The sequence below is a fragment of the Enterobacter sp. 241F3 genome, from assembly GCF_034106785.1.
In the GTDB taxonomy this organism is placed as follows: Bacteria; Pseudomonadota; Gammaproteobacteria; order Enterobacterales; family Enterobacteriaceae; genus Enterobacter; species Enterobacter vonholyi.
Genome location: NZ_JAWNDD010000003.1, coordinates 228694 through 286364 on the forward strand (window position 1 = coordinate 228694; position 57671 = coordinate 286364).

A 57671-nucleotide genomic window follows, 5' to 3' on the forward strand; every position below is an offset into this window, starting at 1 on the left:
TTCCCACTTTGAACATGTCGAATATACTAATCACTTTCACACTCCTGACAGGGTTACCGGGGTTCCAGTAACGATGTTATAACTGCGCATAGTGTAAGAGGGAACACCGACCTCGGCTTAACTATTCACATGAATTAAACTAATGGTTGAGGATGGGTTTTGCTAATAGCGCGACGCGGATCGCAAACCTGCGAAAAAGGATGGAATGTAAAGTATAGTCAAGGCTTCAGGCCGATTTGCAACGCCAGTTCACGAATAATGCCCGCCGTCATGCCCCAGACAAAATAATGCTGATACCAGGACAACCAGACCCGATGGTCATGCCCTCGTCGATGAATATCCAGCGGATGATAACGGCTTAGCCGGAGCGCCTCTTCAAGCGGCATTTCAAACACTGCAGAGACTTCATCGACGCTGGCGTGATACTGCAGGTCCGGCGGGATAATACCTACCACCGGCGTGACCTGAAAACCGGTGACGCTATCTACGGGCGGCAGCACGCCAATGACCTCCACCGTCTCAGGCGGAATTGCAACTTCTTCCTGCGCTTCACGCAGCGCGGCGGCAATCAGCGAGGCGTCGGAGCTGTCTACTGCGCCACCCGGAAAGGCGACCTGACCCGCGTGCTTGCGTAAATGGGGAGAACGCTGGGTGAGCAGCAGGCCCGGTTGCGTGCGACGCACGACCGGGATCAGCACGGCCGCCTGACGCTGATTCAGCGCCTCGCGGTTGACCTGCGGTCTTAGTAGCTGAAAGCGAGATAAAAAATCATCCAGCGTCAGGTTCTCTTTTTCCACCCGTGATTACTCCAGTTGTTTCAGGATACGGTTAACTTTATCAAAGGTTTCCTGATATTCCGCGTCGACCTGGCTGTCGGCAACAATACCGCCCCCGGCCGAACAGTAGAGATTTCCGCTGCAGGCGGTCAGCGTGCGAATGGTGATGCTGGTATCCATGGTGCCGCACAGGCTGATATAGCCGATGCTGCCGCACCAGGCGTTGCGGCGGTGCGGCTCCAGCTCATCAATGATCTCCATCGCCCGCACCTTTGGCGCGCCGGTGATGGAGCCACCCGGAAACGCGGCGCGGAGCAGATCGCAGGCGGTGCGAGAGGCGGGCAGACGCGCGGTTATGGTGCTGACCAGATGATGCACTGCCGGGAAAGGCTCGACGACAAACAGTTCCGGCACGCGCACGCTGCCCGGTTCGGCGACACGGCCGATGTCGTTACGCATCAGGTCCACAATCATCAGGTTCTCGGCGCGGTCTTTCGGCGAGGCGGCAAGTTTTTCCGCCTGCTGGCGATCGGCGTCGGGATCGGCAAGACGCGGCAAGGTGCCTTTAATAGGACGGGTTTGAATCGTGCCCTCGGCCAGATGAATAAATCGCTCGGGTGACAGACTGAGTATTGCACCCTGTTCCAGACGCACAAACGCGCTAAACGGCGCCTTGTTGCTGGCATTAAGACGGGTAAACGCCTGCCACTCGTCTCCCTGATACGTCGTCTGGAAACGCTGGGCGAGGTTAACCTGATAGCAGTCGCCGCTTTGCAGGTACGCCTGAACGCGAGCGAATTTTTCGGCATACTCCGCTGCACTCATATTTGAGCGCCAGCCGGAGGTCAATGTGAACGTCTGTGCCGGTGCAGGCTGCTGCGATTCAAGCCACGCCAGACGCGCCTGCACGTCACGATGGCTCAGCAGGGAAACCGTTTTTTTCTGGTGATCGACAATTAACGCCCAGTCGTACAGCCCCACGGCCATGTCGGGCAGGGGAATATCAGCCTGCGTATGCTCGGGCAGCGCTTCGAAACGGCGACCCAGATCGTAGCCAAACAGGCCCAGCGCGCCCCCCTGAAAGGGAAGGTCCGGGTTTGGCGTAGCGGATAGGCCCAGCGCGTTAATGGCTTGCTGAAGCTGCGCCAGCGGATCGCCAGTTAAGGACAGGTCATCGGTGGTCAGCGTCTTTAGCGGATCGGCCACCAGAATGTCGAAGCGGCTGTAGGGGTGGTCCGCATGACCGGAGTGCAGCAGCATCGCAAACGGAAGATGGCTCAGGCGGGCAAACCAGTATTCAGCGGCGTCTGTTCGCCAGGGCAGAGTAATAACAGTGGGGAAGCGCATGTTCATGTGTGGCATACTACCGGGCAGCGTGAAATAATTAGCGCGAATAATTTAGCAGGAGTTGACGATGTTTGCAGGTTTACCTTCTCTGAGCCATGAACAGCAGCAGAAAGCGGTTGAGCGAATTCAGGAACTGATGTCCCAGGGGATGAGCAGCGGACAGGCGATTTCCCAGGTGGCGGAAGAACTGCGCGCCACGCATACCGGCGAGCGGATCGTGGCGCGTTTCGAGGATGAAGATGAAGAGTAATCGGGCTTAAACCGCCGCGATAATCTTAATCTCTACCTTGTATTCCGGCTTCATCAGCGTGGCCTGTACGGTGCAGCGTACAGGCGCGTGACCCGCCACAACCCACGCATCCCAGGCTTTATTCATTGCCGCGAAATCATCTTTGTTTGCCAGGAAAATCGTCGCATCCAGAATGCGGGATTTGTCGCTGCCCTGTTTTTCCAGCACGGCATCAATCTGCGCCAGAGTGTTAGCCGTTTGCTCGAACGCATCCGCATCCAGGTTAGCCGGTACGCCGGTGTAGTAGAGCGTCTGGTTATGGATAACCACATCAGACCAGCGGGCTTCGGCATCAATGCGCACAATTGTCATAAACGTTTCCTCGTTATTTTTCGTCGTCAGGCGGCAAGACTGCCATATTGTTCTCGTGTCGTCACTATTTGGGGTGGCACAGGAGAGGATGGGCTGACATAATCCCTGTGCAAAAATACAGTGAGAGAGCACCGTGGCAGACGATTTTTCCCCTGAAGGTCAATTAGCGCAGGCTATTCCCGGCTTCAAACCCCGTGAACCCCAGCGCCAGATGGCGCATGCCGTTGCACGCGCCATCGATAAGGCTCAGCCGCTGGTGGTCGAAGCCGGAACCGGCACGGGTAAAACGTATGCTTACCTTGCTCCGGCGCTGCGGGCGAAAAAGAAGGTGATCATTTCCACCGGATCGAAGGCGCTGCAGGATCAGCTCTACAGCCGCGATTTGCCCACGGTGGCCAAGGCGCTGAAATACAAAGGCCGTCTGGCCCTGCTGAAGGGACGCTCTAATTATCTCTGCCTGGAACGTCTTGAGCAGCAGGCGCTGGCGGGCGGCGACCTGCCGGTGCAAACCCTGAGCGACGTCATTATTCTTCGCGCCTGGGCGAACCAGACGGAAGAGGGCGATATCAGCACCTGCGCGAGCGTGCCGGAAGATTCCCCGGCCTGGCCGCTGGTGACCAGCACTAACGACAACTGTCTCGGCAGCGACTGTCCGCTGTATAAAGACTGCTTCGTGGTGAAAGCGCGCAAAACGGCGATGGATGCGGATGTGGTGGTAGTGAACCACCATCTGTTCCTCGCGGATATGGTCGTCAAGGATAGCGGTTTCGGCGAGCTGATTCCGGAGGCGGACGTGATGATCTTCGACGAGGCCCACCAGCTGCCGGACATCGCCAGCCAGTACTTTGGTCAGTCGCTTTCCAGCCGCCAGCTGCAGGATCTGGCGAAAGATTTCACCATTGCCTACCGGACCGAACTCAAAGATACCCAGCAGCTGCAGAAGTGCGCCGACCGTCTGGCGCAGAGCGCGCAGGATTTCCGTTTACAGCTCGGCGAGCCGGGCTATCGCGGCAACCTGCGCGAGCTGCTGGCGGACAAAAACATCCAGCGCGCGCTGCTGCTGCTCGATGATGCCCTTGAACTCTGCTACGACGTGGCGAAACTGTCGCTTGGACGTTCCGCCCTGCTGGACGCGGCCTTCGAGCGCGCCACGCTGTATCGCGGGCGGCTCAAACGGCTTAAAGAGATCAATCAGCCGGGGTACAGCTACTGGTATGAATGCACTTCGCGGCATTTCACGCTGGCGCTCACGCCGCTGACGGTGGCGGATAAATTTAAAGAGGTGATGGCGCAAAAGCCGGGAAGCTGGATCTTCACCTCGGCAACCCTGTCGGTGAATGACGATCTGCATCACTTCACCGAGCGTCTCGGCATTGAGCAGGCGGAATCCTTGCTCCTGCCCAGCCCGTTCGATTACGAAAAGCAGGCGCTGCTCTGTGTTCCCCGTAATCTGCCGCTGCCGAACCAGCCGGGTGCGGCGCGCCATCTGGCCGCGATGTTAAAACCGATGATCGAGGCCAACAACGGCCGCTGTTTTATGCTCTGCACCTCTCACGCTATGATGCGCGACCTCGCCGAGCAGTTCCGAGCCACCATGACGCTGCCGGTGCTGCTGCAGGGCGAAACCAGCAAAGGCCAGCTGCTCCAGCAGTTTGTCAGCGCCGGAAATGCCCTGCTGGTAGCCACCAGCAGCTTCTGGGAAGGGGTGGACGTGCGCGGCGATACGCTCTCGCTGGTGATCATTGATAAGCTTCCGTTTACCTCCCCGGACGATCCGCTGCTCAAGGCGAGGATGGAAGACTGCCGCCTGCGCGGCGGCGATCCGTTTGATGAGGTTCAGCTCCCGGATGCGGTCATTACCCTTAAGCAAGGGGTAGGGCGCCTAATCCGTGACGTCACCGATCGGGGCGTGCTGGTCATTTGCGATAACCGGCTGGTGATGCGTCCTTACGGGGCAACCTTCCTTGCAAGCCTGCCGCCCGCGCCGCGGACGCGGGACATAAAACGCGCGGTGCGTTTCCTGGCAAATCCAACGGCGGAGTAATTTACCCCGGAGTGTGCTAAGATGCGCGCCATTTTGTGACTGACCCTTGCGAGAGCGCGACGACTGATGCGAATTCTGGCTATTGATACCGCGACAGAGGCTTGCTCTGTCGCTCTGTTGAACGACGGTGCTGTTTCTGCCCATTTCGAAGAGTGCCCCCGGGAACACACCCAACGCATTCTGCCCCTGGTAAAAGCCATTTTAACCCAGGGCAACACCTCTTTAACCGACCTCGACGCGCTGGCCTTTGGCCGCGGCCCCGGCAGCTTTACGGGCGTACGTATCGGGATTGGCATTGCGCAGGGCCTGGCGCTGGGCGCCGAACTGCCGATGATCGGCGTCTCTACCCTCGCCACCATGGCGCAGGGCGCATGGCGCATGACCGGGGCAACGCGCGTTCTGGCCGCGATTGATGCCCGCATGGGCGAAGTTTACTGGGCCGAATACACCCGCGACGAGCAGGGCGTGTGGCACGGTGAAGAGACGGAAGCCGTGCTTAAGCCGGAAGCGGTCACTGAACGACTGAAGCAGCTGTCAGGCGAGTGGGCAACCGTCGGCACCGGCTGGCCGGCGTGGCCAGAGATGGCGAACGACACCGGGGTGACGCTGGTGGACGGCAACATGCTGCTGCCTGCTGCGGAAGATATGCTTCCGATTGCCAGCCAGCTGCTCGCAGCAGGCAAAACCGTTGCCGTTGAACACGCGGAGCCGGTTTATTTGCGAAACACCGTTGCGTGGAAGAAACTTCCGGGCCGCGAGTGAATCTCAGTAACAGGAACTGAGAAAAAGGAGTCGCATCATGGCGGTCCAGACTAAAGTAGTACGCCTTATTATGGCAGGCGCAGTTGCCATAGCACTGAGCGGATGCGTTTCCGTTCCTGATGCGATTAAGGGCACCAGCCCGACGCCACAGCAGGATCTGGTTCGGGTGATGAATGCCCCTGAGCTGTACGTCGGCCAGGAAGCGCGCTTTGGCGGTAAGGTGATAGACGTACAAAACCAGCAGGGGAAAACCCGCCTGGAGATCGCAACCGTTCCGCTGGACAGCGGCGCGCGGCCTGTACTGGGCGAGGCCTCTCGCGGGCGTATCTACGCGGACGTGAGTGGTTTCCTCGATCCGGTCGATTTTCGCGGACAGCTGGTGACCGTTGTCGGGCCGATTACCGGCGCCGTACAGGGCAAAATCGGCAGCACGCCGTATAAATTTATGACCATGCAGGTCAACGGATATAAGCGCTGGCGGTTAGCACAGCAGGTGATCATGCCGCCTCAGCCGATCGATCCGTGGATGTGGGGTCCGCATCCTTATCGTTACGGCTACCCGGGCTGGGGCTGGTATAACCCGGGACCTGCACAGGTACAGACGATCGTTACTGAGTAACTTACTGTTATTGTTAGAAAAGAGACAGCGGCTCAGCCGCTGTCTCTGTTTTTTTACGGATAAAACGAAAAAAAAGAGTGACGCGCTTCGCAACCTTAAATCTGAACAATTAATAAACTGGTACGCTGAGTTAATATAATGTTAACAAACTGTTTATTATCGGGGTTGTGATGACGACGAACACTCATTTCAGAGGTGATGCATTGAAGAAGGTTTGGCTTAACCGTTATCCCGCAGATGTTCCTGCTGAGATCAATCCTGACCGTTATCAATCCCTGGTGGAATTATTTGAGCACTCGGTAAGGCGCTACGCGGACCAGCCCGCATTCGTGAATATGGGCGAGGTCATGACGTTCCGTAAGCTTGAAGAGCGTAGCCGGGCGTTTGCGGCGTATCTTCAGGAAGGGCTGGGGCTGCAAAAAGGGGACCGCGTCGCGCTGATGATGCCAAACCTGCTGCAATACCCGGTGGCGTTGTTCGGTATCCTGCGAGCCGGGATGATTGTCGTCAACGTCAACCCGCTGTACACCCCGCGCGAGCTTGAGCATCAGCTGAACGACAGCGGCGCGGTTGCGATTGTCATTGTGTCCAACTTTGCCCATACGCTGGAAAAAGTGGTCGACAAAACCCAGGTGAAACACGTCATCCTGACGCGCATGGGGGATCAACTCTCCACCGCCAAAGGCACGCTGGTTAACTTTGTCGTCAAATACGTCAAGCGTCTGGTGCCAAAATATCACCTGCCGGACGCTATCTCCTTCCGCAGGGCGCTGCATGCGGGCTATCGTATGCAGTACGTCAAGCCGGAAGTGGTCTCAGAAGATCTCGCCTTCCTGCAGTATACCGGCGGTACCACCGGCGTGGCGAAAGGCGCTATGTTGACCCACCGCAACATGCTGGCGAACCTTGAGCAGGTCAACGCAACCTACGGGCCGCTGCTGCATCCCGGCAAAGAGCTGGTCATTACGGCGCTGCCGCTGTACCACATTTTCGCACTGACCATGAACTGCCTGCTGTTTATTGAGCTCGGCGGTCAAAACGTGCTGATCACCAACCCGCGCGATATTCCAGGGCTGGTGAAAGAGCTGGCGAAATACCCGTTCACCGCCATGACCGGGGTAAATACTCTGTTCAACGCGCTGCTTAATAACAAAGAGTTCCAGCAGCTGGATTTTTCCACGCTGCACCTCTCTGCGGGCGGCGGCATGCCGGTCCAGCAGGCGGTTGCCGAGCGCTGGGTGAAGCTCACCGGTCAGTATCTGCTGGAGGGCTATGGCCTGACGGAATGCGCGCCGCTGGTCAGCGTTAACCCGCATGATATCGACTATCACAGCGGAAGCATTGGTCTGCCCGTTCCTTCCACTGAAGCGAAACTGGTCGATGATAACGATAATGAAGTTGCGCCGGGTGAGCCGGGTGAGCTGTGCGTTAAAGGTCCGCAGGTGATGCTGGGCTACTGGCAGCGTCCCGACGCGACCGACGAAATCATCAAAGACGGCTGGCTGCATACCGGCGACATCGCGGTGATGGATGAGGAAGGCTTCCTGCGTATTGTCGATCGCAAGAAAGATATGATTCTGGTCTCCGGCTTCAACGTCTATCCGAATGAGATCGAAGACGTGGTTATGCAGCACAGCGGCGTACTCGAAGTGGCAGCAGTAGGGGTGCCTTCCGGCAGCAGCGGTGAAGCGGTGAAGATATTTGTGGTCAAGAAAGATCCTTCTCTCACCGAGGAAGCGCTGATAACGTTTTGTCGTCGTCAGCTGACGGGCTATAAAGTGCCGAAGCTGGTGGAATTCCGCGACGAGCTGCCGAAATCCAACGTCGGGAAGATATTACGACGAGAATTACGTGACGAAGCCCGTGCCAAAGTAGACAATAAGGCCTGAGCTTCACGTTAATCGTCCAGACGCCGGTTAAGCCGGCGTTTTTTATGGGCGCAAACAAAAGAGAATCCGATTTGAATTACCAGATGATCACGACCAACGACGAGCTGGCTTCGCTGTGCGAAGTGACGCGCGACTTTCCTGCCATTGCCCTGGATACCGAGTTTGTCCGTACCCGAACCTATTATCCGCAGCTGGGTTTGATTCAGATGTACGACGGTAAACACGTGTCGCTGATCGACCCTCTCGGCATTACCGACTGGACGCCGATGCGTGACCTGCTGCTCGATACCGCCGTGACGAAATACCTGCACGCGGGCAGTGAAGATCTGGAAGTCTTTCTGAACACCTTTGGCATCATGCCTCAGCCGCTGATTGATACGCAGATCCTCGCGGCGTTCAGCGGTCGTCCGCTGTCGTGGGGTTTTGCCGCCATGGTGGAGGAATATACGGGCCTGACGCTGGATAAGAGTGAATCCCGCACCGACTGGCTGGCGCGTCCGCTAACCGCACGCCAGCTGGAATATGCGGCGGCAGACGTGTTTTACCTGCTGCCGATCGCCGGACAGCTGATGAAAGAGGCGGAAGCCTCCGGATGGCTCGCTGCTGCGCTGGACGAGTGCCGAATGACCCAGCAGCGCCGCCAGGAAGTGGTGGATCCTAAAGAGGCATGGCGCGATATCAGCAACGCCTGGCAGCTGCGCACGCGTCAGCTAGCATGCCTGCAGCTGCTGGCAGACTGGCGCTTGCGTAAAGCGCGGGAGCGCGACCTGGCCGTTAACTTTGTGGTTCGCGAAGAGCATCTCTGGGCGGTGGCGCGCTATATGCCGGGCAGCCTCGGCGAGCTTGACAGCATTGGGCTTTCGGGCAGCGAGATCCGTTTCCACGGTAAAACCCTGCTGGCGCTGGTCGCAAAAGCGCAAGAGCTGCCGGAAGATGCGCTGCCGGAACCGCTGCTGAACCTGATGGACATGCCGGGCTATCGCAAGGCTTTCAAGGACATCAAAGCGCTGGTGCAGGCAGTTGCAACCGAAAGCAAACTGAGCGCGGAACTGCTCGCCTCACGTCGTCAGATTAACCAGCTGCTGAACTGGCACTGGAAGCTGAAGCCGCAGAATGGCGTGCCGGAAATGATGGCAGGATGGCGCGGGGAATTGATGGCCGATCGCCTGAATACGCTGCTGGAAGGCTATCCTCGATAAAAAATATGCCGGGTGATAAACCCGGCATATTCCCCCGGTGGCGCTGCGCTTACCGGGGCTATGAAATCACAAACCTACGGACGCGACTCTTCCGCTTCCGGGAGCGTCACGTTCAGCTCCAGAATCGAAATATCCCCGTCTTTTTGTTCCAGCTGCACCGTCACCATCTCCGGGTCAATCTGCACGTACTTACAGATCACTTCCAGGATGTCCTTGCGCAGCTGCGGCAGGTAGTGAGGCTCGGCGTCGCTACGACGACGCTCCGCAACGATAATTTGCAGACGTTCTTTTGCGATGTTGGCGGTGTTCTTTTTCCGCGAGAGAAAAAAGTCCAGTAATGCCATAACTTATCCTCCGAACAGGCGTTTGAGGAAACCTTTCTTCTCTTCTTCAATGAAGCGGAAAGGACGTTCTTCTCCCAGCAGACGGTCAACGGTATCGGCGTAAGCTTTACCTGCATCTGCCATTGTATCAAGGATCACTGGCTCGCCCTGGTTAGAGGCGCGTAACACGGACTGATCTTCCGGGATAACGCCGACCAGCTTAATGCGCAGGATCTCAAGCACGTCTTCCATGCTCAGCATGTCACCTTTGTTCACGCGGCCCGGATTGTAGCGGGTGAGCAGCAGGTGTTCTTTAATCGGGTCTTCGCCATTTTCCGCACGACGGGATTTAGAGGCGAGGATCCCCAGAATGCGGTCTGAGTCACGCACGGATGAAACTTCAGGGTTGGTGGTGATGATCGCTTCATCAGCGAAGTACAGTGCCATCAGGGCACCGGTTTCGATGCCGGCAGGGGAGTCGCAGACAATGAAGTCGAAATCCATTTTTTTCAGATCGTCGAGCACCTTTTCCACCCCTTCACGGGTCAGGGCGTCTTTGTCACGCGTCTGAGATGCCGGGAGAATGTAGAGGTTCTCGGTGCGCTTGTCTTTAATCATCGCCTGGTTCAGCGTGGCATCGCCCTGAATGACGTTCACGAAGTCATACACGACGCGACGCTCACATCCCATGATGAGGTCGAGGTTACGCAGACCGATATCAAAGTCGATAACGATGGTTTTCTTTCCCTTCTGGGCCAAACCAGTAGCGATGGCCGCGCTGGAGGTGGTCTTGCCAACGCCTCCTTTACCCGAAGTAACAACAATAATGCGTGCCATAGAAATTCCTTGTTAAAAAGGGATCAATTCAACGGTTGAACGGTCAACGCGTCGTCTGCCAGAAGCAGGCGAGCCGCTTTGCCATAAAATTCGGCTGGGATCTTGTCGCTCAGCCAATATTCACCTGCGATGGACACCAGTTCCGCCGTCAGGTGAGTACAAAATATTTGCGCATCTCGATCGCCACTTGCACCTGCGAGCGCACGTCCACGCATCATACCGTATACGTGAATATTGCCATCTGCAATCAGCTCAGCGCCAGCACTGACGTGGCTTGTAACAATCAGATCACAGTTTGGTGCATAAATGCGCTGACCGGAACGAACCGGCACATCAATCATTCGCGTTTTTGTGACGGTAGTAACGTTTTGCACCGCAGGAGGGGGCGTTTCGACGGCAACGGGTGCCGCACGCGAGGCTTTTTCTTTGCCCTCATTCAGAAGGGGCAGCCCCGCACGCTCAATTTCCGCTTTCAGCTCAGAATCTTTGCAGCCGCTGATGCCCACGATACGCAGTCCGGTGGAGGAGACGGCCTGCTGGAGAAGTTTCCAGTTAACCGGAGCCTCAAGACCGCTGACGTTGATAACAACAGGAGCGTGCTTCAGAAAGGCGGGAGCCTGGGCGATTTTGTCTTCTAACGCCTGACGAATAACCTCGGGTTTTGCATCATGCAAATGTACCACTGATAAGGTGAAGCTACTGCCTTTAAGCTCGATGGGCGTGTTTGACATCCTGGCCTTACTCAATTTGCTATTAACCGCAACCACTCGCTGCGATATTCCGAAGAGTATCAGGCATGTTATAGTCAGGAGTATATTGAGGCAAGCAACCACCCATTAATTCAGAGTAAAAACATGTTTTGTGTGATCTACAGAAGTACAAGCCGTGACCAGACCTATCTTTATGTCGAAAAGAAAGACGATTTTTCACGCGTGCCTGAAGAATTAATGAAGAACTTTGGCCGACCACAGCTGGCTATGCTGCTGCCGCTTGATGGTCGTAAGAAACTGATTAATGCCGATCTGGATAAAGTGAAAACGGCCTTAGCCGAGCAGGGCTATTATTTACAGCTTCCACCGCCACCCGAGAATTTATTAAAACAGCATCTTGAGGCGAACGGTAAAAAATAGCCTCAACTGTTTTTGCGCACAACACATCAACCGTTTAGGGGTCGACCATGTATCAACATCATAACTGGCAAGGTGCATTACTGGATTATCCCGTCAGCAAAGTGGTTTGCGTAGGCAGCAACTATGCAAAACATATTCAGGAGATGGGCAGCGCGACGCCAGAAGAGCCGGTTCTGTTTATTAAGCCTGAAACGGCGCTTTGCGATATCCGCCAGCCGCTGGCGCTGCCGCAGGGGCTCGGCTCAGTGCATCACGAAGTGGAACTTGCCGTGCTGATTGGTGCAACGCTTCGCCAGGCCTCAGAAGAACATGTTCAGAAAGCGATAGCCGGATACGGCGTGGCGCTGGATCTGACCCTGCGTGAAGTCCAGGGAAAAATGAAGAAAGCAGGGCAGCCGTGGGAAAAAGCCAAAGGGTTTGATAATTCCTGTCCGATCTCGGCGTTTGTGCCGGTGAGCGAATTTACCGGCGATCCGCAGGATACCCCGCTCAGCCTGAAGGTTAACGGCGAGATCCGCCAGCAGGGCACTACGGCAGACATGATCCATAAGATTGTGCCGCTGATCGCCTACATGAGCCGCTTCTTTACCCTGAAACCGGGTGATGTGATCCTGACCGGCACGCCGGAAGGCGTTGGCCCGCTCGTGAGCGATGACGAGCTAGAGGTCGGTTTTAACGGTCTGTCGCTGAAAACCCGAGTGCTGTAATCTCCTCTTGCCGCCTGAAGAGGGCGGCAAAACTTGCAACAACGTGCCAGACTCGTTATAAGGTGCGCTTTCTTTTGACGTGTGGACATCCTGATGAACGACATCCCTTTCTGGCAAAGCAAAACTCTCGACGACATGACTGACGCGGAATGGGAATCATTGTGCGACGGCTGCGGGCAGTGCTGCCTGCACAAGCTGATGGATGAAGATACGGATGAAATCTACTTCACCAACGTTGCCTGCAAGCAGCTAAACATTAAAACCTGCCAGTGCCGCAACTATGAGCGCCGGTTTGAATTTGAGCCGGACTGCATAAAGTTAACCCGGGATAATCTGCCGACGTTTGAATGGCTGCCGCATACCTGCGCGTATCGCCTGCTGGCGGAAGGGAAAGGTCTGCCTGACTGGCATCCGTTGTTAACCGGTTCAAAAGCGGCGATGCACGGCGAGCGTATCTCTGTGCGCCACATTGCGGTGAAAGAGTCCGAGGTGCGGGACTGGGAAGATCACATCATGAATCACCCGACCCGTTGAGATTAAAAAACCCGCCAAAGCGGGTTTTTTATTATGCGCGGGTGTGTCGGGTGGCGCTGCGCTTACCCGACCTACAAAACCGTAGGCCCGCGCAAGCGAAGCGCCGCCGGGCAACTTAGCGCCCAAATAGATCGCGTTTCTTCGGTTTGAACGGCTGGGCAATCAGCACCAGCAGCGCCACGATGAAGTAGGCGGCAAAAATGCCCACCAGCCACTGCGGCATCTCCAGCGTCAGGAATTCCCACTGGCGAACGGAGCAGTCACCGGATGCAACGAACACCTGCGGCAGCCATTTGTCCAGCGGCAGCCAGCTCGGGAAGCGGGCGGCAAAATCGCAGGTCATAAACGGCGACGGATGCAGCTGCATCATGGTGTGCTGCCAGGAGAGTTCAATCCCTTTCCAGGCGCTGTACAGCCAGATCGCGATAGCGGCATAGCGAAGCGGCGACTTCGGCGCAATCGCGCCCACCAGGCCCGCCCCCATAATGCCGAACAGCGCGCAGCGTTCATAAATACAAAGCACGCAAGGTTTCAGTCCCATTACGTGCTGGAACCACAGCGCGACCATTTCCAGCGCAAAGGCGGTCAGGGCCATTAACAACCACGCTCCGCGACCGCGGGAGCACTGGTTTAAAAATCTCAACATAATCATTTCCCTGGAACATGCTTAGAAAGCGCAGTGTAAACGAATTCGTTTTTCGCGCCACCTGTACCTGGCGAAATAAAACGTAATTGGATGTTTATCGTGCGAAAAGGCAAACGGGCAGCGAACTGCCCGAGATGCATAGTTTACTGCGCCGCAAGTATACCCGCTTGTATCAACCATTGCGTACAGGGAATGAGGGTAATTTTGACGCAAAGCAATCCCACGATCGTGAGCACCAGCGTGTAGGGCAGCGCCATCCACACCATCCGGCCATAAGAAAGACGTATGAGCGGCGCGAGAGCGGAGGTCAGCAGGAACAGGAAGGCGGCCTGGCCGTTTGGCGTCGCCACCGACGGAAGGTTGGTGCCGGTATTGATCGCCACGGCCAGCAGTTCAAACTGTCCGGCGCTGATAACGCCTTGCTCCATAGCGGCTTTGGCCTCGTTGATGTAGACCGTCCCGACAAAGACGTTATCTGAGATTGACGAGAGCAGGCCGTTAAACAGGTAAAACAGCGACAGCTGAGCATCCGGTGACGCCTGTAATACAAAGGCAATAATCGGCGCGAAGAGATGCTGGTCGATAATCACCGCCACGACCGCAAAGAACACCGCCAGCAGGGCGGTAAACGGCAGGGCTTCGGTAAACGCTTTACCGATGGCATGTTCGTCCGTCACGCCGGTAAAGGTGGTGGCGAGAATAATGACTGACAGGCCTATCAGCCCCACTTCGGCAAGATGAAGCGCCAGCGCGGCGATAAGCCAGACGCCGATGATCCCCTGAGCAATCAGGCGCAGCGTCTCCTGGCGGGTCCGCTGGCGTCGGCTTTGCAGATCGAATTTATGCAGTTCCTGACGTACCGGCTCCGGGAGTTGGGCCCCGTAGCCAAAGAGGCGAAATTTTTCCACCAGCAGACAGGTCGCCAGCCCGCAGATCAGCACCGGTACGCTGACCGGGGCCATTCTCAGGAAGAAATCACCGAAGTGCCAGCCCGCCGCTTTGGCAATGATCAGGTTTTGCGGCTCGCCCACCATGGTCATCACGCCGCCCAGCGCGGTACCGACCCCAGCGTGCATCATCAGGCTGCGCAGAAACGCGCGGAACTGTTCCAGCACGTCACGGTTATGCGCATCGACGTGGCTGTCATCCTGCAAATCTTCACCCGGACGAGAGGAGGCCACGCGGTGATAAATCCCGTAAAACCCCACCGCTACGCTTATCACTACCGCGACCACTGTCAGCGCGTCCAGGAAGGCCGACAGGAAGGCGGCGGCAAGGCAAAACGCCAGCGAGAGGAACATTTTTGACGGAATGCTGAGCAGCAGGCGCGTGAAGATAAACAGTAGCAGCTGTTTCATGAAGTAGATGCCCGCCACCATAAACATCAGCAGCAGAAGCACTTCGAGATTTGACGCCAGCTCTGCTTTGACATGCTCGGCGCTGGTCATGCCGATGACGACGGCTTCAAACGCCAGCAATCCGCCCGGCAGCAGGGGATAACATTTTAGCGCCATGGCCAGGGTGAAGATAAACTCTGCCACCAGCAGCCAGCCGGCGATAAAGGGATTCACACTAAAAATGATGGGATTAACGACCAGGAAAACCAGCAGTATCAGCTTATACCAGTCAGGAGACTGACCTAAAAAATTGCGCCATAGCGCGCGCCCAAAAGAAATTTCCACAACAGACGTCCTTCCCGTCAAGTAAGACAAAGCATCAGTATACGCAAAAAATGCGGCCTGGAGGCGGATAAGGCGGCATTGTAAATTTCACAAAAATGAAACGGCGATCCCTCTTTTCTCTCTTTGCCGCGCTACCTGCCACTGGCTGCCTCTGGTATGATGAGTCCAATTTGCTAAAGCTGTGTAATGGAAATCTCACTATGGTCATTAAGGCGCAGAGCCCGGCGGGTTTCGCGGAAGAGTACATCATTGAAAGCATCTGGAATAATCGTTTCCCTGCGGGGTCCATTCTTCCGGCTGAACGCGAACTCTCTGAACTGATTGGCGTCACTCGCACCACGCTGCGTGAAGTGCTTCAGCGGCTGGCGCGCGATGGCTGGTTGACGATCCAGCATGGTAAGCCTACGAAAGTAAACAACTTCTGGGAAACATCCGGGCTGAACATTCTTGAAACGCTGGCGCGTCTCGACCATGAAAGCGTGCCGCAGCTCATTGATAATCTGCTCTCCGTTCGCACCAACATCGCGACGATCTTTATTCGTACAGCTTTCCGTCAGCATCCGGAAGACGCCCTTGCGGTGCTGGCCAGCGCGAACGAGGTGGAAGATCATGCCGATGCCTTTGCCACCCTCGATTACAACGTGTTTCGCGGCCTGGCGTTTGCCTCCGGCAACCCGGTTTATGGCCTGATCCTCAACGGTATGAAAGGGCTTTACACCCGCATTGGCCGCCACTACTTTGCCAATCCGGAAGCGCGCAGCCTGGCGCTGGGCTTCTACCATAAGCTGAGCAAGCTCTGTACTGAAGGTCTGCACGATCAGGTTTATGAGACGGTGCGCCGCTACGGTCACGATTCCGGTGAAATCTGGCACCGTATGCAGAAAACGCTGCCGGGTGATTTAGCGATTCAGACCCGCTAAAAGAAAAACCTCTCGTATGAGAGGTTTTTTTTCGTCGGGTGGCGCTACAGCGTGTTCAACCGCGCCGGGCAGCGTTCCAGCAGCTCGACGCTGCCGTCTTCATTCTGCTGCTCCAGCTGCACGTCAAAGCCCCACAGGCGATGCACATGCTTCAGCACCTCTTTACGCCCTTTATCCAGCGGCGCGCGATTGTGCGGGATATAGCGCAACGTCAGGGAGCGGTCACCGCGCAAATCGACGTTCCATACCTGAATATTCGGTTCAAGGTTGCTCAGGTTGTACTGGGAGGAAAGGCGAGAGCGGATCTCACGGTATCCCTCTTCGTTATGGATTGCTGAAATCTCCAGATAGTTGTTGCGATCGTCGTCCAGCACGGTGAAGAAGCGGAAGTCACGCATGATCTTCGGCGACATAAACTGGCTGATGAAGCTCTCATCCTTAAAGTCGCGCATCGCAAAGTGCAGCGTTTCCAGCCAGTCTGACCCGGCGATATCCGGGAACCAGTACTTGTCTTCTTCCGTCGGCGACTGGCAGATACGCTTAATGTCCTGGAACATGGCAAAGCCAAGGGCATACGGGTTAATCCCGCTGTACCACGGGCTATTGTAGGGCGGCTGGAACACCACGTTAGTATGGCTGTGGAGGAACTCCATCATGAACCGCTCGGTGACTTTCCCCTCGTCGTACAGATGGTTGAGGATAGTGTAGTGCCAGAAGGTCGCCCAGCCTTCGTTCATCACCTGCGTCTGCTTTTGCGGGTAAAAATACTGGCTCACCTTGCGCACGATACGCAGGATCTCACGCTGCCACGGCTCCAGCAGCGGGGCGTTCTTCTCCATAAAATAGAGCAGGTTTTCCTGCGGCTCGGACGGATAACGACGCGCTTCGGCGATCGTTTTCTCCTCCTCACGCTTCGGCAGGGTACGCCACAGCATGTTCACCTGGCTCTGCAGGTACTCTTCGCGGCTTTTCTGCCGGGCTTTCTCCTCCTGCAGGGAGATTTTCTGCGGACGTTTGTAGCGGTCTACGCCGTAGTTCATCAGCGCGTGGCAGGAGTCGAGCAGTTTTTCCACTTCGTCCACGCCGTAGCGCTCTTCGCAGTCGGTAATGTATTTACGGGCGAAGATCAGGTAATCGACGATGGAGCTGGCATCCGTCCAGCTGCGGAACAGATAGTTATTCTTGAAAAAGGAGTTGTGCCCGTAGCAGGCGTGCGCCATCACCAGCGCCTGCATGGTAATGGTGTTCTCTTCCATTAAATAGGCGATACAGGGATTGGAGTTGATGACGATCTCATACGCCAGACCCTGCTGCCCGTGCTTATACAGCCGCTCCGTTTCAATGAATTTCTTACCAAACGACCAGTGCGGATAGTTAATCGGCATCCCGACGCTGGAGTAGGCGTCCATCATCTGTTCGGACGTAATGACTTCAATCTGATGGGGATAGGTATCCAGGCGGTACAGTTTTGCGACCCGGTCGATCTCGGCGAGGTAAACATCCAGCAGCTCGAAGGTCCAGTCGGGTCCATCGCTCAGACGTGTGTTGTCCTTGTTCAGGGAATCAATAGTAGCCATTAGCGCGCCCTCGTTGTGGGTGCTCTCTCTGTCTGGAGAGCCTCCTTTCAAGCATAGATCACCGTGTTAAAAAGCGTGCTGGGGCAGAAATTTTTTCTTTGCGATTTCGCGTTTTTGATACGGCAAAAAAACGGTGCCCCTCAGCATTTTATGCTGGTTAAAAATAACGCGCAGCAGGAGATCCCAAATTAGCACTATTCCCTGATGCTGGGGGATGTGTGAGGTAAGTCACCATAAAAAAGTCGTATGTTGAATAATATTTTCAACTAGGTTATCAATCTGTAATTAGAAGATTGTTCTTTTGCACATAATGGAGTGGCTATGCGTGTTGTCATACTGGGAAGTGGTGTCGTTGGGGTAACCAGCGCCTGGTATTTAAGTCAGGCGGGACATGACGTCACCGTTATCGATCGTGAGTCCGGTCCTGCGCTTGAAACCAGCGCGGCGAACGCCGGGCAAATCTCTCCGGGGTATGCGGCACCGTGGGCAGCGCCGGGCGTTCCTCTGAAGGCGATTAAATGGATGTTCCAGCGCCACGCGCCGCTGGCCATCAGCCTTGACGGCACGCAGTTCCAGCTGAAGTGGATGTGGCAGATGCTGCGCAACTGCGACACCCGCCACTACATGGAGAACAAAGGGCGCATGGTGCGCCTGGCGGAATACAGCCGCGACTGCCTGAAAGCGCTGCGCGCGTCGACGGGTATTGAGTATGAAGGCCGCCAGGGCGGGACGCTGCAGCTGTTCCGCACCGAGCAGCAGTACGAAAATGCCACCCGCGATATCGCCGTGCTGGAAGATGCCGGTGTACCTTACCAGCTGCTGGAAGCCAGCCAGCTAGGCCAGGTTGAACCGGCGCTGGCGGAAGTTGCGCATAAGCTGACGGGCGGCCTGCGCCTGCCGAATGACGAAACCGGCGACTGCCAGCTCTTTACGCAGCGTCTGGCGCAAATGTGCGAACAGGCGGGGGTGAAATTCCGCTTTAACACCTCTGTCGACAAGCTGCTGTCGGAAGGGGAAAAAATTTACGGCGTGAAGTGTGGCGAAGAGGTGATCAAAGCCGATGCTTACGTGATGGCGTTTGGTTCATACTCCACCGCCATGCTGAAAGGTATTCTCGATATTCCGGTCTACCCGCTGAAGGGCTACTCGCTGACCATTCCGGTAAAAGAAGAGAGCGGCGCTCCGGTGTCGACCATTCTGGATGAAACCTACAAAATCGCCATTACCCGCTTCGATAACCGCATCCGCGTAGGCGGCATGGCGGAAATCGTCGGCTTCAACACCGAGCTGCTGAAACCGCGTCGTGAAACGCTGGAGATGGTCGTGGGCGATCTCTTCCCGCGAGGAGGTTTTGTTGAGCAGGCGACGTTCTGGACCGGCCTGCGTCCGATGACCCCGGACGGCACGCCGATCGTGGGCCGCACGCCGTTTAAAAACCTGTGGACCAATACCGGACACGGCACGCTTGGCTGGACGATGGCCTGCGGATCGGGCCAGCTGCTGAGCGACCTGATTTCAGGGCGCACGCCGGCAATTCCGTTTGACGATTTAAGCGCTGCGCGCTATCAATCGGGGTTTACGCCGTCGCGTCCACAGCACCTGCACGGCGCGCATAGCTAAGGAGTTGTCATGTCCCGTCCTGTTCTGGCCCAGCTGAACCTGCAGGCCCTGAAGGATAATCTGCAAATTGTTCGCCGGGCGGCGCCTGGTTCGCGCGTCTGGTCTGTGGTGAAAGCGAATGCCTACGGCCACGGTATTGACCGTATCTGGAGCGCCCTGAGCGCCACCGACGGCTTTGCGCTCCTGAATCTGGAAGAGGCCATTCTGCTGCGCGAGCGCGGCTGGAAAGGGCCGATACTGCTTCTGGAGGGCTTCTTCCACGCGGACGATCTGCCGCTGCTGGATAAATATCGGCTGACCACCAGCGTTCACAGCAACTGGCAGATTAAGGCGATTCAGGATGCGAAACTCCACGCGCCGCTGGATATTTACCTCAAGGTGAACAGCGGCATGAACCGCCTGGGCTTCCAGCCTGAGCGCGTGCATACGGTCTGGCAGCAGCTGCGCGCCATGAAAAACGTGGGTGAAATGACGCTGATGGCCCATTTTGCCGACGCGGAAAAACCGGACGGCATTGCCGATGCCATGGTCCGCATTGAGCAGGCGGCAGAAGGGCTGGACTGCCCGCGCTCGCTGTCAAATTCGGCGGCCACGCTCTGGCATCCTGAGGCACACTACAACTGGGTGCGTCCGGGGATCGTTCTTTACGGTGCGTCACCCTCGGGCCAGTGGCAGGACATCGCCAACAGCGGCCTGAAGCCGGTGATGACCCTGCGCAGCGAAATCATTGGCGTGCAAACCCTGAAGGCCGGCGACACGGTGGGCTACGGCAGCCGCTACCGGGCAAAGGGCGAGCAGCGGATTGGTATCGTGGCGGGCGGCTATGCCGACGGCTACCCGCGCATCGCGCCGACCGGCACGCCTGTCTGGGTCGATGGGGTTCGCACGGGAACGGTGGGCACCATATCAATGGATATGCTGGCCGTTGACCTGACGCCATGCCCGCAGGCGGGCATCGGTTCACCGGTCGAGCTGTGGGGTAACGAAATTAAGATTGATGACGTTGCTGCCGCTGCGGGTACGGTGGGGTACGAATTGATGTGCGCGCTGGCACCGAGAGTGCCGGTTGTGACGGTGTAACGAGTATTAGTGTCGGGTGGCGCTAGCGCCACCCGGCAAAAAAACCGCTACTCCGCTTCATCTTCCATCGGCCTGACGCCGACTTTTCTGACCGCGTTATCTTCTTTCTCCGCAACCGTCCAGATCATCCCGGCGAACTCCACCTGGTCGCCGACGACGGGGGCCGCCCCCAGCAGTTGCTGAATGATTTCCCCCAGCGTTTGCTGCTTGTCGCGGTACTCCAGCCCTTCATCCAGGCCGTAAATCAGCGCCACATCGGCAAACTTGGCGCTGGCTTCCAGAATAAAATCGCCGAAGAAACGCTGGTCCAGCGCCACCGGAGGCGACTGACTGAACAGTTTGCCCAGCGCGGGCAGGTCGCGCTCGCGGCCAATCACGCAGAGAATATCCCCTTCGCGCAGGCGGGTGCTGCCTGTAGGGTGCAGCAGGACATTATCGCGGAACAGGGCGGCAATGCGCGTTTCAGTCGGCATGTGCAAATCGCGCAGCGATGCCCCCACGCACCATTTGTCAGCGCTCAGCTGATAGACAAACTGTTCCCAAGGATTCTCTGGGTGAATATCGAGCCCCACGCGAGAGACCGGCCAGCCCACGGGAGGCACCACGACTTTGGCTTTCTTCGCCGCCCACCCGAGGGAGGTTCCCTGGAACAGCAGCGAAATCAGCACCACGAAGAAGGCCACGTTAAAGAACAGCCGGGCGTTATCCAGACCGGCCATCATCGGGAAGACCGCAAGAATAATCGGTACCGCGCCGCGCAGGCCCACCCAGCTGATAAAGACCCGCTCGCGCAGGTTGAAGCCGCGAAACGGCAGCAGTCCTGCAAATACCGACAGCGGACGGGCGAAGAAGATCATCCACGCGGACAGCAGCAGCGCCGGAACGGCGATCGGCAGCAGGTCCGAAGGCGTAACCAGCAGGCCCAGCACCAGGAACATGCCAATTTGTGCCAGCCAGGCCAGGCCGTCGAAGTTCTGCAAAATGGCATGACGGTTACGGATCGGTCGGTTGCCCATCAGGAAACCGCAGAGATAGACGGCGAGAATGCCGCTGCCGTCCAGCGCGGTGGTAACGGCAAAAATAAGAATGCCGCCGCTCAGCGCCAGCAGGGGGTAAAGCCCCGCGGGCAGGGAGATGCGGTTGATCATTTGCTGTAAGAGGTATCCCCCCGCCAGGCCAATAACAATCCCCAGCCCGAACTGCTGCAGGATATGCCAGACGAACATCCAGCTCAGGCCCGTCTCGTGCTGCTGAATCATCTCAATCAGCGTGATGGTGAGAAACACCGCCATCGGATCGTTACTGCCGGATTCAATTTCAAGCGTGGAGCCGACGCGTTCGTTAAGCCCTTTTCCGCCGAGCAGGGAAAACACCGCTGCCGCATCGGTTGAGCCAACAATCGCGCCAATCAGCAAACCTTCCATGATGTTGAGATGGAAAAGCCATGCGGCCATCATTCCGGTGAGGCCGGAGGTTATCAACACGCCAACCGTCGCGAGCGACAGCGCGGGCCCTAACGCCACACGGAAGGAGCTTGCCTGGGTGCGCATCCCGCCGTCCAGCAGGATCACCGCCAGCGCAAGGTTACTCACCATGTAGGCGAAAGGGTAGTTATCGAATGGGATACCGCCAATACCATCAATGCCGGCCAGCATGCCGATGGCGAGGAAAATGACAAGAATAGGTATGCCGAGACGCGATGAAAATGAACTTAATAAAATACTGCTGGTTACAAGGACCGAACCCAGAATGAAAAGGCTGATTATCGCTGCGGCATCCAATGTTCTCTTACTCCCACCTCAATGTTAACGCTGTTACTAAAACCCTAACATATTAACGACGGCAACAGCGTTTTATTAAGGGGGTATAACGGCTTTTTTATGCCTTTATGACAGGATGGCCGCTGATGGTCAGCCGACTGCCTGAATCATTGTGGATCAGGGAGGCATGCGCCCCCAGCGCCAGGGTCACGGTTTGCTGCTCATGACCGAAATCCAGACCGGTGATGACCGGAACATCCAGCCGCGAGCGAATGAACTCAACCATGGTTTCCAGGGAGTAACCCGCGTCATAGTCATTCGGGGCAGAGCCGCTGAAGCTGCCCAGCACAATTGCGGACTGGCGCTCAAGAATACCGGCATGATAGAGCTGCAACAGCATGCGCTCGACGCGGAACGGATGTTCGTTGATATCTTCCAGCACCAGAATGCCGTCCTCGATTTGCGGCATCCACGGCGTGCCGATAAGCGAGACCAGCATCGCCAGGTTACCGCCCCAGAGCTGACCTTCACATTCCCAGTGCGGTCCATTGCCTTGCCACTCCACGCTGTAGGTGGAATTGCGCAGCGCGCGCCAGAAGTGTTCCACGGTAAACGCATCCAGCTCCGGTGCGCCGAAGTTACCGGCCAGCATTGGGCCGCTGAAGGTGATGATGTCATACAGCGCCAGCAGCCCAAGCTGGATGACGGTGAAATCGCTGTGGCCGCAGATCAGCAGCGGATCCTGCTGCTGACGCTGTGCCAGCCCCTGCCAGTCAATGCTCTCCAGTAACCGGCTCGCACCATATCCGCCGCGCACCGCCAGCACAATCCGGTTTTCGCCCGTCAGGCTCACCAGACTATTGATATCATTCAGCCGCTGCGCTTCGGTACCGGCAAAACGCTGCTGGCGGCGGGGGATAATTGTCTGATTTTCTACCTGGTGGCCCGACTCCAGTAAACGCTGAACGCCCCGCTGCGCCGCATCCTGGTTAATGCAGTAGCCCGACGGCGCGATGAGATGAAACTGAGACATGGCAAATCCTTGCTGAATGAGAAACTAATTGTCTATATCATGCCGCTTATTCGCCGCCTGCTTCAAGAGCGGCGCACCGCAATGACCGGCTATAAGGATAGATGACGTGAAACTGAGATGGTTTGCTTTTTTGATTGTGTTGCTCGCTGGCTGTAGTTCAAAACATGATTATCAAAACCCGCCCTGGAACCCGGAAGTGCCGGTGAAGCGGGCCATGCAGTGGATGCCGATCAGTGAGCAAGCCGGGAAGGCCTGGGGCGTCAGTCCGCGTCTCATCACGGCGATCATCGCGGTGGAGTCAGGCGGTAATCCCACCCTCGTCAGCAAATCCAACGCGGTGGGCCTGATGCAGCTTAAAGCGTCAACGGCGGGGAAAGAAGTTTACCGCTATATGGGCTGGAGCGGCCAGCCGTCGACCAGCGAGCTGAAGAACCCGGAACGCAACATTTCAATGGGCACGGCCTATCTGAGCATCATGGAGCATGGCGTGCTGAAGGGCATTAAGGATCCGGAGGTGATGCAGTACGCGCTGGTGGTGTCTTACGTTAACGGTGCCGGCGCGTTGCTCAGAACCTTCTCTTCTGACCGCAAAGAGGCGATTGAAGAGATTAACGGCATGGACAAAGACGAATTCTTTGAACATGTGGCGAAAAATCATCCGGCACCACAGGCGCCTCGTTATATCTGGAAGGTACAGAAAGCGATGGATGCCATGTAATGCCGCAGACGGGCGGCGGTCACGCTGCCCGATTTCTTCACAGGACTTTATTTGCGCGTTCCCGCGCCTCCCGCTCCAGGGAATAGATAATACGCTGAAGCTCACGCTCTGCGCCGGGCCCGACGTTCAGGAAACGGAAGCTCAGACGCGGCGTGGTGATGGTTTCGTTTTTGCTGTCCACGACGGTGCGGTCGCTGATGGCAATCAGCTGCGCATCGAAATAGAAGCGACCCCAGCCACCCATATCCAGTTCAATTTGCGTAAACCGCATGCCCTCTACCAGCCCGTCGGGTTTCGGCGTATCCATCAGTGCGCCCATGCCGCCAAGCGACAGATCGAAGAGGCGAAAGCGGATCTCTTTTTTGTCCGGCATTTTGGCCTTACAAAAATAGGCGGGATGGAGCGGGGCGCTGATGCGGAAATATTCACGACGCTGAACAAACCAGAGATTGGTCGGAAGGGGGGTCACAAAAGCCGGAAGTCCCTGGTATTCGCTTAGTTCCAGTCGCGACAGGACAAACTCCACTTTGGCCCCCTGCGTTTCGGCCATCACCGCGATGTTCTCCGCTTTCAGCGCCGCGCGGTTTTCGTACTCCTGACTGCCTAAATCAATCACCAGCCGATCCTGCGAGGCGTCAAGGATCTTGCTGATGAACTGATTATTCGACCAGCTGATGCGCAGCGGCACTTCACCTTTTTGCAGGTCGCGTAATACCCCTAATACAGCCAGCGGATTTTGCTTGAGGAACTGCTCACTGTAATGACTCACGCCGGATGGCTCCTTGATTGATGACAGACTGTCTTAGCGTTATCGGCAATCTGCAATGAAACTTAATACAAACCGGTGAGTTTTTTTTGCCTGTTTAACCAAAGATAAGTCGGTGAGATGAAAATGGTTTTCCGGCGATGACCTATACTTAAGTTAGCTGTGCAGAAGGTTTTCTGCGCATGCGTTAAACCTGCAAGAGGGCATCGCTATGGGTATCATCGCCTGGATTATCTTTGGTCTTATTGCTGGCGCTATCGCTAAACTGATCATGCCGGGAAACGATGGCGGCGGTTTTATTTTGACCTGTGTACTCGGGGTCGTTGGTGCGGTTGTGGGCGGCTGGCTGGCGACGATGTTTGGTTTTGGAGGCAACATAAGTGGTTTCGACCTGCACAGTTTTCTGGTCGCTGTCGTGGGTGCCATTGTGGTGCTGGGCATATTCAGGTTACTGCGACGAGCATAAATTCACATAAACGGCTCTCTGAGGAGGGCCGTTTTTTTGCCTGCGTATTGATTTGTTAATCTAAATGATAATAATTGTCGTTCCGTATCGCATCTGACAACAAGACGACATTATGAATACCTCACGTTTTACGCTATGCGCCCTGGCAGGCGCCGTCACGCTCGCACTGCATGTTCCGGCATTCGCCGAAGAATCCACTATCGTCGTCACCGGCTCAGAGCAGGGCAGCGCGCTGCCGGCCTGGACGAACAGCGCCACGAAATCGGCCGTTGCCGAAAGTAAAACGCCGCAGGTCATCACGACCGTCTCTGCGCCGGAAATTGAAAAGCGTCATGCGAATTCCGTGAATGAAATCCTGCGCTATGCTCCGGGCGTCTCAACCGAGGTGCGGGGGAATACGTCATACATGAGCGAATACAAAATTCGTGGCTTTACCGTCGACCAGGAGTTCTACAACGGGCTGCAGCTGCCCTATAACGTTACCGGCAATACCAAAGCGCGAATCGATCCGCTGTTGATTGACAGCGTTGATATCCTGAAAGGCCCCTCATCGGTACTTTACGGCGGCGGTTCACCGGGCGGGCTGGTGCATATTCAAAGCAAAAAACCGCAGCGTGAAGCCCGAACCGAAATCGGCGTTAACACCGGAAACCGTAATCTGAAAGAGGGCTATCTCGATTCAACCGGGCAGATTGCCGACAGCAACTGGAACTACCGTCTGCTGGGCAAAGCCACGGAAAACGACGATCAGCCGCACACCACCCGGTATGAAAACTACCTGGTTGCCCCGTCCGTTACCTGGCAACCCGACAGCAAAACCCGCCTCACCCTGGACGCGCTGGCGCAAAACACCCCGAGCCTGACGCCGTCTAACCCGCTGCCGCTCGCCTACCTGCGCTCAAAATACGCGGGCAAGCGCGACTACGCCGGTGATGAGTGGAGCGGTTTTAAGCAGCGTCAGTGGATGCTGGGCTACAGCTTTGAACATGAGTTCGACAGCGGCTGGGGCTTTAATCAGAAGGCTCGCTATTTTGATGTCGATACCCATCAGCGCAGCGTCTATGCAACGGGGACGGGAAGCGAGGTCTATCAGCTCAACCGCTTTGCCTACACCACGGATGAAGATCTGCAGAGCTTCAACATTGATAACCAGGTGACCAAAACCGTTGCGCTGGGCGAGTGGAAACACCACCTGCTGGCCGGGTTTGACTACCAGAAGCTGAACTCCCACTTCCACTACCGCTACGCGTCGACCACGCCGGGTATCGATATGCGGCATCCTGACTATTCGCAAATCCAGGAAAGCGCGCTGGGGCTCTATACCGCCCAGAAAAACCGCCTCAGCTATCAGCAAAACGGTTACTACCTGCAGGATCAGGTAGAGTTTGGTGGCCTCAATCTGTTGGGCAGCCTGCGCTACGACGATTACCGCTCCGTCACCACCAACTACCTGCAAAACGGTGATAAGGCCTGGGTGTCGCAGGATCGCGTCACCAAACGTCTGGGCGCGCTTTACGCCTTCGATAGCGGGATTTCGCCGTTTATCAGCTATTCCGAAGGTTTTGCGCCGGTGTCGCCGCAGGGAACGCTCGTGGCGAAAGACGTTAAGCCGACCACCAGCAAGCAGGTGGAAGGCGGGGTAAAATATCTGCTGGCCGACTACGCTACCACCTTTACCGCCTCGGTGTTTAACATCCGTCAGAAAAATGTCGTCACCTCCGATCCGGGCTTCCTGAACTATCGTCAGACCGGGGAAGTGGAATCTAAAGGGGCAGAGCTCTCCGCCATTAGCCGACCGACGGACAACCTGACGCTGATTGCTAACTATGCCTACACCCACGCGATCAACAGGGAAGATGACAAGTACAAAGGTAAACGTCCAACGCAGGTGCCGGAGAATGCCTTTAACCTCTGGGGGGATTACACCTTTGAGAACACCGCGCTGAAAGGACTGATGCTGGGAGCGGGCGCCCGCTACACCGGGCCGATGGAAATCTCTCCGGCAAACGACGCGGGTAAGCTGGGCGGCTCCACCCAGTACGATCTGGCGGCTTCATATCGGATGGGCGAGATCCTGCCTTCGCTGGCAGGGCTGACGCTTAAGGCCAGCGCGCAGAACATCACCAACAAAGAGACGCTGACCTGCTACGATGCGACCAACTGCTGGATTGGGCGTGACAGGACGTATCAGCTAGGGGCGAGTTACAGCTTCTAGGTAACTCCCTGTAAGTTCAAAATGTAGGCCGGGTAAGGCGTAGCCGCACCCGGCATTACTCCCTTACTGCGCCGTCGCTTTCACCGGCGCAGCCTCATCATTCGCCGCAGGCCGATTCTCCGGCACGCTGTCGCAAGGTTTCTCTTTCGGGCAGATTCGATCCAGCATTTTCAGCGTCACGCCGTTGCTCCAGCCGAAGCCGTCCTGCAGCGGATACTCGCCGCCGCCTCCGCCCGTACCGGTGGTCGACACGTCATACTTCTCAACCAGTTTCTTTTCCCGGTCATAAGTATGCTGAACGTTCTTCAGGAAGCGCCAGGTCACGTCCATCGAGACCTTCTCTTGCCCGTAATTCTGCAGCCCTTCCGCAGCCACCCATTGCAGGGGAGCCCAGCCGTTTGGCGCATCCCACTGCTGGCCGCTGTTTACGGTGGTGGTCGCTATCCCGCCCGGTTTCAACAGGCGCGACGAGGTTGCCGCGGCGACTTTATCGGCACGATCCTGCGCCGCCGCCTTCACGTAAAGCGGGAACAGGGCTGCGGCGGTGAGCTGATTGCGTACCTTCTTGCTCTTCAGATCGTAATCCGCGTACCAGCCCTCTTTATCATTCCACAGGTGGCTCTCGATGGCTTTCTGACGCGCCGTAGCCAGCGCTTCGTATTTACTTGCGCTGGCGGCGTCGCCGCTCTCCTGGCTTGCCCGCGCCAGCAGTTTTTCCATCTTAAACATCAGGGCGTTCAGATCCACGGGAACAATGCTGGTGGTCCGGATGGTGCCGAGCTTTTGCGGGTCGTCCATCCAGCGGGAGCTAAAGTCCCAGCCCGAGGCCGCGGCGGAACGTAAATCACGATAGATCTCGGTTGCCGGTCGGTTAGGGTTACTTTTGGCGGTATTTACATCGTCAAGCCAAGACTCCGGGCGCGGAGTGTCGCGGTCATCCCAGTAGCGGTTGAGGGTAGCGCCGTCGTCCAGCTTCACCACGCGCTTGTTGGCCTGGCCCGGCTGAAGGGCATTAACGCCGTCCATCCAGTAGGCATACTCTTTTTCCATCTGCGGACGATACTTCTTCAGCGCATCGCTGTCGTGGGTTGCCAGCAGTTCCACCATCAGCGAGAAGAACGGCGGCTGGGATCGGCTCAGGTAATAGCTGCGGTTGCCGTTGGGAATGTGGCCGAAGGTGTCAATCTCATAGGCAAAGTTATCCACCATGTCGCTGATTTTGTCCCAATGATCGCTCTCTGCCAGGCCCAGCATGGTGAAATAGCTGTCCCAGTAGTAAACCTCGCGGAAACGTCCGCCGGGCACAACGTAAGGTTTCGGTAACGGCAGAAGGGAATCCCATTTGTTGCTGGCTTTATCGGTGGTGCGCGTCAGCACGGGCCAGAGATCGTCAATGTGCTCACGTAAACTTTGTCCAGCAGGCGGAACATATTTTTCCCCTTCCGCAGGGAGCGTAAAGTTCATCTCGACAAAGTGGCGTAAGTCAAAGCTGGACTGCGTGTGCTGCATCCGGTAGTCCGCCAGAATCATCAGCGGGTCGCTTTTGGGGACGGCATCAGCAAAGGTTTTCTGATCGGGAAACAGTTTGGCGCTTTGCACATCGTTAAACAGAGGGCCCAGCAAAATATCGGGTGAGGTTGTCTGGGCTGCGGGGCTATCGTCGGCATATCCCAGTGTCGTTACGCCGAGCAGCGCGCCGCCTAGCGCAAGGGGCAAAAACGCGGGGCGTAGTGTACGAGGTCTTATCATCAGTTCGTCTCCTGTCTTCACTAAACAGCGTGACCGCTGTTGTCAATCACCTGAAAACCTTAGACGAATATTGCCCGCTTCGCGTTAAATATTGCCGGTATTTCAGACCTCTTCCGCGGTCTGGCTGGCTTCCCGCAGCGTGCCCGGCGCATGTCCAATAATGCGCTTGAATGCCCGGCTGAAGGCCGCCAGAGAGCCGTATCCCAGCCGCAGCGCGACGGTTTCAATGGGTTGATTTTCATGCCGAATGTACTGAATCGCCAGCCGCATTCTCAGCTCGCTGAGATATTTTGCCGGAGTGGTTCCCGTCGCGGCCAGAAACCGTTCGGCGAACACGGAGCGGGACGTGCCCGCTTCTTTTGCCAGATCCGCGACGCTCCAGTTCAGGCCTGGCTGCTGGTGCATGGCGTAAATGGCACGGCTCAGGCGCGGGTCGCGCAGAACCTGCACCCAGCCGGTGGCTTTACCGCAGCCGCCTTCAACCCAGCCGCGCACGATTAATGCCGCCACCACGTCGGCAAGGCGCGCAAGGATCCCGGCATACCCGGCCTGACGCGCCGCGGATTCCCGCTCCATCGCCGCCAGCAGCGGATGAATTTCCGGCCAGGTGGACATCAGCCGGCTGACCATCATCACTTCCGGCATCGCTTTGATCAGCGGCTGCATCCCGCCCAGCTCAAAATCCATGCACCCGCTGAAGATGAGGGTGTTCTCGCTTTCCGGGCAGGGCTCGCAGGTGATAGCACACACCGAGCTGCAGATAGGCTCGCTCGGGAAGGCGTTGATGGGCGTAATGGTGGCCTGCTCGTCAGAGAGCAGGGCATGGGAATTCCCGCCGGGAATAAAGAGGGCGTCGCCACCGCTCAGTTCGAACGTTGCACCGCTCTCCATGCGCAGCAGGGCGCTACCGTGGCTCACAAAATGAAACTGTGCCCGGCCGGGCGCCTGATGAAACGCGACGCCAAACGGCGCGCTGGCCTGGAACCGCCGATATTTCACGCCTGACAGACGCATGCCGCGTAAAAGTTCGCTGATCAGATCGGGTGACTGTACGGTCATGGCACAACTCCGGACGAATAATCAATAAGTGGAGATTATATGTCATAGATCGTCCAGGATGAACCTTCTATTCTTTGCGACACTAGTCACATTTTTATAACGGGAGATCAACAGATGAGTTCATGTGTCGCGGCGAGCGAGGCGGTAGCGCCTGCAAAACCCGCCTGGCGGGCCGTCTATTCACTGGGGCTGGGGGTATTTGGTTTAATTGCGGCAGAATTTCTGCCGGCGAGTTTGTTAACGCCCATGGCCGCGAGCCTGGGCGTAACCGAGGGGATGGCCGGACAGGCCGTCACCGCCACCGCGCTGGTCGCGCTGGTCACCGGGCTGCTGATTACGCCAGCCACCAAAAGTATTGACCGCCGCTGGGTGCTGATGTTTTTCTCGGTCCTGCAAATTATCTCCAGCCTGCTGGTGGCCTTTGCGCCCAACCTGCACGTCCTGCTGATGGGGCGTCTGCTGTTGGGGGTAGCCATTGGGGGATTCTGGGCGATGTCGACGGCGACCACGATGCGTCTGGTTCCGGCAGATAAAGTGCCGAAAGCGCTGGCGGTGATCTTCTCCAGCGTATCGATAGCCACGGTGGTCGCGGCGCCGCTCGGCAGCTATCTGGGAAGCCTGATCGGCTGGCGCAACGTCTTTGTACTCTGCATTCTGCCGAGCATGCTGGCGCTGCTGTGGCAGCTCTGGGTGCTGCCGTCCATGAAGCCGGAGAGCAGCGGTAGCCTGAGTACGCTGTTCCGCGTGCTGCGTCGTCCGGGAATGATCGGCGGCATGCTCGCAACCATCCTGATCTTCAGCGGCCATTTCGCCTTCTTTACCTACCTGCGTCCGTTCCTGGAGACGGTGGGACAGGCGAGCGTGGAGACCATTTCGCTGATCCTGCTGGGCTTTGGGATTGCCAACTTTGTGGGCACGTCCGTTGCAGGGCATCTGCTGGCACGCAATCTGCGCCTGACGCTGGCGCTGGTACCGTTTGCGATGGGCATTCTCGCGCTCATGATGGTCGCCTTTGGTCATCTGGCGATGCTGGACGGGCTGCTGGTCGCGCTGTGGGGCTTTGCATTTGGTCTGGTTCCGGTGGGCTGGTCAACCTGGCTTGCCACTACCGTTCCGGATGAAGCCGAAAGTGCAGGAGGGCTGCTGGTGGCCTCAATCCAGCTGGCGATAAGCGCCGGTGCGGCCGGAGGTGGGGCAGTGTTTGATCTTAACGGCGCCAGCGGCGTATTCGCGGGAAGCGGTTTCCTGCTGGTGATGGCGATGGTGATTGTGTTTATGGGTGTGAAAGTTAAAGCGGAGTGATTTTTTAGCCGGGTGAGCGTTCGTGCTACCCGGCCTCAGGTTTACAGCCCTTTCTTATCCATAAAGACCGCCAGATCCACCAGGCGGTTAGAGAAGCCCCACTCGTTGTCATACCACGCCAGGATCTTCACCATGTTCCCGCCAATCACCAGCGTGGAAAGCCCGTCGATAATTGAGGAGCGTGGGTCGCCCTGGTAGTCGCTGGAAACTAGCGGTTCATCGCTATAGCCCAGAATGCCTTTAAGAGGCCCGCTGGCGGCCGCGTTGCGGAACGCGTCATTCACCTCTTCGGCGGTTACGTTACGGCTCAGCGTTACCGTTAAATCCACAATCGACACCACCGGCACCGGCACGCGCAGGGAGTACCCGGTCAGTTTGCCGTCAAGGGAAGGGATCACTTTCCCAAGCGCTTTCGCCGCACCGCTTGAATAAGGCACAATCGACAGCGCCGCCGCGCGTGCGCCGCGCAGATCTTTTTCCGGCTGATCGTGCAGCGCCTGGCTGTTGGTGTAGGCGTGCGTCGTGTTCATCAGGCCATGCTCAATTCCGAACTGCTGGTGCAGCACCTGAGCGGCCGGCGCCAGACCGTTCGTGGTGCAGCTCCCGTTGCTTACCACCGCGTGTTTGGCGGGATCGTACTGCTCATGGTTGACGCCCATCACAATCGTCAGATCGTCGTTTTTCGCGGGAGCGGAAATGATGACGCGCTTAGCGCCGCCGTGGGTGATATGCACCGCCGCTTTCTCCCGTTCAGTGAAGAAGCCGGTGGCCTCAATCACCACGTCTACTCCAGCTTCACGCCACGGGATATTCGCCGGATCGCGTTCGCTAAATACGGCGATCCGCTGGCCGTCTACCTGCAGCGCACCGTCACCCGCTTCAACGGGCGCTGGCAGTTTGCCCAGAAGGGAATCATGTTTCAGCAGATGGGCGAGGGTTTTACTGTCCGTCAGATCGTTAATGGCCACAATCTGCAGATCCGGGTTGCCCAGCGCCGCGCGCAGGAAATTACGTCCGATACGGCCGAAACCGTTAATACCGACCTTAACCATGGTGCACTCCTTATCTCTGTTGTCTGGAGTCACTGTAGGCGTCGGGCCGGTTGGCGTAAATGACAAAAAAGGATCAGATTACGCCATCTTGCGGCAGTGGAAGCGCTGGCGGTACTCGCCGGGCGTGAGGTGAAGCTGTTTCTCAAAGATGCGGCGCAAGTTAATGCTGGTGCCAAACCCGCTTTGCTCGGCAACGCGCTCAAGGGAGTCATGGGTCTGCTCAAGCAGCTGACGGGCCGCGGCCAGGCGCGCTTCGGTCACATAGCGGGCGGGAGAGACTCCCGCGTCGCGGGTAAACACGCGGGTGAAGTTACGCGGGCTCATTGCCGCTTTCTCGGCCAGATTTTCCACGCACAGATCGGCGGTGAGGTTCTGCAGGATCCAAGTTTGCAGTTCGCCTATCGGACCGGATGTGCCGGGCTGCTGAAGGCTGTAGCGGCTGAACTGCAGCTGCCCGCCGGGACGGCGCAGGTACATCACCATATCCTGCGCGACGTCGCGGGCGAGGGTAAATCCGTAATCGTCCTCTACAAGCGCCAGGGTCAGATCGAACCCGGAACTGACGCCGCCGGAGGTCCAGATGGGGCCGTCCTGAATGTACAGCGGGCCGCCTTCGACCCGGATTGACGGGTACTGTGTCTGCATTGTCTCCAGCAGCCGCCAGTGGGTGGTCGCGCGGCGACCGTCCAGCAGGCCGGTCTGGGCCAGCAGCATCGCGCCGCCGCAGATAGAGGCTACCCGCCGGGCGTGCGGCGCAGCGAGGTGCAGCCAGTCAACCACCGCCGTGCTCTCCTGCTCGTTCATGCCGCGCCCGGTGATGATAATGGTATCCAGCGGTTCACGCGGATCCAGCTCCGGCAGGCGATAGTCCGCCAGCAAATTCAGGCCGGACTGGCCGTGGATCACCTGGTGAGGCTGCGTGGTGGCGATGATAATCCGGTAGCGGGGCTGCGCAAGCCCTTCCGGATGCAGCCGGTTGGCCTGCATCAGAATGTCGGCGATACCGGCGGCTTCAAACAGCATGCCGCCGTCGGGAACAATAATCAGGATCTTTTTCATGTCCTGAAAAGTACCTTTATTGCAGAATAAGTCAAGGAGCGCATGACCCCCACGTTTCTGGCAAAGCAAAGCGATTAATGTTCTTTGTTATTTCAGGCGTTTTCCCCGATCGTCAGAGAATTATCTCTGGCGAAACGGCGTCTGAAGGAATGAGTCAACGAAGCTCCCTCTATTTACATCCGCAACAACGCGAACAAATCCGCCACCACGCATCGGGTTTTTTATGGCGAAGCGAGCTGCCCACGTGGCTGCTGATTATCACTATTTATGCAGGCTGGTTTACCACGCTGGCGTTCTGGCAAACGCTGGGCCTGCTGCCCGCCACGCTGCTGCTCATCGGGTTTACCGCCTGGTACATGTCGCTGCAGCATGAGCTGATCCACGGGCATCCCACCCGTTTTGCCTGGCTGAACCAGCTGTTTGGCACGCTCCCGCTGGCGGTCTGGTATCCGTACGGCCTGTACCGGGACTCCCATCTCGCCCATCATCGGCACCATAGCCTGACCCATCCGGTGGATGACCCGGAGTCGTACTATTTTACCGACGAGAGCTGGGCGCGCTTTTCTCCCTGGCAGAAACGGCTTATCAGGGCGCGGAATACCTTTGCCGGACGGCTGATGCTGGCACCGCTGCTGGATATCCTTCAGACGCTGGGCAGCGCCGCGGCGGCATTTCGTCACCTTCACCTGCGCGCAATGACGATGTGGCTGGTTCACCTTTTGCTGCTGGTGGCACTCTTCGCCTGGATGGCGCATACCGGTTTTTCTCCCTTCTGGTTCGTGCTGGCGGTCAGCTATCCGGCGCTGGCGCTGACCAAGGTCCGATCGTTTTTCGAGCATCGCGCGGCGGACGATCCGCTGGCGCGCTCCGTCATTAACGAGGCCGGGCTGTTCTGGCGGATACTGTTTTTGAATCTCAACTACCATTCAGTACATCACGATCTGCCGGGCGTGCCCTGGTACGGGCTGAAGGCCATCTACCAGCAAAACCGGGAGGCGTACCAGCAGCGAAACCACGGTTTTCTCGTCAGGGGCTATGGTGAATGGCTGCGTCAGTTCTGGGGCAGGCCCGTTGACGTCACCGTTCACCCAGGAAAACAACAGGGGGAAGGGTATGAGTAACCTGCTGGCGTTTCCCATGTATGCTGTGGATCGCGCCGACACCCTTGCGCTCTGGCTGGCGGTAAAAGGGCTGCTGGCTGCGCGCGGTGTGTCCGTCGATCGCGATCCCGGCTGGCCGGAGTCCGATCTGCTGACCCACTGGCGACAGCCTGCGCTTGTCCTCAGCCAGACCTGCGGTTATCCGCTGGTCACGCAGCTTCCGGACGTGCAGGTGGTCGGCTGTTTTCACTACGCGGCCCCGGGCTGCGAAGGGTTCCAGTACCGCAGCTTTCTGGTGGTGCGCGAGGAGGATCGCCACCTCACGCTGGCGGATTTTCGCGGACGTCGTGCGGTATGTAATTCTCCGGATTCGCAGTCCGGCTACAATGCGCTGCGAAAAATAGTCGCTCCCCTGGCGGGCAACGGTCCATTTTTCGCGCAAACGTCCTTCAGCGGCAGCCATCGCCAGTCGCTGATCGATGTCAAACGCGGGGCAGGGGATATCGCGGCCATCGACTGCGTGACATGGGCGTTACTGCAGCGTCACGAGCCGGAAAGACTGACGGGGCTGGCGGTGATTGACCATACCCCTCTGACGCCGGGGCTGCCGCTCATTACCTCGCCTCACGCCTCGCCTGAGACCCTGAACGCCCTTCGCGATGCGCTCCGCGCGCTGGTGAGTTTGCCGGAATATCGGGCCGTGCGCGGCGCGGTGCTGATTGACGGTTTTAGCGTGGTGACGCGCCAGGCCTACGCCTCATTGTTGGCGTGATAAATCTCCTGCGCGTCGGTAAAACAGCGCAGCGCCAGCGAGGAGACGGGCTTTTGCCTGCGCATAATCAGGCCGACAGGGGCCTCAATGTTCGCGTCGGCGATGGGGACAATCCTGAAATTACTGTTCAGATCTTCCAGACCGTTATTCAGCGGCATCACGGCGCAGCATACGCCGCTTTGCACCGCCTGGATGATCTGAAACGTGGAGTCGCTCTCGAAAACGGACGCCGGTTCGATGCCTGCAGACTTAAAGCTGGCCTCCATATGCGCCCGGTAATGCATCCCTTTAGTCAGAAACCCCAGCGGAAAATCTGTCAGATCGCGCCAGGTCAACGTCTCCTGGCCGAGCTGGAAATGGCGGACGTCGTGCAGCAGGCCCATCTTGGTTTTGGGTAGCTGGATAATATCGAACAGGCTGGTGTCGAAGCTGTTGAGGTAGCAAATTCCCAGCTCAAGCTGATTGCGGCTGACGCCGTCGGCAATCTGTGCGGAGGACATGGAATAGAGGCTGTAGGTCAGCTCCGGATATTTTTGGGTCAGCAGGCGAATAAAGATCATCGGATCCACGCTCGCCAGCGGCACCATCCCGAGACGTAGTTCGCCCACCACCTGGCCTTTGCACAGCGCCGCTTCCGCCTGCAGCCCGTCGTGCGCGGCCAGCAGCGCGCGTGCCCACGCGAGTATGCGTTCACCCTCCGGCGTAAACCCTTCAAAGCGCTGTCCTCGAACAATCAGCACCAGCCCCAGCTCCTCTTCCAGGCTGCGGATGCGCATGGAGAGGGTCGGCTGGGTGATGTTGCACTGCGAGGCCGCCTTGCCAAAATGGCGGGTCTCGTCGAGCGCGATTAAATATTTTAACTGTTTAATATCCATCTTTTTCTCTGCGCGAACTACCTTACAGCATGCGGATCTCTTTAGAGCGCAGGGTGATGCGAACCGGAACGGATTTATACGACGGCGTACCGCTGTCCTTATCCAGATAATCCAGCGGTACCAGCACGTTGGCCTCCGGATAATAGGCGCCGACGGTGCCCGGCGCGATGTTGTACGCCACCACGGTAATATCTTTCAGACGCTGAACGCTGCCGGGGAGGGCGGTTTCGATATCCACGCGGTCGCCATGTTCCAGGCCTGACAGCGCCATGTCGTCCTCGTTCATGAACAACACGTCGCGGCGGCCAAACACGCCGCGGTAGCGGTCGTCCAGAGCGTAAATGGTGGTGTTGTACTGGTCGTGGCTGCGCAGCGTGATCAGGCGCAGAACGTGCTCACCTTCGCCGCTGGCGTTCTCGTGAACGCCGTCGAACACCGAGAACATCGCTTTTCCCGTCGCCGTTGGCCAGATGCGTTGCGTGGGCGGCAGCGGCATGCGGAAGCCGCCGGGAACGCGGATCCGCGCATTGTAGTTCTCAAAGCCCGGGATGGTCTGCTCGATCAGATCGCGGATGCGGTCGTAATCCTCAACCAGCATCAGCCAGTCCACGCGGGTTTCCGGCAGCGTGGCTTTCGCCATGCCGGCGACGATAGCGGGTTCCGAACGGAGCAACGGCGAGGCGGGCTTCAGCTTGCCGGATGAGGCATGCACCATCGACATGGAATCTTCGACGGTAATGGACTGACGACCGGTGGCCTGGAGATCCAGCTCGGTGCGGCCGAGGCACGGAAAGATAAAGGTCTCTTTGCCCACCAGAAGATGAGTGCGGTTGAGCTTGGTCCCGACGTGCACGCTCAAGTCCAGGTTACCCATCGCCGGAAAACCACGTTCGTGATCGGGCATCGCCACCGCAAAATTACCCCCGAGGCAGATGAGCGCCTTCGCGCGGCCGTCGATCATCGCCTGCGTGGCCTGCACCGCATCGTGTCCATGGTGAGACGGCGGCTCAAAGCCGAAAACGTCCTTCAGACGGTTCAGGAAGGCCGGCGTGGGTTTCTCGCTAATCCCGACGGTACGGTTCCCCTGAACGTTTGAATGACCGCGCAGGGGGCATATTCCCGCACCGGGCTTGCCAATATTCCCGCGCAGCAGCAGCAGGTCCGCAATCAGGCGGACGTTCGCCGTGCCTTTATTGTGCTGGGTAATGCCCATCCCGTAGGTGATGATGGTGGCATTCGATTTCGCATAGGCCTCGGCTACCGTTTTGAGGGCCGCCTGACTGAGACCTGACTCCCGCTCGATCTCGTCCCAGCGGGTCTGTGCGATATCGGCGGCGAAGTCCTCAATGCCCTGGGTGTGTTCGGCAATAAATGCATGATCCAGCATGCCACCGCGCTCGGCCTCCATTTCGAGAAGGTGTTTGGCAATGCCTTTCAGCGCGGCGGCATCGCCTCCGGCCTTCACCTGGAAATAGGTTGAGGCAATATCCGTAGAGCCGTAAGTTGCCATTTCAATCACGCTTTGCGGATCGGCGAAACGTTCGAGGGCGCGCTCGCGCAGCGGGTTAAAGACGATAATCGGCACGTTGCGGCGGGCCAGCTCGTGGAGGGTGCCCATCATTCGCGGATGGTTCGTGCCGGGGTTGTGACCGATGGAGATAACCAGCTCGGTCTTGTCGAAATCATCCAGCGACACGGTGCCTTTCCCGATGCCAATCGAACGCGGCAAGCCGACGCTGGTGGCCTCGTGACACATATTAGAGCAGTCGGGGAAGTTGTTGGTGCCGTATTCGCGAGCGAACAGCTGGAACAGATAAGCCGCTTCGTTAGAGGCCCGCCCGGAGGTATAGAACTCAACCTGGTCCGGTTCAAGCCCGCGCAGCACTTCGCCGATGCGTTCAAACGCCTCGTCCCAGGCGACGGGCCGGAAGGTATCGGTTGCCCGGTCATAGCGCAGGGAATGCGTGAGTCGACCGTAACCTTCCAGCTCAAAGTCCGATTTTGCCAGCAGCGAGGAGACGCTGTTTTCGGCCAGAAACGCGGGGGTAACGCGTTTGCTGGTGGCTTCCCAGGTCACCGCTTTGGCGCCGTTCTCGCAGAACTGGAAGGTCGATTTGTGTTCTTTATCCGGCCACGCGCAGCCCGGGCAGTCAAAGCCGTCAGGCTGGTTGGTGCGCAGCAGCGTCGCGGGGGCATCAAGGGTATCCATTTGGGTACGTACTGCAATGGCCGTCGCTTTCAATGCGCCCCAGCCGCCGGCAGGACCGTCATAGTGTCTGATACCCGGCACCGAGCGTCTTTTCTTGTTCATACCCACTCCTGATTTGTTCGGTCACACAACGTCTGAACCCCTAAAAGCGCTGCAAAGAACGATAAGCGAAAGCAATGACGACCGGATGGCGACGCGCGTGCGGTACGAAAAGATGCTTTAACTTAAATTCTTTTTATTACAGTTGTTTATAGGGTCTGGTGTTGAAACATTTAAAGAAATTATAACGATTTTTTATCATTTTAATAATAAATCTTATCTATCGCATGGTAAGCAAGATAGATGGGGCGAGCAGGAGAGGATGTAGCACCAATAAAGTTTCGAATGAAGCCTTTGAGCGGTGGTAATAAAAAAAATCACTGCTGGCGGGCTATCGCGGGCATTTTCGGCTGCGATAAGGTCAGGAAGGTTAATTCAGGCTTAATGATTAATGGATAAAATTTAGGCCTGACGGGACAAATGCCATAACGAGAAATATAAAGTTATTTTTAGTCGTGAAATTAACGTTCTGCAACCTAAGTGAAATAGTTACATTCGACTCTTAGAGTCCGATCGATATTAAAGATACCCTGTCAGTGCAACAAATAATTCATCCTTGATATATTCTGCTGACCTCATCAATACGCAAATTCTACTAATTATGGTAGTGGCGATAATAGCAGTATTGCGTTAATAAAAGTATTTCTCTTTTGTTTTATTTGTATATAAAACAGAAAGTTGCAGTGTTTTTTGGTAGGAAAATAAGAGAGTTTAGGCCATGCCGGGTTTTTTCATAGGATTAATCCTATAATTTTCCGACTGCTTCATTTAGCAACAGTTACGCAACGGTAAATATTGAATTGAGGCAAAGCTCATGTAAACTTGCTTACCGTTTGTCAAAATATGTCAGGAAGACGCTGGGCCTTATTCTGAAGGGCTCGTGCGGTAGCTATGTCCTTAAAATAGTAACGCCCCGAAAATATCCTGGCTATTTTAACAATAGCACTTAAGTCAAACTTCACCCCCTTATCTTCATCATCGAAATATCGCTACGGAAAAGCATATGAAAATGCGCGTACTGTTTTCACTTCTGTTTGTAATGGCGGTGGCGGGCTGTAAAGCGCCGCAGAAACCTGTGATCAACGACGATACTATCGAGACCAGTCAGGTCAACGGCGTCACCTTAACCCACCGTCACGCTGTTACCCCGCCGGCGGAGTTCACGCCGGTCAACGAGCCGTATCGTGCTATGTATCCGGCCTCTCTGATGAGCCGTCCTGACTTCGGCGGTAAAGTTATCCGCACTCTTGATACCGGAAAAACGTACGTGGTACTGGGTCAGGTTGAACACTACTGGATGGCGCTTGCCGATGAAGGTAACGAGCAGCTGATTGGTTACGTCCCGATGCGCGCCGTGATCAAGGCCGATCTGTACGACGCCGCCGTGCGTAAACAGGCTATTCGTCCGAAGACGCGTAAAAAAGCGACCTGTGTCGATGTCGATGGTAACAGCAAAGCCTGCAAAGACAGCGCTAACGGTACCTGGATCCTGAACTAAACGGCTTTCATGAGCGCATTTTTATGAATAATAAAAATTTTCATAGGCTGTGGTTATTCTTTTACGCGGTGATTTTCGCCCTGGTCAGTGGTTGTACGTCGTCTTCACACAGCGACCCCTCCCGCTACAATCTGCAGTTTCAGGCTCATCCACAAATCAATGAATCTGCTCCGCTTAAGGTCCGGGTGCTGTTGCTGAAATCCGATGCGGATTTCATGTCCAGCGACTTTTACTCCCTGCAGAACAACGCGTCAGCCACGCTTGGCGCGAATCTGCTGAACAGCGACGTGTTTTTCCTGATGCCGGGACAGCTGTCCAAAACCCTCAGCGGGCAAAGCTCTCCGGAGGCCCGCTACATCGGCGTGATGGCGGAGTATCAGGTGCTGGATGGCAAAAAATGGCGCGTTTCACTTCCTCTGCCCGTGCCTGGCGAAAATCATATCTACCAGTTCTGGAAATGGTCCGCAGATGAACTCCAGGCCAACGTTTTTCTCGACGTGAACGGCATTCGGGTCATCAGCCAGTAACGCGCTTCAAAACAGGAAATACATCATCATGACGAAAGCAGAAAAGGTCGTATGGACCGAAGGCATGTTCCTGCGTCCACACCATTTTCAGCGGACTGAAAGCTATCTGCTCAACCATGTTCGTGAATGGGGCGCGCTGCAGCGATCGTATCTCTGGGGCTTTCTTGACGTTGAACTGGATGAAGCGATGCTTCGTCAGGGATGCATAGCCCTGAGCTACTGCAGTGGGTTGCTGCCGGAGGGCACCTTTTTCCAGGTCCGTAACGGGCGCAACGGCCCTGTACCGCTGAAAATTCCTGACAATCTCACTAACGAAAAGGTGGTGCTCGCGCTGCCGGTTCGTCGTGGTGAGAGAGAAGAGGTGATTTTCAGCGAAGAGCCTGCCTCGCTGGCGCGCTTTATCGCTTTCGAGCAAGAGGTGGAAGACGACAACGCCATGTCGGTGGGAGATGCCACCGTTCAGTTTGGCCGCCTGCGTCTGACCCTGATGCTGGAAAAAGACCTCACGGCAGAATGGACCGCCATCGGCGTGGCGTTTGTGACGGAGAAACGTAACGACAACCACGTGCGGCTCGACAACAGCTACATCCCGCCGATGCTCAATGCCAACAACAGCCCGCAGATCTACAGCATGATCAACGATCTGCACGGCTTGCTGGTACAGCGCAGCCAGCAAATTGGCGGTCGTTTGCGCCAGCCCGGTCGCTTTAATACTTCTGAACTGATTGAGTTCACGCTGCTGTCGCTGGTTAATCGTCATCTGGGCGAGGTGTCTCATTTAAAAACCCTCCCGCTGCTGCATCCGGAAACGCTCTGGCGCAGCTGGCTGCCGTTTGCGACCGAACTTGCCACCTGGACGTCGCAGCGGACCGCCGAAAGCGTGCTGCCGATTTACGATCATGACGATCTGGCAAACTGCTTCAGCAAGCTGATGCTGATGCTGCGTCAGGGGCTGTCGCTGGTGATGGAAGACCACGCGATTCAGATCCCGCTTAACGAACGCTCTCACGGCCTGAACATCGCCACGGTGCCTGAAACCAGCATGGTGCGTGAGTTCGGCTTCGTGCTGGCGGTAAAAGCCAACGTGCCGGGCGAACACCTGCAAACCCATTTCCCGGCGCAGATGAAGGTCGCGCCGGTGTCGAAAATCCGCGATCTGGTTCAGCTTCAGCTGCCGGGCATTATGCTGCGCGCCATGCCGGTCGCACCGCCGCAGATCCCGTGGCATGCCGGCTACAGCTACTTCGAGCTCGAGAAGGGCAGCGAGCTGTGGCACGAGATGGATAAGTCCGGCGCATTCGCCCTGCACCTTGCAGGGGAGTTCCCGGGGCTGGATATGGAGTTTTGGGCCATCCGTAGCCCGACAGAATAATAAAGCGAGCGCTTAATATGCAGGAACGACAGGACACCGGCAGCGATGCCGCGTTTACCGGGGCCAGTAGCAACAATCAGCTGGTGGCGGCCGCCAATCCGCTGCTCAATGCGATTCCGCAGATCCGTCATTCGGTCTCCCATGACGATCAGGTGGCGTTACGCCAGCGCCTGATCGATGAAATTCGCCGTTTTGAAGTCCGCTGCCAGCAGGCAGGGCTCCCCTACGAAGTGATCGTCGGGGCACGTTACTGCCTGTGTACGGCGCTCGACGAGGCCGCCGCGCTCACCCCCTGGGGCAGCAGCGGCGTCTGGTCCAGCAACGGTCTGCTGGTGACGTTCCATAACGAAACCTGGGGCGGCGAGAAGTTCTTCCAGCTGCTGGCGCGCCTGTCGCAAAACCCGCGCGAGCACATTCTGCTGCTGGAGATGATCAACTACTGCCTGCTGCTGGGCTTCGAAGGGCGCTATCGGGTGCTGGATAACGGCCGCACCCAGCTTGAGACCATCAAGCAGCGGCTGTGGCAGATGATCCGCGGCGTGCGCGGCAGCTATCCGCCGCCGCTTTCTCCCCATCCGGAAGATCGTCCCGTGCTGCGTAAGCTCTGGCGGCCGATGGTTCCCCTGTGGGCCTGCGTGGCGCTGGCCGGGTTTATCGCCTGTCTCTTCTATATCGTGCTTAACTGGCGTCTTGGCGACAGCACCAACCCGGTGCTGGCGAAGATTTACCAGTCCCAGCTGCCGGAAACCACTATTCAGCAACCGGCCCGTCAGCTACCGGCGGTGCTTAACCTTCGCGGCTTCCTGAAACCGGAGATCGAGGCTGGCCTCGTCGCGGTGAAAGACGAAGCGGATCGCAGCGTCGTTATCCTGAAAGGCGACGGACTGTTTGCCTCTGCCTCGACCGTCGTGCGCGACCGCTATGAACCGGTCATCAGCCGCATTGCGCAGGCGATGAATAACGTCAGCGGCAAAATTCTGGTGGTGGGCTACAGCGACAACGTGCCGATCCGCAGCGCGCGCTTTGCCTCCAACTATGAACTCTCTCTGGAACGCGCCCGCTCGGTACAAAAAATGCTGCAGGGAAGCCTCTCTCAGCCTGGCCGCGTGAAAGCGGAAGGGCGGGGCGAGATTAACCCGGTGGCGCCAAACACGACGCCTGAAAACCGCGCCCGAAACCGCCGTGTGGAAATTACTCTGCTGGTGTCGCCTGAAAACACTCAGGCCGAGCTGAACGGATTGCCGCAAGGAAACTAAGGAATGCTGACTACACTTCTTTCCATTTTGACCAACCGCATTCTGTGGAGCTTCCTCGGCGTAACGGCGCTTGCGGCGGTGATCTGGATGATTGGTCCTCTGTTGTCCATCGTGGACACCCGACCGCTTGAATCAGAACAGAACCGTATTATCAGCATTGCCGTGGTCTATCTGCTCTGGGCACAGGGCCACATTCTGCCACGCCTGTACAATGCCTGGCTGAACCGCAAGCTGATGGACAAGCTCAAGGAGAATACCGCCAGCCCGGAAGCCGCGGATCCGCAGAAGCGGCTGAACAGCGAGGAGCAGATCCTCGCCAGCCGTTTTGATGAAGCCGCGCAGATGCTTAAAAAAGCGCACTTCAGCAAAGCGGGCCAGGGCGCCCAGTGGACGCAGCGCTTCAGCACGCAATATCTCTATCAGCTGCCGTGGTACGTCATTATCGGCGCGCCGGGATCCGGTAAAACCACGGCGCTGGTCAACTCCGGGCTGCAGTTCCCGCTGGCCGACCGCTTCGGTAAGACCGCGCTGCGGGGTATTGGCGGCACGCGTAACTGCGACTGGTGGTTCACCAACGAGGCCGTGCTGCTTGACACCGCGGGTCGTTATACCACCCAGGAGAGCGAGCAGGCGCAGGATGCCGGTGAGTGGCTGCAGTTCATGGGGTTACTGCGCAAGTACCGCCGCCGCCAGCCGATTAACGGCGTCATCGTCACGATCAGCATTTCGGACCTGCTGACCCAGTCTGCCGAGGCGTCCCGCCAGCAGGCGGTGAACCTGCGCCAGCGCCTGTCCGAGCTGCATGAACAGCTGGGTATCCGCTTCCCGGTCTACGTGATGGTGACCAAGGCCGACCTGCTTAAAGGCTTTCGCGCCTGGTTTGCCGACTACGATAAAGCGCAGCGCGACCAGATCTGGGGCTTTACGCTGCCGTGGGAGCAAACCAAACACGCCGATTACGACCTGATGGGCAACTTCCAGCAGGAGTTTTCTCTGCTGCAGCAGCGCCTCGATGCCGGGCTGCCGGAAACCATGCTGAAAGAGCATGACGCGAAGACCCGCGCGGAAGCGTATCTCTTCCCGCAGGAGTTCGCCGCGCTGCGTCCGCTGCTGGCGGACTACCTGAGCACCGTCTTCGCCCGCTCCAACTTCGAAACCGAGTTCTCTCCGCGCGGGATCTACTTCGCCAGCGGGACGCAGGAAGGCATGCCGTTCGACCGCGTGATGGGCGAACTGAACCGCGCGCTGTCGCTGCCGGAAGGGGGAGAGGCGGATAACTGGGATTCAGTCAGCAAAGAAGCGCCAATCCCGGGGGCAAAAGGCCAGAGTTTCTTCATTAAGAACCTGCTGCAAAACGTCATCTTCCAGGAAGCCGGGATCGCAGGCGAAAACCGCTGGTGGGAGCTGCGCAACCGGGCGGTGATCTGGTCCGGCTACGCGGCGCTGCTGGCCCTGCTGGTGATCCTGGGCGGTCTGTGGCTGACCAGCTATGCCAAAAACAAGGCCTATCTGGAAGAGGTGGATGCGAAGGTGCCGCTGCTGGACCAGCAGAGCAAAGTATTGCAGAACCAGACCCAGCGTGACCTGTTCGATCTGCTGCCGCTGCTGAATAGCCTGGTGGATCTGCCGAAAAGCGACGCGTTTGATGTCAACGATCCGCCCGTATCCCGCCGTATGGGACTCTATCGCGGGGATGACGTCAGCGACGCCTCGCAGTCGCTGTACCAGAAAGCACTGGATCAGATGCTGCTGCCTGCCGTTGCCATGCACATCACCACCTGGCTTCGTAACGACAACGGCAGCGATGTGGAATACAGCTATGAAGCGCTGAAAGCCTATCAGATGCTCTATCAGCCGAAGCACTACGACGGCAAATTCCTGCATTCGTGGGTGATGCTCAACCTGCAGCGGAATCTGCCGCAGAACGTCACGAAGGCGCAGCTGCAGCAGCTTGAATGGCACCTGACGCAGCTGCTGGAGCCGAAAATTCAGGCCTCGCCGTACGCGCAGGACGAATCGCTGGTTGCCCGCGAAAGGGCGATGATCGGCCAGCAGCCGCTCTCCACGCGGGTGTACGGTCGCCTCAAGCGCCTGCTGGAGCATGATGACAACCTGAAGCCGGTTTCCCTTTCCGACCTGGGCGGGCCGCAGAGCGAGCTGGTATTTTCCCGTAAAAGCGGCAAGCCGGTCAGCGAAGGCGTACCGGGGCTCTATACGCCGGACGGATACTGGAAAAGCTTTAACGGCCAGATTGACAGCGTAACCACCGCTCTGCACGAGGACGACGCCTGGGTGCTGGGGGCCGCGACGGCGCAGGAGGATAAACAGCAGATCGACAACGCCGTGCGCCAGCTCTACATGCGCGACTTTATCGCGAACTGGGATCGCTTCCTCGCCGACATTCAGCTCAATAACAGCGCCGATCTTTCCCAGCGCATCAACACCGCGCGCCTGCTCTCCGGCGCCAACTCGCCGCTGCGCCGTCTGGTGCAGAACCTGAGCCAGGTCCTGACGCTCTCCCGCGATACGCCAGCGCCGGAAGATGAGGGCAAAGCGCAGGCGCAAAGCAACCGCGCCACCCGCACGCTGGAAGCGCTGTTCAGTAATAATGACAATGCGCCGACGCAGGCCGCCGCGGTTACCCAGGCGCCGGAGCAGCTGGTGACCGACCATTACGCGCCGATGATCGAGCTGGCCCAGCCGCTGGAGAAGGGCGGGAAGACCATCGTGTTTGACGATTTTCTCAAGCAGGTGGATGAGCTGTATCGCTACCTGACCGCCGTTCAGGATGCGGCCAACAGCGGCATGCCGGCGCCGGGCGGGGAGGCGATCAGCCGCCTGCAGGCCAGCGCCGGTCGTCTGCCGGGCGGGCTGCAAACCATGTTCAGCAACATGGCTGTGGGCGCCAGCAGCGATACCCAGCGTCGTGACCTGGAAAACGTACGGAAGCGGATTAACGTTGAAGTAGGCGGGTTCTGCCGCCAGGCAATTGCCGGTCGCTACCCGCTGGTGCGCAGCGCCAGCACCGAGGTCACCCCTGACGATCTCGCGCGCATGTTTGCGCCGGGGACCGGGCTGATGGATACCTTCTTTCGCGATAACCTGACCAGCAAAGTGGACACCACCCAGGCAAACTGGCGCTTTATGCCGGGTATCGACGGTAAAACGCTGCCGGGCAGTGAAGGGTTGCTGAGACCGTTCCAGCAGGCCCAGTCGATTCGCGACGCCTTCTTTGCTAACGGCGCAACCACGCCGTCCTTTAAGGTGACGGTTCGCACCGTGCGAATGGATAACTCCATTCTGAACCTGACGCTGGACGTTGACGGCCAGCTGCTGCGCTACAGCCACGGCCCGCAGGCCGTGCAGATCATGAACTGGCCGGGGCCGGGCGGCACCAACCAGGTGCGCATGCAGCTGGGTCTGGCTAACGGCAGCACGGCGACGCTGGTGACCAACGGTTCCTGGGCGCTGAACCGCTTCTTTGATAAAGCGAGCACCAGCCCGGGGGCGGGTAGCCTCAGTCGTCAGGCCACGTTCAACGTCGACGGACATCAGGTCACGCTGGAGTTTGCGCCAAACAGCATTCGTAACCCGTTCCAGCTTCCCCGTTTCTCATGCCCATAACCGCAAGGACAGCCGTATGACGAATACCCCTGCGATGAACCGCTACAGCTGGTATGGCAAGTTACCCAGCGCCGGAGATTTTTTGCAGCGTCGCTTTCCTGACACTTTACAGCGCCAGTGGTCACACTGGTTCCAGGTCGGTCTGCTGGCCTGGCAGCAGGAAGAGCAGCGCAGCGGCGAGCGCCAGTTTCAGAAAGCGCCAGTCTGGAATTTTGTGGTACCGCCCATGCTGGGCAGCCAGATGATTCAGATGGGCTGTCTGCTGCCCGGCCGCGACAGCGTTGGCCGACAGTATCCTGTTTGCCTTCAGCTGAGCTTCGCGCCGTCCGAATGGTCGACCAGCCTGCTCAGCCAGGCCGAAAGCTGGTATCAGCAGATTGGGCGCCTGGGGCTGCACGCGGTGCGCAACAGTTTTTCCGCCTCGCAGCTCGACGAGATGCTGATGTCCATTCCGGCCCCGCAGCCCGTAGAGCCGCAAAAGCGTTCCGACATACTTGATGTGATTGGCTATGACGAGGACGGCCAGAGCACGCTGGGCTGGCCGCAGGCGGCAGAGTGTTTTGATCCGCTGCGTCAAACCAGCTACTGGTGGACCAACCGCTGCGACGGTTACCCGCTGTACACCCACGTTCACAGCGGTAACTTTACCGGGCAGCTTTTCACCCTGCTGTTCGACCCGGCAGGGGGCGCTCGTCCGGGCCGTCACGGTCTCTATCCGCCTATGTTTGAATAAGCAGGGATCTCATGAATATCGAAGAATTTCTCGCGCCAATAAGTCCCGAAAAACCCTGTGGCGAAAACCTGGAGTACGACGCCGACTTCCAGAGCATGAATCAGGCAAGTCTTGGGAAAGCGGAACAGCAGTTTGGCGAGACCATTATTCCGGCAGAACCAGCTGACTGGAACACGGTGGAAAAATACGCCATCAGCCTGCTGACCCGCACCAAAGATCTTCGCGTCCTGCTGGCGTTAACCCATGCCTGGACCCGCCGTCGCGGGCTGGCGGGCTACGCGGACGGATTGCTGCTGGTGCAGGAGGCGATCGCCCGCTACTGGGAGCCGCTCTATCCGCTGCTGGAAGAGTATGGCGAAACCGACCCGTTCTACCGCATTAACGCCCTGGCAGGGCTGAGCGATAAGTCCGACCTCACCGTCGCCGTGCGTAACGCCTCGCTGCTGCGTTCAAACGGCGATGAAATTTCGCTCCGGGATGCCCAGGCCCTGCTGGACGGCAATAAAACCGAATGCCCGGACTATCCCGGCGGGCGTCCACGGCTGATTGACGAGCTGGCCCGCGGCGACCAGCCGGGGACCGCAGCGGTTATCGTCATCAACGAACGGCTGCTGGCCATTCGCGAGCTGCTCACCGGGCATCTCGGTGAAAGCGGCGTGCCCGAGATGGAGCAGCTGCTTAAAACCGTCGGACTGGTAGCAAGCGCGTGTCAGGTAACCGACATCAGCAAGCTGCTGCCGAACCGTGAGGCGCATGCAGAACCACAGGCAGAGCAGCCGTCGTCGGCAGCGCAGCCCGCTCAGCCGGTCACCGACTGGCGCAGCGTGCAGGTCACCAGCCGCGCCGACGCGCAGCTGATGCTGGAAAAAGCAAAACAGTATTTTGCGCAGTACGAACCGAGCCACCCCGCACCGCTGATGATTGAACGGGTGCAGCGGCTGTCAGAACTCAACTTTATGGACATTATTCGCGACCTGGCGCCAGACGGCGTTAACCAACTGGAAAACATCTTTGGGCGCCGAGAATAACGCGTCCAGGCATTATGACGACAGGCATGGAGCCTGCCGTTTCACCTTCACCGCGCATCTTTGATGGAGAACATCATGGCAATGAGTAACAGTGGGCAGAAATTCATCGCACGTAACCGTGCCCCCCGCGTGCAGATCGAGTACGACGTAGAGATCTACGGTGCAGAACGTAAGATTCAGCTGCCGTTTGTGATGGGCGTCATGGCCGATCTGGTCGGCAAACCGGTTGAAAACCTGCCGGCCGTCGACGAGCGTAAATTCCTCGAAATCGACATCGACAACTTTGACGAACGCATGAAGGCGCTTAAGCCGCGCGTGGCGTTCCAGGTGGATAACACCCTGACCGGCGAAGGTAAGCTCAACGTGGATCTGACCTTCGACAGCATGGACGACTTCCTGCCGGATGCGGTGGCCCGCAAGGTCGAGCCGCTGAACAAGCTGCTGGAAGCGCGTACCCAGCTCTCCAACCTGTTGACCTATATGGACGGTAAAAACGGTGCGGAAGAGCTGATCGCAAAAATTCTGCAGGATCCGACGCTGCTCAAATCCCTGAGCCAGTTGCCGAAAAATGACGAAAGCGCGAAAGGTAGCGAGGAATAATCGATGAGCAACCAGACTCAACAACACGAGCAGCAGGCGGGTCAGGCGTTCAGCCAGGATGAATTCAGCGCGCTGCTGAACAAAGAGTTCCGCCCGAAAACTGACCAGGCGCGTTCCGCCGTAGAAAGCGCGGTCAAAACCCTGGCGCAGCAGGCGCTGGAAAATACCGTCACCTTCTCGAACGATACATACCGTACCATTCAGAACCTGATTGCCGGTATCGACGAGCAGCTTTCGCAGCAGGTAAACCAGATCATTCACCACGAAGAGTTTCAGAAGCTGGAGAGCGCCTGGCGCGGTCTGAGCTACCTGGTGAACAACACTGAAACTGACGAGATGCTGAAGATCCGCTTTATGAGCATCTCCAAGCAGGAGCTGGGCCGCACCCTGAAGCGCTTCAAGGGCGTGGGCTGGGACCAGAGCCCGATCTTCAAGAAGATCTACGAGCAGGAGTACGGTCAGTTCGGCGGCGAGCCGTTTGGCTGCATCGTCGGCGACTACTACTTCGACCACAGCCCGCAGGACGTTGAGCTGCTGGGCGAAATGGCGCGCATCGGCTCTGCGGCGCACTGTCCGTTTATCACCGGTACCGCGCCGGGCGTGATGCAGATGGAGTCCTGGCAGGAGCTGGCTAACCCGCGCGACCTGACCAAGATCTTCCAGAACACCGAATACGCCGCCTGGCGTTCGCTGCGTGAATCCGAAGATGCCCGCTATCTGGGCCTGGTGATGCCGCGCTTCCTGTCGCGCCTGCCGTACGGCATTCGCACCAACCCGGTCGACAGCTTTGACTTTGAAGAGCAGACCGACGGCGCGAACCACAACAGCTACTCCTGGGCGAACGCAGCGTATGCGATGGCCGCTAACATCAACCGCTCCTTCAAAGAGTACGGCTGGTGCACCTCGATTCGCGGCGTGGAGTCCGGCGGGGCGGTGGAAAACCTGCCGTGCCACACCTTCCCGAGCGATGACGGCGGCGTAGACATGAAGTGCCCGACCGAGATCGCCATCAGCGATCGTCGTGAAGCTGAGCTTGCGAAAAACGGCTTTATGCCGCTGGTTCACCGCAAAAACTCCGACTTTGCCGCCTTCATCGGCGCGCAGTCTCTGCAGAAACCGGCGGAGTACCACGACCCGGATGCCACCGCCAACGCGCGCCTGGCATCACGCCTGCCGTACCTTTTCGCCTGCTGCCGCTTTGCCCACTACCTGAAGTGCATCGTGCGCGACAAAATCGGCTCCTTCCGCGAGCGCGAAGAGATGGAGCGCTGGCTGAACGACTGGGTGATGAACTACGTCGACGGTGACCCGGCTAACTCCTCCCAGGAGACCAAGTCCCGTAAACCGCTGGCGGCTGCAGAAGTGCAGGTGCAGGAGATTGAGGACAACCCGGGATACTACGCCGCGAAGTTCTTCCTGCGCCCACACTACCAGCTGGAAGGTCTGACCGTTTCTCTGCGTCTGGTATCTAAACTGCCGTCGCTGAAGACGAAAGACGCGTGATGATGAGTGCCGGCCCTGGAGGGTCGGCACCATTTCGGTGAATACGAGATAGCTAATGAATTTGACTGTGAAAGCGTTAATAGGAAAATTCATCAGCTATTTAACCGTTTATATATTGCTAATAATTTCATTTATGCTGTTTATGGCGGTATCCGGCTACTATCTGTTTATCTTTGACTGGCCGGAAGATGTTCCGCGAATCGCAATGCATGGATTCTTATGTGCTGGACTTAATGCATTAGCGATAGGGATATACGTTGTCGCAGAAAAATGGAAAGATAAAAGTTAGTATTTTGGTCGGACTGATGCGCTGTGGTTCTATGGCAAAGGATATAAGGTGAAGCATGTCTGTTTTTTCCTCGCATTTATGACTTTTTATGTGTGTGCTGGAAATAACTATTCTGATTTTTATCAGCAGCAAACATACCGGCAGGTTTTAAAAGATTTAGTTCTGTCGCGCTGTCTTGCTCAGGTGGCAGATAAAGGCAGTCAGTTTTCTGCTGATGCGGCCCGAAGTGCGAGCGCATTTATTGAGTGGATACCTTTTGATGCTGAAAATGGCACGGATAAAGTTAATGCCCTCATCGAAAAATATAAAAATCAAATTAATGGTTTTCATTCAGAGCGAAAACCCGATGTCAAAGGTGTAACCTTAAACTGTCTACGTCTTTATCATAGCGACGAACTGAACAAACTGGTTCCGCAAGTCATCATTGGCGATCCTGATCGTAGCTGGATCCAGGATAACCCAGAGTAGTAAAAGACTTCACATTCTTTCCGTTCATTCAGGGGGAATGTAAGACTGTCAAATGACACGGGTCATTTGATATGAGGCAGAGGTAAAATATGGACGGTTTTATTCAGCCCCATGCTTTCCTGTTTGCCATATAAGTGCTTTTTCGAAAGCAATATTGTTCATCCACGAAGAGTAGATATTATGGCTATTGATATGTTTCTGAAGGTCGAGGGTGTTACGGGCGAATCTAAAGATTCTAACCACACCGGCTGGACTGATATTACCTCCTTCTCCTGGGGTGCTTCCCAGCCAGGTAATATGAGCGTTGGCGGTGGCGGCGGTGCCGGTAAAGTTAACTTTAACGACCTGCACGTTAACGCGCTGATCGACAAATCCACCACCGCTATCCTGAAACACTGCGCCAGCGGTAAACACCTGACCAAAGTTGAGCTGTCCGTCTGTAAAGCCGGCGGCCAGCAGGTGGAATACTCCCGCATCACGCTGGAAGATGTGCTGGTCACCTCTGTTCAGTACACCGGTGCAGACAACGGCGATACCGTTGGTGTGACCTATGCGTTCCAGGCTGCGAAAGTGAAACAGCAGTACTGGGAGCAGACCACGTCTGGTGGTAAGGGTGCTGAAAGCAGCGCTGGCTGGAACATCAAAGAAAACAAAGAAGCGTAATTGCGTATGTGGCCGGGGAGTTTCCCCGGTCATTATCAACCGGGAAGGAAGATAGCATGGCAAGTTTGCAGGAAGGAGGCGCCCGTCCTCTCACCATTGGCGAAATAGCACTGGCGCGCTCGGTTTTTGGTGACGCAATAAAGTATTCAGAAGTTAAAGTCCATAATAAAAGCTATTTGCCGTTTAATATGCAGTCGACAGATGTCGCGATGACCCCCAATGGTGAGCTCTATTTTCGCGAGCCGCATTATCGGGATGACTTTTCAATAGAGGTTCCGCGATATAAACACTGGTTTATTCACGAAATGGTGCATGTATTGCAGCATCAGATTGGAATGAATGTTCGAACCCGAGGCGCATTCAGTTGGGCAGCAAGTTATAATTATTCTCTGCCCCCCGATAAAAAACTATCGGACTTTGGTATGGAGCAGCAGGCTTCTATCATTTCAGATTTTTATTATTTGATAAATTACGGCCTGGGTGATTTCCGAAACATTGCAGGTTTTGAGGGAATTATCGGGCCCGACCTGAAGGATAAATACCTGCAGGTATTATCGTTGTTTATTGAAAATCCCAAAGACCGGCGGGTATGGTTATGAAACAGTTACTCAGTGTTGTAGCAATCGCATTTACGGTGAGTGCCTGTGTATCTCATCCTGCACAATATCAGTCGCTTTCGGTTACGCTAAAGAACAACGAACCCTGCTTTGCTATTCCCGCTAACTCCGGGTTAGACGCGCCTGTCACCAGCCATTCGCCCACCATAATGAAACGCGCGGGAAATGAGTGGAAAGCGGTATCGCCGCCGTCAACGTTTAGCCCTGAAGTGACGTTAACGACCCAACAGTGTCACCAGTGGCAGGGGATTGCGTGGCAAGCCGGAGAATATGATGTTGCTCTGAAAGTGTCAGGGAAAAACGATTCTGTTCGCTATGCTGCCCGCTTCACCTTACAGGAAGGTCCTTCAGGCCAGTTTAAGCTTACGCAGACTGAATAGAATGTGTTAACCCCAAACGCCGCCGTTCTCGCCCCGAGAGCGGCAGCGTTTGAGCGCTAATCATACCAGCAGGAATACGCCATGCGATTCACGATTATTTCTACAAAACCCGGTCATCAGCCGCCGCAAAGCAGCTGTGATTTTTACGCCCCGGGCGGCACCATTGGGCGCGGTACGGATAACAATCTGGTGTTGCCGGACAATGACCGCACCATCTCTCGTCTGCAGGCCATTGTTCACGTTGACGCCCAGGGCGAATGCCGCGTGACCAACCGTGGCAGCGTCACCCGCGTGGTATTAAATGACATTCCGCTGGAGCGAGGGCGTCAGGTTGAGCTGCAGGATGGCGACATTCTCGGTATTGATGACTACCGTATCGAAGTCACCGAACTGATCCACGATACGCAGCCCGTGAGCCGTATGGCCGCCAGCATGCATCAGCAGGCGCGTCCGGCAGCCGCGTCCGCGCCCGCTCCGCAACCGAAGCCGGCGAGCACCGCACCGCGCGGGAAGGCCGAGCCGACCGCCGTGCCAACGGAGATCTGGGATAGCCTGATGCAGGAGTTTTCCATCTCCGACAGCATCTCCAGCAACCGTACAAAACTGCAGCCTGCTGCATCGCACGATCCGTTCTCCCAGCCTGCAGCCCCGGAGCGTAACGCCGAAGATCCGCTGGCGATGTTCAACGACAGCGATCCAAAACTTGAGCGTAAGAACGTTGACCCGGACACGCTGTTCAGCGACGAAGCGTTGTTCAAGAAAGAGAGTATTTTTGACGACGTCACCCCGTCAACGCTGGTGCCGCCGGGAGAGACGAGCCCCGCTAAGCCAGAAAACGAGGCGACGGATGAGCTCGATCCGCTGGCCCTGTTTGGCGGCAAGGCCAGCGCGCCAGCCGCGCGTAATGACGACCCGCTCGGGCTGATGGGCGGCGCGCCGTTAACCCATCCGGATGACATAGTCGACGAAAAGCCTGCGCCAGTGCCGGAGCCTGAGCAGGAAGAGGACGTGCTGGCCGATTCTCCGCTGTTCGCCCCTGAGCCGCAGGAAGAACCGCGCGCTGAAGAAGAGCCCGCGCGACCGGATTACGCAGGCTTCACCATGCCTACGCCGCAGGCCGTTGCGCGCAGCAGTGCCCAGGCCCCTAAGGGCCGTCTGCGCATCGACCCGGTCAATAACGCCGCCTCGCCAGCCGCCACGGCAAACAGCGGTGAGAAGGGCGAAGTGCTGCAGGGCGAGCTTCTGGAGGCGCTGCTGGAAGGCATGGGGCTGAGCGAAATGCAGCCCGTTCCGCAGTTTGACCGTGAAAATATGCGTCAGCTGGGACAGATCCTCGGTATGTTCTCTCAGGGAACGGTGGCGCTGCTCTCCTCGCGCTCTATCCTCAAGCGCGGCGTAAAAGCCGATATGACCATGGTGCTGGACGATGCCAACAACCCGTTCAAGCTGTTGCCGACCGGCAAAACCGTGCTGATCCAGATGTTCGGCACCCCGATGCCGGGCTTTATGCCGCCGACCAAATCCGTGCGCGACGCGCTGATCGATCTGCAGGCGCACCAGCTGGGTATGATCTCCGGCATCCGCGCCATCATTGCCGCGATGCTGCAGTCCTTTAACCCGGAGCAGCTGGAAGAGCAGGCGAAGCAGAACGGCATGACCTCACGTCTGGCGCTGCCGGGCAGCCGCAAAGCCGCCCTGTGGGACTATTTTGTTCGCAGCTATGGCGAGACGGCGGGCGAGATTGAGGATGACTTCCACACCCTGTTCGGCGAGGCCTTCCTTCATGCGTACGACATGGAGGTGAATCAGTACAAAGACTCACAGAGCGGATCGGAAGACAAATGAATATCGCAACGGCTTCTCTCTCCCGCCAGGGGACGCGCGCCAGCAACCAGGATCAGACGGGAGAAACCATAGGGGAACGTTCAGCCTGCTTTGTCGTCTGCGACGGCATCGCGGGCCTGCCGGGCGGTGAGGTAGCTGCAGAGCTGGCACGCAACAGCATTATCTCCCGCTTCGATGGCGACAAACATCTTAATGCGCAGCACATCCGCGACTACGTGCAGACGGCGAACCGCACCATCCTCAGCGAGCAGCAGGCCGTTCAGGACTATCGCCGGATGGGCACGACGCTGGTCAGTCTGTTCATTGACCGTGATTACGGCCTGGCCTACTGGGCGCATGCCGGAGACAGCCGCCTGTACCTGTTCCGCCGGGGATGGCTGTGGCATGTGACCACCGACCACAGCCTGGTGCAGCAGATGAAAGATGCCGGACACCAGACCGACAACCTGAACAGCAACCTGCTCTATCTGGCGCTGGGGATTGAAAACGGCGGGCCGGAAGCGAGCTACAGCGACGTGGTGCAGGTTGAAGACGGCGATGCATTCTTACTCTGCACCGACGGGTTCTGGCACGGCGTCAGCGAAGAGCAAATGAAGCAGTCGCTGCATATGGTCAATACGCCGCAGGAGTGGCTGACCTTAATGAACCAAATCATTCAAAAGAATGGCGAACAGGAGGGGAATGCTCAGGATAACTATACTGCCCTGGCGGTATGGATGGGCAACCCTCAGGACACCACTTTGCTGCACACCCTCTCTGACGCAGCACAATTTCTTCCCTGCGGAACTGATTAGACACACAAGGAACGATATGAAACTTTGGCTATCGGGTTTGGCACTTCTGGCGGTCACCTCCACCGCGCAGGCTGAGAATTTCCGCATCGTGCAGTCTCCTGCACAGAAGCTGGATATCTGGATCGACAACATTAAAGACAACACGCCGCAAAGCTGGTGTAAGCCTGAGGTGGCGCTGCGCATTGTGGCGAACGGCAAGAAAGACGTCTCCGTGCTGGAGAACTTTGTACCGCGTCTTGGCTCACTGCTGGAGCACCAGTGCAGCAAAGTGAATAAACTCAGCTGGACGCTCAACGATCCGGCAGGTACCACGCTGGCGCAGGGCACCGCAGGCAAAGCACAGGACTGGGCGCTGGTGGTGAAACAGGAGCAGGCCACGCCTGCCGCAACCGTCACCGCTGCCACAGCCAACGGCACGTTAATGCCGCCAGATCAAAATGTGGCTTCCCGCACCGTTCCCGCCGACCGTACGCCGTGGCAGGAGTTTACGCTTCAGGACGGCTGCCACCTGCGCACCTTCTGGGAAGGGGGCGCCTCTGCTCCGGCGCTCTTTATTCCGGATTCTGACACCACCCGCTGCGGCAACGGCAGCTGGCTGAGCGGACACACCGTAGTTTCGCAGTCCCGCAACGGCGGACAGAAAGAGATGGCGGTGACGTACATCCACGGTTTCCCGGTGACCGGCCTAAATCAAAGCGCCGACCCGGAAAACGCGCTGATCACCTCCGTCAACAAAGAGCGCATGGTATTCAGCACCCCAAACAGCGACCAGAGCTGGATGATCCTGCCTTACGATAACAGCCTGAACAGCTGGAAGAGCAACGGCACCGTAGCGGTGGAGATTTCCCGTGAAATCGCCAGCGATGACGCAAAACTGCAGGCGCGGATCGCGGCGGTGAAAAAAACGTGGAGCGCCTGGGTCGCACCGGGTACTCCGCTGAATATCGTTCTGATTGACACCCTGCGTCCTCAGCTGCGCGATCCGGCAGTCGGCGCATGGCGCGCGGCGAATTAAGGAATGGCTATGAATACGCTTTATCAACACCTGGCGGGCGAGTCGCTCAACGATGCGCTGGCGCGTCTGGAAGCTGAAATCAAAGCCCGTCCGGCGGATGCCGACCTTCGCGCTGCGTTTGTGCAGTTTTTAACCCTCAGCGGCAACTGGACGCGGGCTCTTACCCAGCTGAAAAGCTGGCTGGCGCTGAAGCCTCAGGCGAAACCTACCGTCACGCTGCTGGAGCAGTCCATTCAGGGCGAGCAGCAGCGCGCGCAGGTAATGGCGGGACAGGCGCGACCGGCCATGCCTGAAACCCAGTGGCCGTGGCTGACTACCCTTGCCGCGGCGCTGAGCGAGGACGGCGAGCGCGCGCATGCGCTGCGTCTTGAAGCCCTCGAACAGGCGCAAGCCACTGCGGGTCACATCACCCTCGAAAACGAGGAGACGCAGGCTTTTGACTGGCTGATGGACGGCGATGCCCGTCTCGGCCCGGTCTGCGAAACCATAGTGAACGGCCGCTATTTCTGGCTGCCGTTTAACGCTATCGCGGAGATCCGTTTCCAGGCGCCTGCCAGCGTCACCGATCTGGTCTGGCGTCACGCGCTGGTGCGCCTGACCGACGGTACGGAGCAGGTGTGTCAGATCCCGGCGCGTTATCCTTTTGCTGCCGATGCCGCTGATGCGGTCAAATTAGGCCGCACCACCGAATGGCAGGCGCTCGACGAAGACGGTACCCTTTACGAAGGCAGGGGCCAGAAAGCCTGGCTGAGCGAGCAAAGCGAAAGCCCGCTGCTGTCCTTGAGCCTCGTGACGTTTGCGACGGATGGAGCCGATGAGTAATCCCGCTGGCGAAGGCGATCTGCTGCGCAGCGGCTGGCAAGCCCGCAGCAAGCAGGAGAAGGTGGGGGCGCGCGACAAAATGCAGCCCTCGCTGCTCGATCGCCTCACCG

At 57.4% G+C, this 57671-nt stretch carries 55 protein-coding genes (2 of these 55 only partly in view); 36 read left to right on the forward strand and 19 right to left on the reverse strand.

Annotated elements, in window-relative coordinates:
- From sdaA to pabB, 3 genes are all read right to left on the reverse strand, one after another.
- Window positions 1-34: the 5' end (the start) of an L-serine ammonia-lyase gene (sdaA, locus tag UR504_RS11535; protein WP_023312197.1), read on the reverse strand. The gene continues 1331 nt to the left of window position 1, outside the view; the window shows 34 of its 1365 coding nt (coding positions 1-34); the start codon lies at window positions 32-34; its stop codon lies beyond the left edge, outside the window.
- Between the two features lie 184 nt (window positions 35-218).
- Window positions 219-797, reverse strand: coding sequence for a CoA pyrophosphatase (locus UR504_RS11540; protein WP_302235272.1), 579 nt, complete (start codon window positions 795-797; stop codon window positions 219-221).
- Between the two features lie 6 nt (window positions 798-803).
- Window positions 804-2129, reverse strand: coding sequence for an aminodeoxychorismate synthase component 1 (gene pabB / locus UR504_RS11545; protein WP_302235547.1), 1326 nt, complete (start codon window positions 2127-2129; stop codon window positions 804-806).
- 61 nt (window positions 2130-2190) lie between these two features.
- Here pabB and UR504_RS11550 point away from each other — a divergent pair, with 61 nt between their 5' ends.
- Window positions 2191-2373, forward strand: a complete 183-nt coding sequence (locus UR504_RS11550; RefSeq protein ID WP_008500497.1) for a YoaH family protein — start codon at window positions 2191-2193, stop codon at window positions 2371-2373.
- Window positions 2374-2379: 6 nt separating this feature from the next.
- Here the strand turns inward: UR504_RS11550 and UR504_RS11555 are convergent, their stop codons facing one another.
- Complete coding sequence (locus UR504_RS11555) at window positions 2380-2724, reverse strand: RidA family protein (RefSeq protein WP_008500498.1); 345 nt, start codon at window positions 2722-2724, stop codon at window positions 2380-2382.
- Between the two features lie 133 nt (window positions 2725-2857).
- Between UR504_RS11555 and UR504_RS11560 the strand changes: the two genes are divergently transcribed.
- The 5 genes from UR504_RS11560 to rnd all read left to right on the forward strand — a co-directional run bounded on the left by UR504_RS11560 (window position 2858) and on the right by rnd (window position 9237).
- The gene (locus UR504_RS11560) at window positions 2858-4768 is read left to right on the forward strand and encodes an ATP-dependent DNA helicase (protein ID WP_023293935.1); all 1911 of its coding nucleotides are present in this window, start codon (window positions 2858-2860) and stop codon (window positions 4766-4768) included.
- Window positions 4769-4834: 66 nt separating this feature from the next.
- On the forward strand, window positions 4835-5530 hold the full coding sequence (gene tsaB, locus UR504_RS11565; protein ID WP_111964787.1) for a tRNA (adenosine(37)-N6)-threonylcarbamoyltransferase complex dimerization subunit type 1 TsaB: 696 nt from the start codon (window positions 4835-4837) through the stop codon (window positions 5528-5530).
- Between the two features lie 37 nt (window positions 5531-5567).
- A complete protein-coding gene (locus UR504_RS11570; protein ID WP_111964786.1) occupies window positions 5568-6149 on the forward strand; it encodes a Slp family lipoprotein in 582 nt (193 codons plus the stop codon).
- A 203-nt stretch (window positions 6150-6352) separates the two neighbouring features.
- Complete coding sequence (gene fadD, locus UR504_RS11575; RefSeq protein WP_072253790.1) at window positions 6353-8038, forward strand: long-chain-fatty-acid--CoA ligase FadD; 1686 nt, start codon at window positions 6353-6355, stop codon at window positions 8036-8038.
- A gap of 71 nt (window positions 8039-8109) precedes the next feature.
- Window positions 8110-9237: a ribonuclease D gene (rnd, locus tag UR504_RS11580; RefSeq protein ID WP_127732801.1), complete on the forward strand. Its 1128-nt coding sequence runs from the start codon at window positions 8110-8112 to the stop codon at window positions 9235-9237.
- Window positions 9238-9311: 74 nt separating this feature from the next.
- Here rnd and minE read toward each other — a convergent pair whose 3' ends face one another.
- Genes minE through minC form a run of 3 tightly spaced genes read right to left on the reverse strand, consistent with a single transcriptional unit; the run spans window position 9312 to window position 11128 of the window.
- Complete coding sequence (gene minE, locus UR504_RS11585; protein ID WP_008500504.1) at window positions 9312-9581, reverse strand: cell division topological specificity factor MinE; 270 nt, start codon at window positions 9579-9581, stop codon at window positions 9312-9314.
- A 3-nt stretch (window positions 9582-9584) separates the two neighbouring features.
- On the reverse strand, window positions 9585-10397 hold the full coding sequence (minD, locus tag UR504_RS11590) for a septum site-determining protein MinD (protein ID WP_023312187.1): 813 nt from the start codon (window positions 10395-10397) through the stop codon (window positions 9585-9587).
- 23 nt (window positions 10398-10420) lie between these two features.
- Entirely contained in the window at window positions 10421-11128 is a 708-nt protein-coding gene (gene minC / locus UR504_RS11595) for a septum site-determining protein MinC (protein WP_111964785.1), read from the reverse strand.
- 123 nt (window positions 11129-11251) lie between these two features.
- Here minC and UR504_RS11600 point away from each other — a divergent pair, with 123 nt between their 5' ends.
- The 3 genes from UR504_RS11600 to UR504_RS11610 all read left to right on the forward strand — a co-directional run bounded on the left by UR504_RS11600 (window position 11252) and on the right by UR504_RS11610 (window position 12768).
- Window positions 11252-11527 carry a YcgL domain-containing protein gene (locus UR504_RS11600; protein WP_029742143.1) on the forward strand — a complete coding sequence of 92 codons (276 nt, stop codon included), beginning with the start codon at window positions 11252-11254 and terminating at the stop codon, window positions 11525-11527.
- A gap of 47 nt (window positions 11528-11574) precedes the next feature.
- Complete coding sequence (locus UR504_RS11605) at window positions 11575-12234, forward strand: fumarylacetoacetate hydrolase family protein (RefSeq protein ID WP_302235280.1); 660 nt, start codon at window positions 11575-11577, stop codon at window positions 12232-12234.
- Between the two features lie 93 nt (window positions 12235-12327).
- On the forward strand, window positions 12328-12768 hold the full coding sequence (locus tag UR504_RS11610; protein WP_024909872.1) for a YcgN family cysteine cluster protein: 441 nt from the start codon (window positions 12328-12330) through the stop codon (window positions 12766-12768).
- A 115-nt stretch (window positions 12769-12883) separates the two neighbouring features.
- Here UR504_RS11610 and dsbB read toward each other — a convergent pair whose 3' ends face one another.
- Both dsbB and nhaB read right to left on the reverse strand, forming a co-directional pair.
- Window positions 12884-13414 (reverse strand): disulfide bond formation protein DsbB, encoded by a 531-nt coding sequence (dsbB, locus tag UR504_RS11615; RefSeq protein WP_063408593.1) that lies wholly within the window; start codon window positions 13412-13414, stop codon window positions 12884-12886.
- A 143-nt stretch (window positions 13415-13557) separates the two neighbouring features.
- A complete protein-coding gene (nhaB, locus tag UR504_RS11620; protein ID WP_111964783.1) occupies window positions 13558-15096 on the reverse strand; it encodes a Na(+)/H(+) antiporter NhaB in 1539 nt (512 codons plus the stop codon).
- Window positions 15097-15296: 200 nt separating this feature from the next.
- Between nhaB and fadR the strand changes: the two genes are divergently transcribed.
- Window positions 15297-16016, forward strand: coding sequence for a fatty acid metabolism transcriptional regulator FadR (fadR, locus tag UR504_RS11625; RefSeq protein WP_023336056.1), 720 nt, complete (start codon window positions 15297-15299; stop codon window positions 16014-16016).
- A 44-nt stretch (window positions 16017-16060) separates the two neighbouring features.
- Here the strand turns inward: fadR and UR504_RS11630 are convergent, their stop codons facing one another.
- Entirely contained in the window at window positions 16061-17593 is a 1533-nt protein-coding gene (locus UR504_RS11630) for a SpoVR family protein (RefSeq protein WP_023293929.1), read from the reverse strand.
- Between the two features lie 321 nt (window positions 17594-17914).
- On the opposite strand from UR504_RS11630, the gene UR504_RS11635 reads away from it, so the two are divergent.
- The gene (locus UR504_RS11635; protein ID WP_127731404.1) at window positions 17915-19213 is read left to right on the forward strand and encodes a D-amino acid dehydrogenase; all 1299 of its coding nucleotides are present in this window, start codon (window positions 17915-17917) and stop codon (window positions 19211-19213) included.
- Window positions 19214-19222: 9 nt separating this feature from the next.
- Entirely contained in the window at window positions 19223-20293 is a 1071-nt protein-coding gene (gene dadX, locus UR504_RS11640) for a catabolic alanine racemase DadX (protein ID WP_127731402.1), read from the forward strand.
- 47 nt (window positions 20294-20340) lie between these two features.
- On the opposite strand, the gene UR504_RS11645 is transcribed toward dadX, so the two are convergent.
- A complete protein-coding gene (locus UR504_RS11645) occupies window positions 20341-22074 on the reverse strand; it encodes a potassium/proton antiporter (RefSeq protein WP_111964781.1) in 1734 nt (577 codons plus the stop codon).
- A gap of 97 nt (window positions 22075-22171) precedes the next feature.
- On the reverse strand, window positions 22172-23086 hold the full coding sequence (gene ldcA / locus UR504_RS11650) for a muramoyltetrapeptide carboxypeptidase (RefSeq protein WP_274239997.1): 915 nt from the start codon (window positions 23084-23086) through the stop codon (window positions 22172-22174).
- A gap of 106 nt (window positions 23087-23192) precedes the next feature.
- On the opposite strand from ldcA, the gene emtA reads away from it, so the two are divergent.
- Window positions 23193-23804 carry a membrane-bound lytic murein transglycosylase EmtA gene (emtA, locus tag UR504_RS11655; protein ID WP_024909815.1) on the forward strand — a complete coding sequence of 204 codons (612 nt, stop codon included), beginning with the start codon at window positions 23193-23195 and terminating at the stop codon, window positions 23802-23804.
- Window positions 23805-23841: 37 nt separating this feature from the next.
- Here emtA and ycgR read toward each other — a convergent pair whose 3' ends face one another.
- The gene (ycgR, locus tag UR504_RS11660) at window positions 23842-24573 is read right to left on the reverse strand and encodes a flagellar brake protein YcgR (protein WP_023312174.1); all 732 of its coding nucleotides are present in this window, start codon (window positions 24571-24573) and stop codon (window positions 23842-23844) included.
- Window positions 24574-24781: 208 nt separating this feature from the next.
- Between ycgR and UR504_RS11665 the strand changes: the two genes are divergently transcribed.
- Window positions 24782-25036: a GlsB/YeaQ/YmgE family stress response membrane protein gene (locus UR504_RS11665; protein WP_008502662.1), complete on the forward strand. Its 255-nt coding sequence runs from the start codon at window positions 24782-24784 to the stop codon at window positions 25034-25036.
- A 112-nt stretch (window positions 25037-25148) separates the two neighbouring features.
- Window positions 25149-27251 (forward strand): TonB-dependent siderophore receptor, encoded by a 2103-nt coding sequence (locus tag UR504_RS11670; protein WP_320739707.1) that lies wholly within the window; start codon window positions 25149-25151, stop codon window positions 27249-27251.
- A gap of 63 nt (window positions 27252-27314) precedes the next feature.
- Here UR504_RS11670 and UR504_RS11675 read toward each other — a convergent pair whose 3' ends face one another.
- Entirely contained in the window at window positions 27315-29000 is a 1686-nt protein-coding gene (locus tag UR504_RS11675; RefSeq protein WP_320739709.1) for an alpha,alpha-trehalase, read from the reverse strand.
- A 102-nt stretch (window positions 29001-29102) separates the two neighbouring features.
- The gene (locus UR504_RS11680) at window positions 29103-30059 is read right to left on the reverse strand and encodes an AraC family transcriptional regulator (RefSeq protein ID WP_302235286.1); all 957 of its coding nucleotides are present in this window, start codon (window positions 30057-30059) and stop codon (window positions 29103-29105) included.
- Window positions 30060-30173: 114 nt separating this feature from the next.
- Here UR504_RS11680 and UR504_RS11685 point away from each other — a divergent pair, with 114 nt between their 5' ends.
- Window positions 30174-31361, forward strand: coding sequence for an MFS transporter (locus UR504_RS11685; protein ID WP_302235287.1), 1188 nt, complete (start codon window positions 30174-30176; stop codon window positions 31359-31361).
- A gap of 41 nt (window positions 31362-31402) precedes the next feature.
- Here UR504_RS11685 and gap read toward each other — a convergent pair whose 3' ends face one another.
- Complete coding sequence (gene gap / locus UR504_RS11690; protein WP_302235288.1) at window positions 31403-32413, reverse strand: type I glyceraldehyde-3-phosphate dehydrogenase; 1011 nt, start codon at window positions 32411-32413, stop codon at window positions 31403-31405.
- Between the two features lie 78 nt (window positions 32414-32491).
- Window positions 32492-33472: a GlxA family transcriptional regulator gene (locus tag UR504_RS11695; protein ID WP_302235289.1), complete on the reverse strand. Its 981-nt coding sequence runs from the start codon at window positions 33470-33472 to the stop codon at window positions 32492-32494.
- Window positions 33473-33621: 149 nt separating this feature from the next.
- Here UR504_RS11695 and UR504_RS11700 point away from each other — a divergent pair, with 149 nt between their 5' ends.
- Both UR504_RS11700 and UR504_RS11705 read left to right on the forward strand, forming a co-directional pair.
- Window positions 33622-34593, forward strand: coding sequence for a fatty acid desaturase (locus tag UR504_RS11700; RefSeq protein ID WP_302235290.1), 972 nt, complete (start codon window positions 33622-33624; stop codon window positions 34591-34593).
- Window positions 34586-35344, forward strand: a complete 759-nt coding sequence (locus tag UR504_RS11705; protein ID WP_302235291.1) for a phosphate/phosphite/phosphonate ABC transporter substrate-binding protein — start codon at window positions 34586-34588, stop codon at window positions 35342-35344. The genes UR504_RS11700 and UR504_RS11705 overlap by 8 nt, the downstream gene beginning before the upstream one ends.
- On the opposite strand, the gene UR504_RS11710 is transcribed toward UR504_RS11705, so the two are convergent.
- Window positions 35323-36219: a LysR family transcriptional regulator gene (locus UR504_RS11710; protein ID WP_302235292.1), complete on the reverse strand. Its 897-nt coding sequence runs from the start codon at window positions 36217-36219 to the stop codon at window positions 35323-35325. The genes UR504_RS11705 and UR504_RS11710 overlap by 22 nt on opposite strands.
- 22 nt (window positions 36220-36241) lie before the next feature.
- A complete protein-coding gene (locus tag UR504_RS11715) occupies window positions 36242-38530 on the reverse strand; it encodes an FdhF/YdeP family oxidoreductase (protein ID WP_302235293.1) in 2289 nt (762 codons plus the stop codon).
- Window positions 38531-39530: 1000 nt separating this feature from the next.
- Here UR504_RS11715 and UR504_RS11720 point away from each other — a divergent pair.
- From UR504_RS11720 to tssE, 18 genes are all read left to right on the forward strand, one after another.
- On the forward strand, window positions 39531-40025 hold the full coding sequence (locus UR504_RS11720; RefSeq protein ID WP_111964770.1) for an SH3 domain-containing protein: 495 nt from the start codon (window positions 39531-39533) through the stop codon (window positions 40023-40025).
- A gap of 23 nt (window positions 40026-40048) precedes the next feature.
- Window positions 40049-40552 (forward strand): type VI secretion system lipoprotein TssJ, encoded by a 504-nt coding sequence (tssJ, locus tag UR504_RS11725; protein WP_249576199.1) that lies wholly within the window; start codon window positions 40049-40051, stop codon window positions 40550-40552.
- A 28-nt stretch (window positions 40553-40580) separates the two neighbouring features.
- Window positions 40581-41924: a type VI secretion system baseplate subunit TssK gene (gene tssK / locus UR504_RS11730; protein WP_302235294.1), complete on the forward strand. Its 1344-nt coding sequence runs from the start codon at window positions 40581-40583 to the stop codon at window positions 41922-41924.
- 17 nt (window positions 41925-41941) lie between these two features.
- Complete coding sequence (locus UR504_RS11735; RefSeq protein WP_115875529.1) at window positions 41942-43180, forward strand: DotU family type VI secretion system protein; 1239 nt, start codon at window positions 41942-41944, stop codon at window positions 43178-43180.
- A gap of 3 nt (window positions 43181-43183) precedes the next feature.
- Window positions 43184-46804 carry a type VI secretion system membrane subunit TssM gene (gene tssM, locus UR504_RS11740; protein ID WP_320739713.1) on the forward strand — a complete coding sequence of 1207 codons (3621 nt, stop codon included), beginning with the start codon at window positions 43184-43186 and terminating at the stop codon, window positions 46802-46804.
- 16 nt (window positions 46805-46820) lie between these two features.
- Entirely contained in the window at window positions 46821-47537 is a 717-nt protein-coding gene (gene tagF, locus UR504_RS11745) for a type VI secretion system-associated protein TagF (protein ID WP_047173194.1), read from the forward strand.
- A gap of 11 nt (window positions 47538-47548) precedes the next feature.
- Window positions 47549-48565: a type VI secretion system protein TssA gene (gene tssA, locus UR504_RS11750; RefSeq protein WP_302235296.1), complete on the forward strand. Its 1017-nt coding sequence runs from the start codon at window positions 47549-47551 to the stop codon at window positions 48563-48565.
- 75 nt (window positions 48566-48640) lie between these two features.
- On the forward strand, window positions 48641-49165 hold the full coding sequence (gene tssB / locus UR504_RS11755; RefSeq protein WP_008502644.1) for a type VI secretion system contractile sheath small subunit: 525 nt from the start codon (window positions 48641-48643) through the stop codon (window positions 49163-49165).
- A gap of 3 nt (window positions 49166-49168) precedes the next feature.
- A complete protein-coding gene (gene tssC / locus UR504_RS11760) occupies window positions 49169-50668 on the forward strand; it encodes a type VI secretion system contractile sheath large subunit (RefSeq protein WP_014884232.1) in 1500 nt (499 codons plus the stop codon).
- A 337-nt stretch (window positions 50669-51005) separates the two neighbouring features.
- Window positions 51006-51425: a T6SS amidase immunity protein Tai4 family protein gene (locus tag UR504_RS11765; RefSeq protein WP_302235298.1), complete on the forward strand. Its 420-nt coding sequence runs from the start codon at window positions 51006-51008 to the stop codon at window positions 51423-51425.
- A gap of 180 nt (window positions 51426-51605) precedes the next feature.
- Window positions 51606-52088, forward strand: a complete 483-nt coding sequence (locus tag UR504_RS11770; protein WP_008502640.1) for an Hcp family type VI secretion system effector — start codon at window positions 51606-51608, stop codon at window positions 52086-52088.
- 56 nt (window positions 52089-52144) lie between these two features.
- On the forward strand, window positions 52145-52687 hold the full coding sequence (locus UR504_RS11775) for a hypothetical protein (protein WP_302235299.1): 543 nt from the start codon (window positions 52145-52147) through the stop codon (window positions 52685-52687).
- Window positions 52678-53085 (forward strand): putative T6SS immunity periplasmic lipoprotein, encoded by a 408-nt coding sequence (locus tag UR504_RS11780; RefSeq protein ID WP_367281580.1) that lies wholly within the window; start codon window positions 52678-52680, stop codon window positions 53083-53085. The genes UR504_RS11775 and UR504_RS11780 overlap by 10 nt, the downstream gene beginning before the upstream one ends.
- 81 nt (window positions 53086-53166) lie before the next feature.
- Window positions 53167-54930: a type VI secretion system-associated FHA domain protein TagH gene (tagH, locus tag UR504_RS11785; RefSeq protein ID WP_302235301.1), complete on the forward strand. Its 1764-nt coding sequence runs from the start codon at window positions 53167-53169 to the stop codon at window positions 54928-54930.
- Entirely contained in the window at window positions 54927-55724 is a 798-nt protein-coding gene (locus UR504_RS11790; RefSeq protein WP_014884226.1) for a PP2C family protein-serine/threonine phosphatase, read from the forward strand. Before tagH ends, UR504_RS11790 begins: the two co-directional genes overlap by 4 nt.
- A gap of 16 nt (window positions 55725-55740) precedes the next feature.
- A complete protein-coding gene (locus UR504_RS11795; protein ID WP_302235302.1) occupies window positions 55741-56739 on the forward strand; it encodes a hypothetical protein in 999 nt (332 codons plus the stop codon).
- Between the two features lie 9 nt (window positions 56740-56748).
- The gene (locus UR504_RS11800) at window positions 56749-57561 is read left to right on the forward strand and encodes a type VI secretion system accessory protein TagJ (protein ID WP_136195751.1); all 813 of its coding nucleotides are present in this window, start codon (window positions 56749-56751) and stop codon (window positions 57559-57561) included.
- Window positions 57554-57671 carry the 5' portion of a type VI secretion system baseplate subunit TssE gene (gene tssE, locus UR504_RS11805; protein WP_302235303.1) on the forward strand. It continues 446 nt past the right edge of the window, so only the first 118 of its 564 coding nucleotides appear in the window; its start codon is at window positions 57554-57556; the stop codon falls past the right edge of the window. Before UR504_RS11800 ends, tssE begins: the two co-directional genes overlap by 8 nt.

Coding starts and splice junctions, on each gene's coding strand:
- UR504_RS11555 (WP_008500498.1), bottom strand. CDS start 2,724: ATGACAATTGTGCGCATTGATGCCGAAGCCCGCTGGTCTGATGTGGTT.
- UR504_RS11715 (WP_302235293.1), bottom strand. CDS start 38,530: ATGAACAAGAAAAGACGCTCGGTGCCGGGTATCAGACACTATGACGGT.
- UR504_RS11675 (WP_320739709.1), bottom strand. CDS start 29,000: ATGATAAGACCTCGTACACTACGCCCCGCGTTTTTGCCCCTTGCGCTA.
- gap (WP_302235288.1), bottom strand. CDS start 32,413: ATGGTTAAGGTCGGTATTAACGGTTTCGGCCGTATCGGACGTAATTTC.
- UR504_RS11685 (WP_302235287.1), top strand. CDS start 30,174: ATGAGTTCATGTGTCGCGGCGAGCGAGGCGGTAGCGCCTGCAAAACCC.
- tssK (WP_302235294.1), top strand. CDS start 40,581: ATGACGAAAGCAGAAAAGGTCGTATGGACCGAAGGCATGTTCCTGCGT.
- tssJ (WP_249576199.1), top strand. CDS start 40,049: ATGAATAATAAAAATTTTCATAGGCTGTGGTTATTCTTTTACGCGGTG.
- pabB (WP_302235547.1), bottom strand. CDS start 2,129: ATGAACATGCGCTTCCCCACTGTTATTACTCTGCCCTGGCGAACAGAC.
- UR504_RS11665 (WP_008502662.1), top strand. CDS start 24,782: ATGGGTATCATCGCCTGGATTATCTTTGGTCTTATTGCTGGCGCTATC.
- UR504_RS11670 (WP_320739707.1), top strand. CDS start 25,149: ATGAATACCTCACGTTTTACGCTATGCGCCCTGGCAGGCGCCGTCACG.
- UR504_RS11610 (WP_024909872.1), top strand. CDS start 12,328: ATGAACGACATCCCTTTCTGGCAAAGCAAAACTCTCGACGACATGACT.
- minD (WP_023312187.1), bottom strand. CDS start 10,397: ATGGCACGCATTATTGTTGTTACTTCGGGTAAAGGAGGCGTTGGCAAG.
- UR504_RS11775 (WP_302235299.1), top strand. CDS start 52,145: ATGGCAAGTTTGCAGGAAGGAGGCGCCCGTCCTCTCACCATTGGCGAA.
- UR504_RS11600 (WP_029742143.1), top strand. CDS start 11,252: ATGTTTTGTGTGATCTACAGAAGTACAAGCCGTGACCAGACCTATCTT.
- UR504_RS11700 (WP_302235290.1), top strand. CDS start 33,622: ATGAGTCAACGAAGCTCCCTCTATTTACATCCGCAACAACGCGAACAA.
- UR504_RS11800 (WP_136195751.1), top strand. CDS start 56,749: ATGAATACGCTTTATCAACACCTGGCGGGCGAGTCGCTCAACGATGCG.
- minE (WP_008500504.1), bottom strand. CDS start 9,581: ATGGCATTACTGGACTTTTTTCTCTCGCGGAAAAAGAACACCGCCAAC.
- UR504_RS11780 (WP_367281580.1), top strand. CDS start 52,678: ATGGTTATGAAACAGTTACTCAGTGTTGTAGCAATCGCATTTACGGTG.
- UR504_RS11720 (WP_111964770.1), top strand. CDS start 39,531: ATGAAAATGCGCGTACTGTTTTCACTTCTGTTTGTAATGGCGGTGGCG.
- UR504_RS11630 (WP_023293929.1), bottom strand. CDS start 17,593: ATGGCTACTATTGATTCCCTGAACAAGGACAACACACGTCTGAGCGAT.
- UR504_RS11680 (WP_302235286.1), bottom strand. CDS start 30,059: ATGACCGTACAGTCACCCGATCTGATCAGCGAACTTTTACGCGGCATG.
- UR504_RS11570 (WP_111964786.1), top strand. CDS start 5,568: ATGGCGGTCCAGACTAAAGTAGTACGCCTTATTATGGCAGGCGCAGTT.
- UR504_RS11605 (WP_302235280.1), top strand. CDS start 11,575: ATGTATCAACATCATAACTGGCAAGGTGCATTACTGGATTATCCCGTC.
- UR504_RS11695 (WP_302235289.1), bottom strand. CDS start 33,472: ATGAAAAAGATCCTGATTATTGTTCCCGACGGCGGCATGCTGTTTGAA.
- ldcA (WP_274239997.1), bottom strand. CDS start 23,086: ATGTCTCAGTTTCATCTCATCGCGCCGTCGGGCTACTGCATTAACCAG.
- tssC (WP_014884232.1), top strand. CDS start 49,169: ATGAGCAACCAGACTCAACAACACGAGCAGCAGGCGGGTCAGGCGTTC.
- tssB (WP_008502644.1), top strand. CDS start 48,641: ATGGCAATGAGTAACAGTGGGCAGAAATTCATCGCACGTAACCGTGCC.
- UR504_RS11635 (WP_127731404.1), top strand. CDS start 17,915: ATGCGTGTTGTCATACTGGGAAGTGGTGTCGTTGGGGTAACCAGCGCC.
- UR504_RS11790 (WP_014884226.1), top strand. CDS start 54,927: ATGAATATCGCAACGGCTTCTCTCTCCCGCCAGGGGACGCGCGCCAGC.
- tssA (WP_302235296.1), top strand. CDS start 47,549: ATGAATATCGAAGAATTTCTCGCGCCAATAAGTCCCGAAAAACCCTGT.
- UR504_RS11795 (WP_302235302.1), top strand. CDS start 55,741: ATGAAACTTTGGCTATCGGGTTTGGCACTTCTGGCGGTCACCTCCACC.
- fadR (WP_023336056.1), top strand. CDS start 15,297: ATGGTCATTAAGGCGCAGAGCCCGGCGGGTTTCGCGGAAGAGTACATC.
- tsaB (WP_111964787.1), top strand. CDS start 4,835: ATGCGAATTCTGGCTATTGATACCGCGACAGAGGCTTGCTCTGTCGCT.
- dadX (WP_127731402.1), top strand. CDS start 19,223: ATGTCCCGTCCTGTTCTGGCCCAGCTGAACCTGCAGGCCCTGAAGGAT.
- minC (WP_111964785.1), bottom strand. CDS start 11,128: ATGTCAAACACGCCCATCGAGCTTAAAGGCAGTAGCTTCACCTTATCA.
- UR504_RS11710 (WP_302235292.1), bottom strand. CDS start 36,219: ATGGATATTAAACAGTTAAAATATTTAATCGCGCTCGACGAGACCCGC.
- tagH (WP_302235301.1), top strand. CDS start 53,167: ATGCGATTCACGATTATTTCTACAAAACCCGGTCATCAGCCGCCGCAA.
- UR504_RS11705 (WP_302235291.1), top strand. CDS start 34,586: ATGAGTAACCTGCTGGCGTTTCCCATGTATGCTGTGGATCGCGCCGAC.
- dsbB (WP_063408593.1), bottom strand. CDS start 13,414: ATGTTGAGATTTTTAAACCAGTGCTCCCGCGGTCGCGGAGCGTGGTTG.
- tssM (WP_320739713.1), top strand. CDS start 43,184: ATGCTGACTACACTTCTTTCCATTTTGACCAACCGCATTCTGTGGAGC.
- UR504_RS11770 (WP_008502640.1), top strand. CDS start 51,606: ATGGCTATTGATATGTTTCTGAAGGTCGAGGGTGTTACGGGCGAATCT.
- tagF (WP_047173194.1), top strand. CDS start 46,821: ATGACGAATACCCCTGCGATGAACCGCTACAGCTGGTATGGCAAGTTA.
- UR504_RS11550 (WP_008500497.1), top strand. CDS start 2,191: ATGTTTGCAGGTTTACCTTCTCTGAGCCATGAACAGCAGCAGAAAGCG.
- UR504_RS11735 (WP_115875529.1), top strand. CDS start 41,942: ATGCAGGAACGACAGGACACCGGCAGCGATGCCGCGTTTACCGGGGCC.